At 73.1% G+C, this 57,098-nt stretch carries 55 protein-coding genes and 1 tRNA gene (2 of these 56 cut by a window edge); 20 read left to right on the forward strand and 36 right to left on the reverse strand.

The features are described from left to right. From FB454_RS27870 to mca, 5 genes are all read right to left on the reverse strand, one after another. Positions 1–1,439: the 5' portion of a thioredoxin domain-containing protein gene (locus FB454_RS27870; protein ID WP_145755113.1), read on the reverse strand. Its footprint begins 598 nt before the window's first position; 1,439 of the gene's 2,037 nt are visible here — the first part of the coding sequence; it begins with the start codon at positions 1,437–1,439; the stop codon falls past the left edge of the window. 85 nt (positions 1,440–1,524) lie between these two features. Further along, a complete protein-coding gene (locus tag FB454_RS27875) occupies positions 1,525–2,418 on the reverse strand; it encodes a hypothetical protein (protein ID WP_114919476.1) in 894 nt (297 codons plus the stop codon). Positions 2,419–2,529: 111 nt separating this feature from the next. Next, a complete protein-coding gene (locus FB454_RS27880) occupies positions 2,530–5,061 on the reverse strand; it encodes a putative bifunctional diguanylate cyclase/phosphodiesterase (protein ID WP_030271218.1) in 2,532 nt (843 codons plus the stop codon). A 180-nt stretch (positions 5,062–5,241) separates the two neighbouring features. After that, positions 5,242–5,526, reverse strand: a complete 285-nt coding sequence (locus tag FB454_RS27885; RefSeq protein ID WP_013284136.1) for a hypothetical protein — start codon at positions 5,524–5,526, stop codon at positions 5,242–5,244. Between the two features lie 48 nt (positions 5,527–5,574). Further along, positions 5,575–6,456 (reverse strand): mycothiol conjugate amidase Mca, encoded by an 882-nt coding sequence (gene mca / locus FB454_RS27890; RefSeq protein ID WP_013284135.1) that lies wholly within the window; start codon positions 6,454–6,456, stop codon positions 5,575–5,577. A 243-nt stretch (positions 6,457–6,699) separates the two neighbouring features. On the opposite strand from mca, the gene FB454_RS27895 reads away from it, so the two are divergent. Together FB454_RS27895 and greA are read left to right on the forward strand one after the other, a co-directional pair. Next, positions 6,700–7,134, forward strand: a complete 435-nt coding sequence (locus tag FB454_RS27895) for a DUF4307 domain-containing protein (protein WP_145755114.1) — start codon at positions 6,700–6,702, stop codon at positions 7,132–7,134. A gap of 145 nt (positions 7,135–7,279) precedes the next feature. Further along, positions 7,280–7,780 carry a transcription elongation factor GreA gene (greA, locus tag FB454_RS27900; RefSeq protein ID WP_013284133.1) on the forward strand — a complete coding sequence of 167 codons (501 nt, stop codon included), beginning with the start codon at positions 7,280–7,282 and terminating at the stop codon, positions 7,778–7,780. 134 nt (positions 7,781–7,914) lie between these two features. Here the strand turns inward: greA and ilvA are convergent, their stop codons facing one another. The 4 genes from ilvA to FB454_RS27920 are packed head-to-tail and all read right to left on the reverse strand — an operon-like array spanning position 7,915 to position 12,640. Beyond that, positions 7,915–9,135 (reverse strand): threonine ammonia-lyase, encoded by a 1,221-nt coding sequence (gene ilvA / locus FB454_RS27905; protein ID WP_013284132.1) that lies wholly within the window; start codon positions 9,133–9,135, stop codon positions 7,915–7,917. Beyond that, a complete protein-coding gene (locus FB454_RS27910; protein WP_030271223.1) occupies positions 9,132–10,016 on the reverse strand; it encodes a DUF4328 domain-containing protein in 885 nt (294 codons plus the stop codon). Before FB454_RS27910 ends, ilvA begins: the two co-directional genes overlap by 4 nt. A gap of 52 nt (positions 10,017–10,068) precedes the next feature. After that, positions 10,069–11,481, reverse strand: coding sequence for an amidase (locus tag FB454_RS27915; RefSeq protein WP_145823805.1), 1,413 nt, complete (start codon positions 11,479–11,481; stop codon positions 10,069–10,071). 16 nt (positions 11,482–11,497) lie between these two features. Continuing rightward, on the reverse strand, positions 11,498–12,640 hold the full coding sequence (locus FB454_RS27920) for a cystathionine gamma-synthase (RefSeq protein ID WP_013284129.1): 1,143 nt from the start codon (positions 12,638–12,640) through the stop codon (positions 11,498–11,500). 321 nt (positions 12,641–12,961) lie between these two features. Between FB454_RS27920 and FB454_RS27925 the strand changes: the two genes are divergently transcribed. The 7 genes from FB454_RS27925 to FB454_RS27955 all read left to right on the forward strand — a co-directional run bounded on the left by FB454_RS27925 (position 12,962) and on the right by FB454_RS27955 (position 20,980). Next, a complete protein-coding gene (locus FB454_RS27925; RefSeq protein WP_013284128.1) occupies positions 12,962–13,375 on the forward strand; it encodes an HIT family protein in 414 nt (137 codons plus the stop codon). Positions 13,376–13,451: 76 nt separating this feature from the next. Then, the gene (msrA, locus tag FB454_RS27930; RefSeq protein ID WP_145755115.1) at positions 13,452–14,114 is read left to right on the forward strand and encodes a peptide-methionine (S)-S-oxide reductase MsrA; all 663 of its coding nucleotides are present in this window, start codon (positions 13,452–13,454) and stop codon (positions 14,112–14,114) included. Between the two features lie 313 nt (positions 14,115–14,427). Then, positions 14,428–16,218 carry an N-acetylglutaminylglutamine amidotransferase gene (locus FB454_RS27935; RefSeq protein WP_145823806.1) on the forward strand — a complete coding sequence of 597 codons (1,791 nt, stop codon included), beginning with the start codon at positions 14,428–14,430 and terminating at the stop codon, positions 16,216–16,218. A gap of 2 nt (positions 16,219–16,220) precedes the next feature. Further along, positions 16,221–18,059 (forward strand): N-acetylglutaminylglutamine synthetase, encoded by a 1,839-nt coding sequence (ngg, locus tag FB454_RS27940; protein ID WP_145823807.1) that lies wholly within the window; start codon positions 16,221–16,223, stop codon positions 18,057–18,059. Then, positions 18,056–19,240, forward strand: a complete 1,185-nt coding sequence (locus FB454_RS27945) for an osmoprotectant NAGGN system M42 family peptidase (RefSeq protein WP_013474062.1) — start codon at positions 18,056–18,058, stop codon at positions 19,238–19,240. Before ngg ends, FB454_RS27945 begins: the two co-directional genes overlap by 4 nt. 304 nt (positions 19,241–19,544) lie before the next feature. After that, positions 19,545–20,474 (forward strand): ribonuclease Z, encoded by a 930-nt coding sequence (locus FB454_RS27950; protein ID WP_013284123.1) that lies wholly within the window; start codon positions 19,545–19,547, stop codon positions 20,472–20,474. Then, a complete protein-coding gene (locus FB454_RS27955; RefSeq protein WP_145823808.1) occupies positions 20,471–20,980 on the forward strand; it encodes a GNAT family N-acetyltransferase in 510 nt (169 codons plus the stop codon). Before FB454_RS27950 ends, FB454_RS27955 begins: the two co-directional genes overlap by 4 nt. A gap of 89 nt (positions 20,981–21,069) precedes the next feature. Here FB454_RS27955 and FB454_RS27960 read toward each other — a convergent pair whose 3' ends face one another. Continuing rightward, positions 21,070–22,440 (reverse strand): cystathionine beta-synthase, encoded by a 1,371-nt coding sequence (locus FB454_RS27960; protein WP_013474059.1) that lies wholly within the window; start codon positions 22,438–22,440, stop codon positions 21,070–21,072. 76 nt (positions 22,441–22,516) lie between these two features. Further along, positions 22,517–22,873: a YkvA family protein gene (locus FB454_RS27965; protein ID WP_013474058.1), complete on the reverse strand. Its 357-nt coding sequence runs from the start codon at positions 22,871–22,873 to the stop codon at positions 22,517–22,519. A gap of 141 nt (positions 22,874–23,014) precedes the next feature. Between FB454_RS27965 and FB454_RS27970 the strand changes: the two genes are divergently transcribed. From FB454_RS27970 to FB454_RS27985, 4 genes are all read left to right on the forward strand, one after another. Next, entirely contained in the window at positions 23,015–24,061 is a 1,047-nt protein-coding gene (locus tag FB454_RS27970) for an SGNH/GDSL hydrolase family protein (protein ID WP_030271236.1), read from the forward strand. Positions 24,062–24,217: 156 nt separating this feature from the next. Further along, positions 24,218–25,030: an SGNH/GDSL hydrolase family protein gene (locus tag FB454_RS27975; RefSeq protein ID WP_013284118.1), complete on the forward strand. Its 813-nt coding sequence runs from the start codon at positions 24,218–24,220 to the stop codon at positions 25,028–25,030. Positions 25,031–25,088: 58 nt separating this feature from the next. Further along, positions 25,089–26,351, forward strand: coding sequence for an acetyl-CoA C-acetyltransferase (locus FB454_RS27980; RefSeq protein WP_013284117.1), 1,263 nt, complete (start codon positions 25,089–25,091; stop codon positions 26,349–26,351). A gap of 40 nt (positions 26,352–26,391) precedes the next feature. Then, entirely contained in the window at positions 26,392–27,876 is a 1,485-nt protein-coding gene (locus tag FB454_RS27985; protein WP_145823809.1) for a CYTH and CHAD domain-containing protein, read from the forward strand. Between the two features lie 92 nt (positions 27,877–27,968). Here the strand turns inward: FB454_RS27985 and FB454_RS27990 are convergent, their stop codons facing one another. From FB454_RS27990 to FB454_RS28005, 4 genes are all read right to left on the reverse strand, one after another. Beyond that, on the reverse strand, positions 27,969–28,289 hold the full coding sequence (locus FB454_RS27990; RefSeq protein WP_047891393.1) for a hypothetical protein: 321 nt from the start codon (positions 28,287–28,289) through the stop codon (positions 27,969–27,971). 48 nt (positions 28,290–28,337) lie between these two features. Next, on the reverse strand, positions 28,338–29,096 hold the full coding sequence (locus tag FB454_RS27995; protein ID WP_145823810.1) for a Bax inhibitor-1/YccA family protein: 759 nt from the start codon (positions 29,094–29,096) through the stop codon (positions 28,338–28,340). 125 nt (positions 29,097–29,221) lie between these two features. Further along, a complete protein-coding gene (locus FB454_RS28000; protein ID WP_013284113.1) occupies positions 29,222–30,079 on the reverse strand; it encodes a Bax inhibitor-1/YccA family protein in 858 nt (285 codons plus the stop codon). Positions 30,080–30,189: 110 nt separating this feature from the next. Then, a tRNA-Leu gene (locus tag FB454_RS28005) sits at positions 30,190–30,270 on the reverse strand. A gap of 90 nt (positions 30,271–30,360) precedes the next feature. Between FB454_RS28005 and FB454_RS28010 the strand changes: the two genes are divergently transcribed. Next, positions 30,361–32,190 (forward strand): DUF6311 domain-containing protein, encoded by a 1,830-nt coding sequence (locus FB454_RS28010; protein ID WP_145823811.1) that lies wholly within the window; start codon positions 30,361–30,363, stop codon positions 32,188–32,190. A gap of 78 nt (positions 32,191–32,268) precedes the next feature. Here FB454_RS28010 and FB454_RS28015 read toward each other — a convergent pair whose 3' ends face one another. The 8 genes from FB454_RS28015 to FB454_RS28050 form a co-directional block, all read right to left on the reverse strand. Beyond that, entirely contained in the window at positions 32,269–33,600 is a 1,332-nt protein-coding gene (locus FB454_RS28015; protein WP_145823812.1) for an NAD(P)/FAD-dependent oxidoreductase, read from the reverse strand. A gap of 103 nt (positions 33,601–33,703) precedes the next feature. After that, a complete protein-coding gene (locus FB454_RS28020) occupies positions 33,704–34,264 on the reverse strand; it encodes a hypothetical protein (protein WP_071096746.1) in 561 nt (186 codons plus the stop codon). A gap of 37 nt (positions 34,265–34,301) precedes the next feature. After that, a complete protein-coding gene (locus tag FB454_RS28025; protein ID WP_030271249.1) occupies positions 34,302–35,663 on the reverse strand; it encodes a DUF58 domain-containing protein in 1,362 nt (453 codons plus the stop codon). Then, positions 35,663–36,661 carry an AAA family ATPase gene (locus tag FB454_RS28030; RefSeq protein ID WP_013284108.1) on the reverse strand — a complete coding sequence of 333 codons (999 nt, stop codon included), beginning with the start codon at positions 36,659–36,661 and terminating at the stop codon, positions 35,663–35,665. The genes FB454_RS28025 and FB454_RS28030 overlap by 1 nt, the downstream gene beginning before the upstream one ends. Then, the gene (locus FB454_RS28035) at positions 36,661–37,245 is read right to left on the reverse strand and encodes a hypothetical protein (protein WP_030271251.1); all 585 of its coding nucleotides are present in this window, start codon (positions 37,243–37,245) and stop codon (positions 36,661–36,663) included. Before FB454_RS28035 ends, FB454_RS28030 begins: the two co-directional genes overlap by 1 nt. After that, positions 37,242–37,973, reverse strand: a complete 732-nt coding sequence (locus tag FB454_RS28040) for a DUF4129 domain-containing protein (protein ID WP_145823813.1) — start codon at positions 37,971–37,973, stop codon at positions 37,242–37,244. The genes FB454_RS28035 and FB454_RS28040 overlap by 4 nt, the downstream gene beginning before the upstream one ends. Positions 37,974–37,993: 20 nt before the next feature. Continuing rightward, entirely contained in the window at positions 37,994–38,707 is a 714-nt protein-coding gene (locus tag FB454_RS28045) for a uracil-DNA glycosylase (RefSeq protein WP_013284105.1), read from the reverse strand. A 19-nt stretch (positions 38,708–38,726) separates the two neighbouring features. Beyond that, positions 38,727–39,467, reverse strand: a complete 741-nt coding sequence (locus FB454_RS28050; RefSeq protein ID WP_013474047.1) for a dienelactone hydrolase family protein — start codon at positions 39,465–39,467, stop codon at positions 38,727–38,729. A 177-nt stretch (positions 39,468–39,644) separates the two neighbouring features. Here FB454_RS28050 and FB454_RS28055 point away from each other — a divergent pair, with 177 nt between their 5' ends. Further along, the gene (locus FB454_RS28055) at positions 39,645–40,007 is read left to right on the forward strand and encodes a type II toxin-antitoxin system RelE/ParE family toxin (RefSeq protein ID WP_013474046.1); all 363 of its coding nucleotides are present in this window, start codon (positions 39,645–39,647) and stop codon (positions 40,005–40,007) included. Next, a complete protein-coding gene (locus FB454_RS28060) occupies positions 40,004–40,321 on the forward strand; it encodes a helix-turn-helix domain-containing protein (RefSeq protein WP_145823814.1) in 318 nt (105 codons plus the stop codon). Before FB454_RS28055 ends, FB454_RS28060 begins: the two co-directional genes overlap by 4 nt. Before the next feature lie 82 nt (positions 40,322–40,403). Here FB454_RS28060 and FB454_RS28065 read toward each other — a convergent pair whose 3' ends face one another. The 3 genes from FB454_RS28065 to FB454_RS28075 all read right to left on the reverse strand — a co-directional run bounded on the left by FB454_RS28065 (position 40,404) and on the right by FB454_RS28075 (position 41,944). Further along, positions 40,404–41,354: an HAAS signaling domain-containing protein gene (locus FB454_RS28065; RefSeq protein WP_145823815.1), complete on the reverse strand. Its 951-nt coding sequence runs from the start codon at positions 41,352–41,354 to the stop codon at positions 40,404–40,406. After that, positions 41,351–41,683 (reverse strand): PadR family transcriptional regulator, encoded by a 333-nt coding sequence (locus FB454_RS28070; protein ID WP_041798804.1) that lies wholly within the window; start codon positions 41,681–41,683, stop codon positions 41,351–41,353. The genes FB454_RS28065 and FB454_RS28070 overlap by 4 nt, the downstream gene beginning before the upstream one ends. 63 nt (positions 41,684–41,746) lie before the next feature. Then, complete coding sequence (locus tag FB454_RS28075; protein ID WP_230651275.1) at positions 41,747–41,944, reverse strand: hypothetical protein; 198 nt, start codon at positions 41,942–41,944, stop codon at positions 41,747–41,749. A gap of 178 nt (positions 41,945–42,122) precedes the next feature. On the opposite strand from FB454_RS28075, the gene FB454_RS28080 reads away from it, so the two are divergent. After that, positions 42,123–42,311, forward strand: a complete 189-nt coding sequence (locus tag FB454_RS28080; protein ID WP_176921700.1) for a hypothetical protein — start codon at positions 42,123–42,125, stop codon at positions 42,309–42,311. A gap of 110 nt (positions 42,312–42,421) precedes the next feature. On the opposite strand, the gene FB454_RS28085 is transcribed toward FB454_RS28080, so the two are convergent. From FB454_RS28085 to eno, 5 genes are read right to left on the reverse strand one after another with little or no spacing between them, the layout of a single operon-like run. Continuing rightward, complete coding sequence (locus FB454_RS28085) at positions 42,422–43,351, reverse strand: Ppx/GppA phosphatase family protein (RefSeq protein WP_145823821.1); 930 nt, start codon at positions 43,349–43,351, stop codon at positions 42,422–42,424. Positions 43,352–43,393: 42 nt separating this feature from the next. Further along, a complete protein-coding gene (locus FB454_RS28090) occupies positions 43,394–43,903 on the reverse strand; it encodes an amino-acid N-acetyltransferase (protein ID WP_013284096.1) in 510 nt (169 codons plus the stop codon). A 1-nt stretch (position 43,904) separates the two neighbouring features. After that, positions 43,905–44,462, reverse strand: coding sequence for a DUF501 domain-containing protein (locus tag FB454_RS28095; protein WP_013284095.1), 558 nt, complete (start codon positions 44,460–44,462; stop codon positions 43,905–43,907). Positions 44,463–44,485: 23 nt separating this feature from the next. Next, entirely contained in the window at positions 44,486–45,121 is a 636-nt protein-coding gene (locus FB454_RS28100; protein WP_030271266.1) for an FtsB family cell division protein, read from the reverse strand. A 28-nt stretch (positions 45,122–45,149) separates the two neighbouring features. Next, positions 45,150–46,433 (reverse strand): phosphopyruvate hydratase, encoded by a 1,284-nt coding sequence (eno, locus tag FB454_RS28105; protein ID WP_013284093.1) that lies wholly within the window; start codon positions 46,431–46,433, stop codon positions 45,150–45,152. Positions 46,434–46,645: 212 nt separating this feature from the next. Here eno and FB454_RS28110 point away from each other — a divergent pair, with 212 nt between their 5' ends. Both FB454_RS28110 and FB454_RS28115 read left to right on the forward strand, forming a co-directional pair. Then, positions 46,646–47,338: a hypothetical protein gene (locus FB454_RS28110; protein ID WP_013284092.1), complete on the forward strand. Its 693-nt coding sequence runs from the start codon at positions 46,646–46,648 to the stop codon at positions 47,336–47,338. Next, positions 47,335–48,162, forward strand: a complete 828-nt coding sequence (locus FB454_RS28115; RefSeq protein ID WP_145823816.1) for an NUDIX domain-containing protein — start codon at positions 47,335–47,337, stop codon at positions 48,160–48,162. The genes FB454_RS28110 and FB454_RS28115 overlap by 4 nt, the downstream gene beginning before the upstream one ends. A 49-nt stretch (positions 48,163–48,211) precedes the next feature. Here the strand turns inward: FB454_RS28115 and FB454_RS28120 are convergent, their stop codons facing one another. The 4 genes from FB454_RS28120 to mfd all read right to left on the reverse strand — a co-directional run bounded on the left by FB454_RS28120 (position 48,212) and on the right by mfd (position 55,786). Beyond that, entirely contained in the window at positions 48,212–49,831 is a 1,620-nt protein-coding gene (locus FB454_RS28120; protein ID WP_145823817.1) for a DUF885 domain-containing protein, read from the reverse strand. A 437-nt stretch (positions 49,832–50,268) separates the two neighbouring features. Further along, a complete protein-coding gene (locus FB454_RS28125; RefSeq protein ID WP_145823818.1) occupies positions 50,269–51,258 on the reverse strand; it encodes a nucleoside triphosphate pyrophosphohydrolase in 990 nt (329 codons plus the stop codon). Next, the gene (locus tag FB454_RS28130) at positions 51,255–52,025 is read right to left on the reverse strand and encodes a hypothetical protein (protein WP_013284088.1); all 771 of its coding nucleotides are present in this window, start codon (positions 52,023–52,025) and stop codon (positions 51,255–51,257) included. Before FB454_RS28130 ends, FB454_RS28125 begins: the two co-directional genes overlap by 4 nt. A 104-nt stretch (positions 52,026–52,129) precedes the next feature. Then, positions 52,130–55,786: a transcription-repair coupling factor gene (gene mfd, locus FB454_RS28135; protein WP_145823819.1), complete on the reverse strand. Its 3,657-nt coding sequence runs from the start codon at positions 55,784–55,786 to the stop codon at positions 52,130–52,132. Between the two features lie 155 nt (positions 55,787–55,941). On the opposite strand from mfd, the gene FB454_RS28140 reads away from it, so the two are divergent. Beyond that, positions 55,942–56,850, forward strand: a complete 909-nt coding sequence (locus tag FB454_RS28140; protein ID WP_114919464.1) for a cyclase family protein — start codon at positions 55,942–55,944, stop codon at positions 56,848–56,850. 27 nt (positions 56,851–56,877) lie between these two features. On the opposite strand, the gene FB454_RS28145 is transcribed toward FB454_RS28140, so the two are convergent. Next, positions 56,878–57,098 carry the final stretch of a S66 family peptidase gene (locus tag FB454_RS28145; RefSeq protein WP_013284085.1) on the reverse strand. It continues 820 nt past the right edge of the window, so the window shows 221 of its 1,041 coding nt (coding positions 821–1,041); its start codon lies beyond the right edge, outside the window; its stop codon occupies positions 56,878–56,880.

The following is a 57,098-nucleotide window of genomic DNA, read 5'->3' on the forward strand; positions in this document are numbered from 1 at the left end:
CCGTAGTCCTCCAGCACCCCGGCCGGCTGACCCACGACCTTGTCCCGGGAGACGCGGCGCAGCCGGCCGTCCACGAGATGCACGGTGGCCAGGTGCTCGGCGGCGTCCCGCATCGCACCGTCGGAGACGATGAGCACGCCGTCCATCAGGTTCGCGTCTTCGTCGTCGGGCGACACGAGCAGCGAGGCGACCTGCTGGAACTCCGCGATGGCGGTGATCGCGAGCCCGTTCCAGGCGGCCACCACCTTGTCGTCGCGGGCGGGCTGGGGCCGGGTGTCGCGGGCGGCCAGCAGCCGGCCCACCACGTCCTGCCAGCGGGCCCGCACCTCCGGGTCGGCGTCGTCGACGTCCCGGGCCAGCCGCAGCACGCTGGTGCCGTGCTCGAACGTGCCGTCGGCGGTGACCTCGAAGAGGTCCGCGGCGAAGCGGCCGTCGTCCTCCCCCAGCACCTCGACGAGCTGGTCGGGTGTCCAGACGTAGGTGAGCCCCTCGACGCCCTCGGTGTCCGCGTCGAGCGCGGAGGCGAAGCCCTCACCGGCGCGGTGCAGCTCGTCGGCGAGGAAGCGGGCGGTGTCGCGGGCCACCCGGCGGGCCAGCCGGTCGCCGGTGAGCCGCCAGAGCTGGGTGTAGACCCGCAGCAGCAGCGCGTTGTCGTAGAGCATCTTCTCGAAGTGCGGCACGGTCCAGTGGCCGTCCACCGAGTAGCGGGCGAAGCCACCGGCGAGCTGGTCGTTGAGGCCGCCGCGGGCCATCGCCTCGCAGGTGTGCCGGACGATCTCCAGGCTGCGCGCCGAGCCGGTGCGCTGGTGGTGCCGGAGCAGGAAGAGCAGGTTCATGTGCGGCGGGAACTTCGGTGCGCCGCCGAAACCGCCGTTCGTCTCGTCGTACTCCCCGGCGAGCCGGCTCGCGGCGGCGTCGAGCAGTTCGGCGGTGAGCGGGGCGGTGACGCCGCCGACGGCCTGCGCGCCGCCGATCGCCTCGACCACTGCGGTGCCCTGCCGCAGCACCGCCTCGCGCTGGTCGCGCCAGGCGGTGGCGACCGAGCCGAGCAGCCGGATGAAGTTGGCGCGGGGGAAGTACGTGCCGCAGAAGAACGGGGTGCCGTCCGGCGTGGCGAAGACGGTCATCGGCCAGCCGCCCTGCCCGGTCATCGCCTGGGTGGCGGTCATGTAGACCGCGTCGACGTCGGGGCGCTCCTCGCGGTCGACCTTGACGCAGACGAAGTCGTCGTTCATCAGCCGGGCGACTGCCTCGTTCTCGAACGACTCGTGGGCCATGACGTGGCACCAGTGGCAGGCCGCGTAGCCGACCGAGATCAGCACCGGCACGTCGCGCCGTTTCGCCTCGGCGAACGCCTCGTCGCACCAGGGCCACCAGTCGACCGGGTTGTCGGCGTGCTGGAGCAGGTAGGGCGACGTGGCCTCGGCGAGTCGGTTCACCACCCGACCTTAGCGAGCGCGCGGAGCCGGTGCGGCGCGAGTGCGGCGGCCGGGCCGGGGTCGTGGTCCCGGCCCGGCCGCCGTCTCACCGGGTCAGGGTGAGCGTCGAGGTGTCCCGCACGGTGAACTCGTTCCAGTACTCGAAGTCGCGGACCAGGATCTCGCTGACCGCCTGGGCGGTGCCGCGCTGAAACTTGACGTCGGCCGGGTAGGTGGTGGCCGACCACGGCACCACCTGGCCCGGAACGCACGGGATGTGGGGTGAGAAGTAGCCGCGCACCGTGCCCGCCTTCTTCTGCTCCTGGACGAGTTCGCCCGCGATGGAGAAGGAGTCCGCCCGGGTGCAGGTGATCGAGCCGCGGACGGTGGCGATGCCCTTGTTGTCCACCGTCGCGACCGGATCGACGGTCAGTGTGACGTCGAGCGCCGGCAGCGGCGGCGGGTTGCCGATGTGGACCTGGCCGCGCAGACCGCCGGTCGCGCCCTCGCACCGGATCTCGAAGGTGGCGTCGAAGCGCTCGACGTAGTCGAAGGGCCCCCACGCGGCGTCGAGGACCGTGAACGAACCGGTGCTCTGCGCGCAGGAGCGCCCCCAACCGCCGTTGTAGAGGCGGATGCCGGCCGTGCCGCTCCCGTCCGGCTGGCCGACGTTCTGGTAGGTGTCGCCCGCCTTCAGCGGCTGGCCGGCCGGGGCGCTGATCTCCAGACGCCAGGTGTTGTCGGCGTCGCTCCAGAACTCCATCCCGAAGTGCTGCTGGTCGTGGCCCCACGCGTTCATCTCGTCGCCCGGTGTCGGTGCGGCGGAGCTGTAGGAGTAGGAGTTGCCGGCGGTGATCGGATCACCCGGCTCGCCGGTGACGGCGAACGACCAGGACTCCGCCGGCCGGGCCTGCGCCGGCGCGGGCATGACCAGGCCGGCGGCGCCGGTGGTCAACGCCATGGTCGAAGCGAGCAGGATCCGTCGCCAGGAACGTCTCATCGTCGTCCTCCCCGTGTGGACGTCAGCGGGGACGCCTGTCGTGCCCGCCGTGCCAGCAGCGTAGGACCGGCCGGGCGTCCTCCGCTGCCCCGTCCACGGCGGACGGACCGGTCAGGAGGCGCCGTCGGCGCGCAGCGGGAAGACGTTGCCCCGGGCGGCGTCGCGCAGCGACGCGAGCACTGCGGCGATCTTGTCGGCCGGCATCGGCTTGAAGAAGTGATAGCCCTGGGCGGCGGTGCAGCCCAGCTCGGCCAGCGCGGTGCGCTGCTCGGCGGTCTCGACACCCTCGGCCACCACCCGCAGGCCCAGTTCGTGGGCCAACCCGACGGTGGTCCGGACGATCGCCGCCGCCTCCGGCGAGTCGGCCATCCGGAGCACGAACGAGCGGTCCACCTTCAACTCGTCGACGGCGATGCGGGTGAGGAACGTCAGCGACGAGAACCCGGTGCCGAAGTCGTCCACGGCGAGCTGCACGCCCATACCACGCAGCGTGGCCAGCACCTCGTCGATGACCTCCAGCTCGCTCATCACCACCGTCTCGGTGATCTCCAGGACCAGCCGGTGCGGCGGCACCTGGTGGCGGCGCAGCGCCTCCTCGATCTCGGCGGGCAGCCGCGGGTCGAGCAGGCTGCGCGCGGAGAGGTTCACCGAGATCGGGACGTCCAGCCCGTCCCGCGCCCATCCGGAGGCGACCTCCAGCGCCTTGTCCAGCACGTACCGGGTGAAGCTGCCGAGCTGCTCGCTGTTCTCCACCGGGCGGATGAAGTCGGCCGGGCCGAGCCAGCCCCGGCGCGGATGCCGCCACCGGATCAGCGCCTCCACCCCGGTCGGCGCGCCGGTCGCCAGGTCCACCGCCGGCTGCAACGCCAGCACCAGCTGGTCGTCGGCGGCGAGAGCCTCCCGCATCTCCGCGAGCAGCGCCAGGTGGTCGGTGCTCGCCGCGTCGCGGGAGCTGTCGTACGCGGCGACGCTGCCGCCGCCCTCCTTCGCCTGGTACATGGCGATGTCGGCGCGCCGCAGCAGCTCCGTCAGGTCGGCCGCGCCCGCGTCGGCGACCACGACGCCCACCGCGACCTCCACGGACATCCGCACCCCGGCCACCTCGGTCGGTGCGGCGAGGCGCTCGGCGACCTCCCGGGCCTGGCGCAGCGCGTACGCCAGCGGGGCCGTCCGGTCCTCGACCAGCGGCACCGAGGTCAGCAGCAGCGCGAACTCGTCGCCGCCGAGGCGCCCGAGCAGGTCACCCGGCCGGGTCAGCGCGGCGAGCCGGTTGGAGGTGAGCCGCAGCAACTGGTCGCCCGCCGAGTGCCCGAGCGTGTCGTTGACCTCCTTGAACTGGTTCACGTCGAGCAGCAGCAGGGCCACCGGGTGGTCGTGCGCGCGCTGCCGCAGCGCCTGGTCCCCCTTGGCCAGCAGCGCCGCCCGGTTGAGCAGTCCGGTGAGCTGGTCGTGCACCGCGTCGTACGACGAGCGGGCGGTGACCAGCCGCAGCTCCCGGTGCGTGGCGGCGTCGTGCAGGGCGGCGGCCAGCGCGTCGCCGAAGGCCGCCACGCCGTCGCGTTCCCGGGCGCTCGGCGGGGCGGACCGGGCGAACCGCACCCGCAGGCGGCCGACGTCGGCGGATCCCACGGCGAGGCGGCGCACCAGTTCGTGCTCCCCCGCGTCGGCGCCGGCGGACGGCTCCACCTCCCGGTCGCGTACCTGCCCGCCGCGGTCGGCCCGGTAGCGGCGCCAGCGTCCCTCGCCCCGGGCCACGTCGACCTCGACCAGTTCCGCGCCGAACAGGGTGAGCGCCCCGGTCACCGCGGCGGTCGCCACGCCGCGCTCGTCGAGCTGGTTGAGTGCGGCGGTGGCCTCGGCGAACGCCCGCCAGGTACGCCGCTCCTGGTCGGCCCGGAGCCGGTGGCGGTAGGTCTGCTGGAGCAGCCAGAGCGGCGGCGGCAGGAGCAGCAGCCAGCGCGCGTCGAGTTCGAGCAGCGCGACGACCACCAGGCCGACCGCCACGTTGCCGACGAACATGAGCAGCTTGCCGCGCAGCGCGGCGAGCAGCGGCGGACCGATCGCGATGCCGTGCCGCAGGGCGAGCGTGACGGCGCCCAGGAAGGCGGTGGTGAGCAGGTACGTGACCGCGGCGGCGGTGAGCGTGAGCGCCAGCTCCGGGGTGGGCGCGGCGAGCAGCGGCGGGCCGAGCGCGGTGGCCACCGCGGCGGCGAGCGCGGTGGCGGCGGTGAGCGAACCGGCGATCGCCACCAGTTCCAGCGCCGGACGGCGGTCGGAGACCATCGACATCACGGTCCAGGCGGCGCCCACGCCCAGCAGGGCCGCGGCCGGGAGCCAGCCCGCCGGCACCAGCCAGAGGCAGACCACGAGCGCGGCCTCGCCCCAGGTGATGCTCACCATGCCCGACGCGGTACGGAAGCGCAGCCGGGCGAGCTGGGCCACCGCGAACGCGACGATGGCGATGCCGAAGCGTGCCGGACCGGGCAGCGGGTGGTCGGCCGGCAGGTGGGACGGGACGGTGAGGCCGAGCGCGGCGGCGAGCAGACCGGTCAGCGCGACCGCGACGGTGAGCAGGACGACGCCCACCGGTGTCCCGCGCAGGCCGATCCGGTCGGGGGAACGGTCGGCCGGCTCGGTGGTCACGGGGCCGCCCCGTCGACGGGTCGGGCCGGGGCATGGTCGGGGGCCGGTGCTGTCTTCGACATCGGCGTCCCCCTTCCGCGCAGGGTCCGGGGCCTGACGGTCCCCCCGGCGGAAGGCTAAGCCAAAGCCGGTGGTCGCAACAGGGGGCGACAACCGGCTTCGACGTGATTCACGCGGTGTTCAGCTGTTCCGGTGCTGCTGGGAGCCGTTGGGCGCATTCGTCGGTGAATCCTGCTCGACGAGCCCGTCTGTCGGATCGGCGACTGCGGAATCGGCCCGGCCGGGGGTGCCCTGCTGCGGGAAGCGGTCGGGCAGCCGGCGCAGCCGGGCGTTCATGTTGCGGATCAGCAGGACGGTGACGGTGGCCAGCGCGACGATGAGGAAGAGGCCCATCGGACCGGCCAGACCACCCGTACGGGTGTCACCGAAGTTGTTCTGCGCGAGCACCTCGACGGTGGTCAGCATGGTGTTCCTCCGATGTGCGACTGAGCACCAGGGTAGACCCCGGCCGGGTCAGTGGGCACGGCACGCCTCTCGTACGCCGGCGAACAGGTCGGACTCGGGCAGCGGGCTGTCGACCAGCGAGCGGGCGAGCTGGAAGTCCTCCGTCGGCCAGGCGCGCTTCTGCAACTCCATCGGCACCTGGAACCAGAAGCCGTCCGGGTCGATCTGGGTGGCGTGCGCGCGCAGCGCGTCGTCGCGGACCGGGAAGTAGTCGGCGCACTCGACCCGGGTGGTGATCCGGGCGCCCTTGTCGGGGCGCTCGTCCCAGCGCTTCATCCACTCGCCGTACGGCGACTCGAGCCCGGCGGCGAGCACCGCCTCGTGCAGGCTCATGATCTTGGCGCGGGAGAAACCCACGTCGTAGTACAGCTTCAGCGGCTGCCACGGCTCGCCCAGCTCGGGGTGGCGGTCCGGGTCACCGGCCGCGTCGAACGCCGCCACAGTGATCTTGTGGGTCATGATGTGGTCGGGGTGCGGGTAGCCGCCCTCCTCGTCGTACGTGGTGACGACGTGCGGGCGGAACTGCCGCATCAGGCGCACCAGCGGCGCGGCTGCGACGTCCACGTCCTGGAGGGCGAAGCAGCCCTCCGGCAGCGGCGGCAGCGGGTCGCCCTCGGGCAGCCCGGAGTCGACGAAACCGAGCCACGCCTGCTCGACGCCGAGGATGGCCCGGGCGGCGTCCATCTCGGCCCGCCGGATGTCACCGATGTTCGCCCAGACGTCGGGGCGGTCCATCTTGGGGTTGAGCACACTGCCCCGCTCGCCACCGGTGGCGGTGACGACCAGGACGTCCACCCCCTCGGCGACGTATTTCGCCATGGTGGCGGCGCCCTTGCTCGACTCGTCGTCGGGATGGGCGTGCACCGCCATGAGACGCAGCTGTTCTGCCACCTTCGGCGCTCCTCGTCTGTGCCCGCCGACCGACCCCCGGGCCGGCCGGCTGACCTGCCGGAATCTCCCCCCGCGCCCGCGAAAGCCCCCGTGACGGCCGGTCGGGGGCCGCCACCGGAGTGGCCAGGGCCACGCCCGCCGGTCCAGGCCGACCTGCCATCCTTGACTCAGCGCCGGGCTGGGAAGATGGACCTAGCCATTCTTGCCGATGCCGCCGACAACAACGCCAGGAGATACCCGCCGGTGAGCGAGACGCACGCCACAGTCGCCGCGAAGGCAACGGTCTTCCCGCCGGGCCGCTACGGCCGCCGCCGGGAGCCGGGGCGCCGCCGGCCGGTCCTGCTCGCCCTGACGGTGACGGTCATGCTCGCCGTCCTCGGCCTGGGCGCGGCGAAGCTCTACTACCAGTACGGCGACCCGGAGTACCAGGGCGAGATGATCAGCTACACCGACATCACCGACTCCCGGGTGGTGGTCGACTTCCGGGTCACCGTGCCACCGGGCGGCTCCGCCACCTGTCTGCTGCGGGCCCGCTCCCACGACGGGGCCCAGGTGGGCAGCGCCGAGGCCACCGTGACCGCGGAGCCCGGCCAGCGCCACATCCGGACCCGGCAGGAGGTCCCCACGAGCGCCCGGCCGTTCATCGGCGAGGTCCTGCGCTGCCGGCCCGCCGGCTGAGCCGGACCGCCGGCGAGTCGCCGGCCACCGCACCCCGGTCCCGCCGCCGGCACCCGGGGTGATTGATCACACCTCGACGCGACCCGCACTGGTAGCCTTGCAAGTTCACCTGTCAGCCAGTCCGCACCAATCGAGGAGACCGCCTGTGTCCACAAATGGAAACGAGGCGCCCGCCACCTGGCTGTCCCAGGACGCCTACGACCGTCTGCAGGCCGAGCTCGACGAGCTGATCGCCAACCGACCGGTCATCGCCGCCGAGATCAACGCCCGGCGCGAGGAGGGCGACCTGCGGGAGAACGGCGGCTACCACGCCGCCCGCGAGGAGCAGGGCAAGGCCGAGGGCCGCATTCTCTACCTCAAGGAGCTGCTGCGCACCGCCAAGGTCGGCGAGGCGCCGGACACCGACGCGGTGTCGCCGGGCATGGTCGTGAAGATCTACTTCGACGACGACGCCGACGACAGCGAGACCTTCCTGCTCGGCTCCCGGGAGATCGCCTCCACCACCGACCTCACGGTCTACAGCCCCGAGTCCGCGCTCGGCAAGGCCATCCTCGGCGGCAAGGCAGGGCAGACCTGCACCTACACGGCGCCCAGCGGCGCCGATATCAAGGTGACCATCGTCTCCTTCGAGCCGTACAGCGGCTGACCCCTCCGGACCCGCGCCGGACGGCTCGGGTCCCGAACCCGACCGAGGCTGACAGGCCCTCCTCGGACCCGAGCCGCACACCCGAACGCCCCGACCGGATCATCCGGCCGGGGCGTTCGCGTTCCGCCGAGCGCTCAGCCCTCGCCGGTGAAGACCACCTGGTAGCCGCTGGCCCGCAGCGCGCTGATCAGCGTGTCCGAGTGCTCCACCCCGCGGGTCTCCACGGACAGGGCCACCTCCACCTCGCCGAGGCGCAGATGCGGGTTGGCGCGCTGGTGCACCACGTCCACCACGTTGGCCCGGTGCTCGGCGATCTCGCTCAGCAGGGAGGCGAGCTGGCCGGGCCGGTCCGTGCAGCGCACGGTGATCCGCAGGAACCGGCCCGCCGCCGCCAGGCCGTGCTCGATCACCCGGAGCATGAGCAGCGGATCGATGTTGCCGCCGGAGAGCACCGCGACGACCGGCGCGGTCACCTCCACCGCGCCGGCCAGCAGCGCCGCCACGCCGACCGCGCCGGCCGGCTCGACCACCTGCTTGCCGCGTTCCAGCAGCATCAGCAACGCCCGGGAGATGTCCTCCTCGGAGACCGTGACGACGTCGTCGACGAGCTTGCGGACATGGGTGAAGGTCAGCTCGCCCGGACGGCCGACCGCGATCCCGTCGGCGATCGTCGCGAACGAGGGCAGCCGCAGCGGCTCGCCGGCCCGCAGCGAGGGCGGGAAGGCGGCGGCGCTCGCCGCCTGGACCCCGATCACGCGTACGTCGGGACGCAGCGCCTTGGCCGCCACCGCCATGCCCGAGACCAGGCCGCCGCCGCCCACCCCGGTCACGATGGTGCGCACGTCCGGGCACTGTTCGAGGATCTCCAGCGCCACGGTGCCCTGCCCGGCGATCACGTCCGGGTGGTCGAACGGGTGGATGAACACCGCTCCGGTCCGCTCGGCGAAGGTCTGCGCCGCGACGAGCGACTCGTCCACCGTGTTTCCGACCAGCTCGATCTGCGCGCCGTACCCCTTGGTCGCGGCGACCTTCGGCAGCGGCGCGTTCACCGGCATGAAGACGGTGGCGTGTGCGCCGACCAGCCCGGCGGCGAGCGCCACCCCCTGGGCGTGGTTGCCGGCGCTCGCCGCGACCACGCCGCGGGCCCGCTCCTCGGCCGAGAGCCGGGAGATCCGCACGTACGCACCGCGCACCTTGTACGACCCGGCGCGCTGGAGGTTCTCGCACTTGAGCCAGACCGGCCCGCCGAGCGCGGCGCTGAGCGGCCGCGACGGCTCCAGCGGGGTGGTACGGGTGACACCGGCGAGCAGTTCCCGCGCGGCCTGTACGTCGGCGAGACCGACCAGTTCCGTCATGCCCCGATCGTGCCACCCGGGGTGGGCGGAACCTGCGGCGACGTCGGCGCAACCGGCATCGGCGCGGCGGGCGCGGGCCAGCCCGGTCGGCCGGGCCAGACCGGCTGCCCGGGCCACACGGGCACGGCCCGGGAGAGCCGGTCCTGCTGGGCGGCGGAGATCCGGCGGACCAGCACGACGAACGCGATCCCGGCGACCAGACAGGCCACCGCCGGCACCAGCCGCGGCGCGAGCGCGTCCTCGTAGAAGCGCACGTACGTGGCGAACTCCGCGTCGTTGCGGGGCAGCTCGGTCAGCCGGTCGTAGCGCTGCTGCTCGGCCCGCGCGACGAACCGGTCGCCGATCAGGAACACCAGCCAGCTCGCCCACCACACCCCGACCAGCCACGACTGGCGGCGCTGCCACACGCTGTTGCGGAGCAGGTCGGCGAGCACCCGGGCCGGTACGACGAGGTTGGCCAGCGGCACCAGCCACCCCGCGATCGCCCACGCCGGGCTCAGGTTCGGCACCGCGCCCGGGAACGCGTCCAGGTTCTTGCGCGCCCGCCAGGTCCAGATCACCACGAGCGTCCCGGCGGTCAGGAGCGCGAGCAGGTAGGGCACCGAGAACAGCACCTCGGCCAGCACCGCGCCGAGCAGCACGTCCCGGTCGAGCTGCTCGGCGGCCGAGCGGGCCATCCGCACACCCACCAGCGGGAACAGGGCGGTGAGCAGGTAGCACAGGGTGGCGGCACCGACCGCGGACGCGCCGGCCACGGCCAGTCCGCGCACCCCGTACGTGGGCACGCCGGGGCTCACCGCGGGCTGACCGACTCGGGTGCCGCAGCGCCGGCACTCCTCATAGGCCGGGGACGTGGCGTCGCCGCAGGTCTGGCAGTGCATCGGGGACCGTCCGAGGTGGTGAGCGCGACAGGGGTGCGCACACGCTAGACGATCACCCGGCGGCCGGCGACCCCGTTCCGACGCGGGGATAGCCGGGGGCGTGCCGGGCCCACGGCGCCTGCAACTCGAACTGGCCGGCCACTCCGAGCAGCAGCAGTTCGGAGCCGGGCGGGCCGACGAACTGCACACCGACCGGCAGGCCGTCCGGGCGGCGGCCGACCGGCACCACGATCGACGGCAGCCCGGCGATGTTCCACGGCGCCGCGTACGGGGCGTACCTGATGTTGGTCGACATGTTCGCCAGCCAGGAGCGGCCGGACCACCCGGCGGCCTCCGGCGGCGGCCCGGCCAGCGCCGGGGTGAGCAGCAGGTCGATCGAGTTGTCCGCGAAGAAGTGCACCGACCGTTCGCGCCAGGCGGCCCGGTCGGCCTCCCGCACGTACCCCCGGCGCTGCGCCCACTCGCCGAGCCTGACGTGCCGGCGGCTGCGCCGCTGGAGTTGACGCGGCGCCACCCCGGCGGCGCGCACGTCGGCGGCGGCCGCCGCGAACCAGGTGGCGATGCCCTGGAGGCCGAGCCGGGTCGGGTAGACCGGGTCGGCGGGCACGGTGTCGTGACCGGCGGCGGCCAGCAGCCGGCCGGCGGCGGCGACCGCGTCCCGGTTCGGCGCGTCCGGCGAGACGCCGCGTACCGGCGAGCGCAGCGAGACGCCCACCCGCAGCCGCTCCGGCGGGACCAGCTTGTCCGGCCGGCGGCCGGCCAGCACCGAGAAGCCGACCACCGCGTCGGCGACGGTGCTGGTCAGCATGCCGTGCTCGGTGAGGCCGAACCAGTCGTCCGCGCCGAGCTGGCAGGGCACCACGCCCCGGCCGGGCTTGAGCCCGACCAGGCCGCAGCAGGCCGCCGGGATGCGGATCGACCCGAGACCGTCGTTGCCGTGGGCCATCGGCACCAGCCCGGCGGCCACCGCGGCGGCCGCGCCGCCGGACGAGCCGCCGGGGGTACGCGCCGGATCCCACGGGTTGCGGGTCACAGCGGTGTCGTCGTCGGTGAGGGCCCACAGGCCCAGCTCCGGCATCCGGGTGACGCCGAGGATGACAGCGCCCGCGCCGCGCAACCGCCGGACCACCTCGTGGTCGGCCTCCGCCACCTCGGTACGCATCGCGGCCGACCCGTTCCAGGTGGGCAGGCCGGCCACCGGCGTGTTCTCCTTGACCGCCACCGGCACCCCGGCGAGCGGCAGGTTCGCCAGTTCCTCCTGCTCGTCGACCTTCTCCGCCTCGGTGATCGCCTCGCCGCCGCGTACCGTGCGGAACGCGCCCAGCTCGGGATCCACCCGGGCGACGTGGTCCAGGTGGTCGGCGACGACCTGGGTGGCGGAGACGTCGCCACGGCGTACCGCCCGGGCGATCTGTTTCGCGGTCGTCCCGACCCAGGTCGTCGGCAAGATGTCCGGCACTGCCACCCTCCCCAACCAGCGGTCAGCCCAGGGCCTGCTCCAGATCGGCGAGCAGGTCGTCGACCGTCTCGATGCCGACAGACAGTCGCACGAGATCGCCGGGAACTTCAAGCGGCGAGCCCGCAGCGCTTGCGTGTGTCATCCGGCCCGGGTGCTCGATCAGGGACTCGACGCCGCCGAGCGACTCGGCGAGCACGAACAACCGGGCCCGGTTGCAGATCTGGACGGCGTGCTCCTCGCCGCCCGCCGCGCGGAACGAGATCATGCCGCCGAACCGGCGCATCTGCTTGGCGGCCACCTCGTGGCCGGGGTGCGAGGGCAGGCCCGGGTAGACGACCTGGGCGACCTTGGCGTGTCCGTCCAGGTAGGCCGCGATCCGCTCGGCGTTGTCGCAGTGCCGGTCCATCCGTACCCCGAGGGTCTTGATGCCGCGCAGCGTGAGCCAGGCGTCGAACGGCCCGTTGACCGCGCCCATCGCGTTCTGGTGGTAGCGCAGTTCCTCGCCGAGCGTGCGGTCCGCCGCGACGAGCGCGCCGCCGACCACGTCGGAGTGCCCGCCGACGTACTTGGTGGTGGAGTGCACCACCACGTCCGCGCCGAACGCGATCGGCTGCTGGAGGTACGGCGAGGCGAACGTGTTGTCGACCACCAGCAGCGCGCCGGCGTCGTGCGCCACCGCGGCGAGCGCGGCGATGTCGGCGATGCCGAGCAGCGGGTTGGTCGGCGTCTCCACCCAGACGATCCTGGTGGTGCCCGGGCGGATCGCGGCACGCACGGCGTCCGGGTCGGAGACCTTCGCCGGGGTGTACGACAGGCCCCAGCGCTCGGCCACCTTGGCGAACAGCCGGTACGTGCCGCCGTACGCGTCGTCCGGGATCACCACGTGGTCGCCCGGCTTGCAGACGGTCCGCAGCAGCGTGTCCTCGGCGGCCAGGCCGCTGGCGAAGGCGAGCGCCACCGGGCCGCCCTCCAGCGCGGCCAGGCACTCCTGGAGCGCGTCGCGGGTGGGGTTGCCGGAGCGGCTGTACTCGTAGCCCTCGCGGGGCGCGCCGACGGCGTCCTGGGCGTACGTGCTGGTCTGGTAGATCGGCGGGATCACCGCACCGGTGCGGGCCTCCGGGTCCTGACCGGCGTGGATGGCGAGTGTCTCGAAGCCGTGGCTCATGCCGCAGACGTTAGCCCCCCGCCCGCTCCCGCTCTCGTCAACCCGGCGCGAGTCACAACCGCGAAGGTGTCGGGGTGGTCGGCCATACTGGTCCGGTGAGTACGACCGAGGCGCTGCTCCGCCAGGACTGGCCTCGTATTCGACAGTTGACCGCGCGCCGGGTGATCCAGCTGTGGGAGCGGCGACCGCCCGACCTCGCCCCACTGCCGGCTTCTCGTCGATCATGAGGTTGACGGCGGTCACGGTCCGATTTGTCGCCGCCAACCTCATGATCACACTCGCCCGGAGGTGGGTCGACCGGGTGGGGCCTAGGGTGAGCTCGTGAGCGGGTGTGTGTTCTGCGGGATCGTGGCGGGCGCGGTACCGGCGTTCCGGGTGACCGACGAGCCGGACGGGGTCGCGTTCCTCGACACCCGGCCGGTGTTCAAGGGCCACGTGCTCGTGGTGCCCCGCACCCACCTGGTCACCCTGTCCGACCTGCCGGCCGACGCGCTGCCCGGCTACTTCCGGCTGGTGCAGCGGATCGCCGTGGCGGTGGAGACCGGTCTGGGCTCCGGTGGGACGTTCGTGGCGATGAACAACCGGGTGTCCCAGTCCGTACCGCACCTGCACACCCACGTGGTGCCCCGGACCAAGGGCGACGGGCTGCGCGGCTTCTTCTGGCCGCGCACCCGGTACGCCGACGACGCCGAGGCGACGGAGTTCGCCGGGCGGATCTCGGCGGCGCTGGCCTGACGCCGACGTGGGCGGGTAAGGAACCCGGGGCCGACGATGTTGCACACGCTGGGAAAGCCAAGAGAGGAGTCCCACCGTGTTCCTCCGCCGCATGAAGGCCGAAATGATCTCTCCTGACCAGGCCCTGCCGGGCCGCCCGATCGCGATGCCGATCGCCGACCGGCACGAGGTGCTGCCGTCCTCGCTGAAGGGCCCGTTCCCCGAGGGCGCGCAGGTCGCCGTCTTCGGCATGGGCTGCTTCTGGGGCGCCGAGCGGCTGCTCTGGACCCTCCCCGGCGTGATCACCACGTCGGCCGGTTACGCGGGCGGGTACACCACCAACCCGACGTACGAGGAGGTCTGCTCGGGCATGACCGGGCACGCCGAGGTGGTCCAGGTGGTCTACGACCCGTCGAAGATCGCCTACGAGGACCTGCTCAAGGTCTTCTGGGAGAACCACGACCCGACCCAGGGCATGCGCCAGGGCAACGACGTGGGCACCCAGTACCGCTCGGCCGTCTACGCCACCACCGACGAGCAGCTGGCCGCGGCCAAGGCGTCGCGGGACGCGTTCGCGCCGATCGTGGCCCGGGCCGGCAAGGGTGAGATCACCACCGAGATCGCCCCGCTCGGCGACTACTACTTCGCCGAGGACTACCACCAGCAGTACCTGGCGCCGACGAAGAATCCGAACGGCTACTGCAACCACGGACCGAACGGGCTGAGCTGCCCGGTCGGAGTGGCCCGCACCTCGGGCTAGCCCCACCGCGCGCCGGCGGCACCCACGCTCGCGCGATCTTGCAGTTCGGTGCCCCCCGAGGCCCGCAGAAGGGGCAACCCAGGGGCCCGAACTGCAAGATCGGCGACGAACCGTGGGCCAGCCGCCGGCGCCCGTCTCTGCGGCGTTCCTCACAGCCTCGCCGGAGCCGATTTCCGACATCGGGGGGCGCGAGGCAGGAACCGAAGGCGTGACAGGCAACCACCCTGCGTGACGGCGCATCGTAGCAAGCTGTCACACGTTCGTCATCGTCTCAGCAGGCGAACTGCAACAAGCTCTGGCAGCATTGGCTCGTATGTGCGGACTTGCGGGAGAGTTCCGCCGTGACGGTTCACGCGCCGACGTATCGGCCGTGGAGCGGATGGCGGCCACGATGAGTGACCGAGGGCCCGACGACAGCGGCGTCTGGTCGCAGGGCCCGACCGCGCTGGGACACCGGCGCCTGAAGATCATCGACCTGTCCGCGGCGAGCGGCCAACCCATCGTGGACGCCGCCGCCGGGCTCACCGGTGTCTTCAACGGCTGCATCTACAACTATCGAGAGCTGCGCGCCGAGCTGCAGGCCAAGGGCCACCGGTTCTTCTCGTCCGGCGACAGCGAGGTCGTGGTCAAGGCGTACGCCGAGTGGGGTCTCGACTTCGTCGACCACCTGATCGGCATGTTCGCGGTGGCGATCAGCGAGCGCGACACCGGCCGCCTGGTGCTGGCCCGGGACCGCCTCGGCATCAAGCCGCTCTACCTGGCCGAGAGCCCCGGCGTGGTGCGGTTCGCCTCGACCCTGCCGGCGCTGCTCGCCGGTGGCGGCATCGACACCACCATCGACCGGGTGGCGCTCGCCCACTACCTGAGCTTCCACAGCATCGTGCCGCCGCCGCGCACGATCCTGGCCGGCGTCACCAAGCTGCCGCCTGCCACGGTCCGGGTGTACGAGGCGGACGGCTCCACCCACGAGCGGGTGTACTGGGATCCGGCGTTCAGCCGCGTCGCCGAGCGGGCCGGCTGGTCCGAGCGGGACTGGCAGGACGCGCTGCTCGACTCGCTGACCACAGCCGTACGCCGCCGCATGGTGGCCGACGTGCCGGTGGGCGTGCTGCTCTCCGGCGGCCTCGACTCCAGCCTGGTGGTCGCGCTGCTCGCCGGCGAGGGGCAGGCCCGGTCCGGACTGGCCACGTTCTCCATCGGCTTCGACGCGGTCGGCGGCCGGGAGGGCGACGAGTTCGTCTACTCCGACCTGGTCGCGAAGACGTTCGGCACCGACCACCACCAGATCCGGGTGCCCACCGGTGACCTGCTGCCGCCGCTGGAATCCGCCGTCGCGGCCATGAGCGAACCCATGGTCAGCCACGACTGCGTGGCGTTCTGGCTGCTCAGCCAGGAGGTCGCGCGGCACGTCAAGGTGGTGCAGTCGGGCCAGGGCGCGGACGAGATCCTCGGTGGCTACCACTGGTACCCGCCGCTCGCCGGGGTGGACCGGGAGCAGGCGCTCGAGACGTACGCGAAGGCGTTCTTCGACCGCGACGCGGCCGGACTGGCCCGGGTGCTCAACCCGGCGTGGCTGGCCGACGGCGACCCGGCGCGGGAGTTCGTGGCCGCGCACCTGGGCCGCGCGGGGGCGCAGACCGCCGTCGACGCGGGCCTGCGGATCGACACCCAGGTCATGCTGACCGACGACCCGGTGAAGCGGGTCGACAACATGACCATGGCGCACGGGCTGGAGGCCCGGGTGCCGTTCCTCGACCACGAGTTCGTCGAGCTGGCCGCGAGCTGCCCGCCGGAGCTGAAGCTGGCCCAGGGCGGCAAGGGCGTACTCAAGGAGATCGGGCGCCGGGTCCTGCCGCACGAGGTCATCGACCGGCCCAAGGGCTACTTCCCGGTGCCCGGACTCACCCACCTGGAGGGCAAGCTCCTCGACCGGGTACGCGACGCGCTGACCGCGCCCGAGGCGCGCCGTCGCGACCTGTTCCGCGCCGACTACGTCGACGCGCTGCTCGCCGACCCGAATGCCGAACTGACCCCGTTGAACGGAAACAAGCTGTGGCAACTGGGACTCCTGGAAATGTGGCTCCAGAGCCACGGAATCGACTGACCGTGACGGACACCCTCGCCACCGGAACGGCGCGTATCGACCGGGAACGGGTGCTGGGCCGGCGCCGGGAACTCACCGGCCCCGGCGGTGACCCGGTCGCACCGGGTACGCCGGAGCCGCGGCAGCCGGAGACCGCGTCCGCCGACGCCTCGGGCGTGGTGCTGGACTGCGGCTGGGGCCGGCTGGTGTTCGGGCAGACGTTCGACGACCAGGTGCACGTGGCCGACGTGCTGCGCTCCGAGGCGGTCGGCGCCCGTGACATCTGCATCTACCTGCGCGACCCGCACGTGCTGGTGTCCCGGTTGCCGGACGAGCTGTTCATCGACCCGTCGCTGACGTACCGGCTGCCGCTGGGCGAGAAGCGACCCGCCGCCACCGAGGGTGGCGAGGTCCCCGGGCTGACCGTCCGGCCGCTGCGCGACGCCGCCGACGCCGAGGCGGTGAACCGGATCTACGCGCGCAACGGCATGGTCACCGCACCGGTCGAGGTGCTGGTGGACAACGCCGGCACGGACCGGTTCCTGCACCTGGTGGCCGAGGACACCACGGGTGAGGTGGTCGGCACCATCACCGGCGTGGACCACGTCGCGGTCTTCGGCGACCCGGAGAAGGGCGCCAGCCTGTGGTGCCTCACAGTCGACTTCAACACCGCCCCGCCCGGCACCGGGCAGGCACTGCTCACCGCGCTCGCCGACCGGCTCGACGAGCGCGGCCGGGCGTTCGTGGACCTGTCCGTGCTCGCCGAGAACTCGGGCGCGATCCGGCTGTACGAGCGCCTCGGCTTCCACCGCACCGGCACGCTCTGCGTGAAGCGGAAGAACCCGATCAACGAGCGCCTGTTCCTGCCCGCCATGCCCGAGGGGTACGACGAGCTGAACCCGTACGCGAAGATCGTCGCGGACGAGGCGATGCGCCGCGGCATCCGGGTCGAGGTGACCGACCCGCACTGGGGTGAGCTGAAGCTGACCACCGGCGGCCGGACCATCCACACGCGCGAGTCGCTGTCGGAACTGACCTCGGCGGTGGCGATGAGCCGCTGCGACGACAAGCGGGTGACCCGGCGCATCCTCACCGAGGCGGGGCTGTCGGTGCCGCGCGGGCGTACCGCCACCGGCGAGCCCGACGACGTGGCGTTCCTGAACGACGTGGGTCCGGTGGTGGTCAAGCCGGCGCGCGGCGAGCAGGGCAACGGCATCACCGTCGGCGTGCGTACGCCGGAGGCCCTCACCGCGGCCGTCGAGCTGGCCCGCCGGTTCTGCCCGGACGTGCTGATCGAGGAGCTGCGCGCGGGCGAGGACCTGCGGGTCGTGGTGATCGACCACGAGGTGGTCGCCGCCGCGGTGCGTCGGCCCGCGCAGATCACGGGCGACGGCGTGCACGACATCACCGAGCTGATCGAGCGGCAGAGCCGGCGCCGGGCGGCGGCCACCGGCGGTGAGTCCCGCATCCCGGTCGACGACATGACCCGTGAGGTGGTGGCGGAGGCCGGATACCGGATGCACGACGTGCTCCCGGAGGGCGAGGTGCTGGCGGTCCGGCGGACGGCCAACCTGCACACCGGCGGCACGATCCACGACGTGACAGCCGAGCTGCACCCGGCGATCGCCGAGGCATGCGTCACTGCGAGCCGGGCGCTGGACATCCCGGTCACCGGGCTGGACCTGCTGGTTCCCGCCCCCGACCGGCCGGAACACGTGTTCATCGAGGCGAACGAGCGGCCCGGACTGGCCAACCACGAGCCGCAGCCGACCGCCGAGCGCTTCGTCGACCTGCTCTTCCCGGGTACCCGGGCACCGCAGCGACTCTGGTCGCCGGCCGGTGCGGCAGGCTCTGGGGCATGACCGCACGCAAACCCCAACCGCTCAAGCTCGACCTCGACTACCTCCGCCAGGTGCTGGTGGAGCTGCTGGAGATCCCCAGCCCGTCGGGGCGCACCGACCACATCCAGCAGTACGTGGGCGAGCGGCTCTCCGCGATCGGGATCAGCTCCACGCTGACCCGTCGCGGGGCGCTGAGCGCCTGTCTGCCCGGCCCCCGGTCGACCGGCGCCGACCGGGCCGTGGTGGTGCACACCGACACCATCGGCGGCATGGTGAAGCGGCTCAAGGAGAACGGCCGGCTGGAGGTCAACCCGATCGGTACGCACAGCGCCCGCTTCGCCGAGGGCGCCCATGTGCGGATCTTCACCGACGACCTGGACCGGGTGGTCACCGGCCAGGTGCTGCCCCTGAAGGCGAGCGGCCACCGCTACAACGAGGCGGTCGACCTCCAGGGCGTCGGCTGGGAACTGGTCGAGGTGCGGGTGGACGAGCCCGTACACGACGAGGCCGGGCTGCGGGCGCTCGGCATCGACGCCGGGGACTTCGTCGCGTTCCTGCCCAACCCGACCATCACCCCGAACGGGTACGTCAAGTCCCGGCACCTGGACGACAAGGCGGGCGTGGCGGCGGTGCTGACCGCGTTCAAGGCGATGGTCGACGCCGGTGTCACCCCGGCGGTCACCGCGCACCTGCTGGTCACCGTCACCGAGGAGATCGGTCATGGCGCCAGCCACGGGCTGGACCCGGACGTCGCGGAGATCGTCTCGGTGGACGCGGCTGTGGTCGCGCCGGGCCAGCAGTCCCGGGAGACCGCCGCGACGCTGGCGATGGGCGACGGGGTCGGCCCGTTCGACTACCACCTGACCCGCAACCTCGCCTCGATCGCCAAGGAGCACGGCGTCGACCTGGTCCGCGACGTGTTCGACTACTACCGCTCGGACGTGGCCGCCGCGGTCGAGGCCGGGGCGCACGCCCGGGTGGCGCTGCTCGGGTTCGGCGTGGACGCCACCCACGGCCACGAACGCACCCACCTCGACGGTCTGCACCAGCTCACCCAGCTGCTCTGCCTCTACCTTCAGAGCCCGCTGGTCTTCCCCGAGTGGGACGCCGAGCCGGAGGGCGACCTGGCCGACTTCCCGTCGCTCGCAGTGCAGCCGGCGAATGAAGAGGGCCCGCGCGAGGGCCCGATCGGCCTGGACTGACGCCTGTGATCGAAATCCGTTGCCGCGGCCGCCGGGAAGTGGATAGCGTGGCGGTACACGGGAAAGGAGGTGGTCCAGACTTGTATAGCAATCGGACTCGTGAGGTGGCTGTCCGCTAGCCGCTGTCCTCGACAGTGAAAACTCGTCCGCCGCGAGGCGGGCATGCACGATCGTCGAGACCGTGTGGCAGCGGTGCGGCGAAACCACGACAGCCACCCGACCCCCGGGGTGCCGGCCCAGTCCAGCCGGCCCGCGCGTGAGCGCGGAAGCCCCGGGGGTCGCTTTTTGCCTTCCGGAGGATGCCGTGTCCATGCGTGAGCTGGTGGTGCTCGGTACGGCCAGCCAGGCCCCGACCCGGCAACGCAACCACAACGGCTACCTGCTGCGCTGGGACGACGAGGTGATCCTCTTCGACCCGGGCGAGGGCAGCCAGCGGCAGATGCTGCACACCGGGGTCACCGCCACCGACCTGACCCGGATCTGCGTCACCCACTTCCACGGCGATCACTGCCTCGGCCTGCCCGGCATGATCCAGCGGCTCTCGCTCGACCGCGTACCGCGCCCGGTGGCTGTGCACTTCCCGGCCGGCGGCGCCGAGTACTTCGCCCGGCTGCGGCACGCCTCCAGCTTCTACGAGACCGCCGAACTCGCCGTCGAGCCGATCGACGCCGACGGGCAGCGGATCACGCTGGGCATCGGCACGCTGGAGGCCCGCCGGCTGCGGCACCCGATCGAGACGTACGGGTACCGCCTGGTCGAGCCGGACGGCTGCCGGATGCTTCCGGAGCGGCTGGCCGCGTACGGCATCGCCGGTCCGGACGTGGGGCGGCTGCTGCGCGACGGGCACCTGGACCGCGACGGGCGCCGCGTCACCCGGGACGAGGTGAGCGTGACCCGGCCGGGGCAGCGGTTCGCGTTCGTGATGGACACCGGGCTCTGCGACGGCGTGTACGCGCTGGCCGAGCACGCCGACCTGCTGGTGATCGAGTCGACGTTCCTGGAGTCGGAGGCGGCGCTCGCCGCCGAGGTCGGGCACCTCACCGCCGGTCAGGCCGCGCGGGTGGCGGCCGAGTCGGGGGTACGCACGCTCGTGCTCACCCACTTCTCCCAGCGGTACGCCGACCCGCGCCGGTTCCACGACGAGGCCCGGGAGCACTTCTCCGGTGATCTGGTGATCGCCGAGGATCTCCAGACGGTGCAGGTGCCGCCCCGGCGGGTACCGTCGCCCGGGTGACGATCTCCCTACGTTCCGCGACCGGGGCCGACCTGATGGCGGTCGGCGCCCTGCACCAGCGTTCACGGACGGCGGCGTACTCGTCGTTCCTGCCGCCCGAGGCGCTCGCCGACCCGACGCCCGAGGCGATGGGCCGTTACTGGGTGGAGCGGCTGACCTGGGAGGGCGCCGACCACCGGATGACGGTGGCCGAGCGGGACGGGCGGCTGGTGGGCTTCAGCTACCTCGGGCCGGACGACGAGGGCGACCCGGCGACCGGGCTGCTCAACGCGATCCACCTGGAGCCGTCCGAGCGCGGCCGGGGCACCGGGCGGGCGCTGATGGTGGACGCGCTCGACGCGATGCGGGCCCGGGGATGGACGCGCGCGGTGCTGTGGGTGCTGCGGGACAACGCCGTCGCGCGGGGGTTCTACGAGCGCGGCGGCTGGGCCGCCACCGGTGAACAGCGGGACGAGCACATCGGCCGCGCGCTCGTCCCCCAGCTCCGCTACGCCCGCCGCTTGTAAGGAAGGGCCCCTTCTTAACGCCTCCGGTAGAGGAAGGGCCCCCTTTTAACACCGAGTGTTAAAAGGGGGCCCTTCCTTACACCGCAGGGTCAGCGGGCGCCGAGGTGGGCCAGCAGGTCCTGGCGCGTCAGCACGCCCTTGGGCTTGCCGTCGACGAGCACCAGCGCCGCGTCCGCCTTCTCCAGCAGTCCGACCGCCTCGCTCACCGGCTGGCCGCCGCCGATCATCGGCAGCGGCTCGCCCATGTGCCGCTCGATCGTGTCGTGCAGGTGGGCCTGGCCGGTGAACAGCGCGTCGAGCAGGTCCTTCTCGGCGATCGAGCCGGCCACCTCACCGGTCACCACCGGCGGCTCGGCCTTGAGCACCGGGAGCTGGGAGACCCCGTACTCGCGCATGTAGTCGATCGCGTCGCGGACCGTCTCGGTCGGGTGCACGTGCACCAGCTCGGGCAGGCCACCGGGCTTGCCGGTGAGCGCGTCGGCGACGGTCGGCTCGGTGCCCGAGTCATCAAGAAAGCCGTACCGGGCCATCCACTTGTCGTTGAAGATCTTCGACAGGTAGCCCCGGCCGCCGTCCGGCAGCAGCACCACGATCACGTCGTCCGGGCCGGCCTTGCGGGCCACCTCCAGCGCGCCCACCACGGCCATGCCGCAGGAGCCGCCGACCAGCAGACCCTCCTCGCGGGCCAGCCGGCGGGTCATCTCGAAGGACTCCTTGTCCGACACCTCGACGATCTCGTCGGCGATCCCCCGGTCGTACGTCTCCGGCCAGAAGTCCTCACCGACGCCCTCGACCAGGTACGGCCGGCCGGTGCCGCCCGAGTAGACCGAGCCCTCCGGGTCCGCGCCGATCACCTTGACCCGGCCCTCGGACGCCTCCTTGAGGTAGCGGCCGATGCCGGAGATGGTGCCGCCGGTGCCGACGCCCGCGACGAAGTGGGTGATCTTCCCCTCGGTCTGCCGCCACAGCTCCGGACCGGTGGTCTCGTAGTGCGAGCGCGGGTTGGCCGGGTTGCTGTACTGGTTGGGCTTCCACGCGCCGGGGATCTCCCGGGCCAGCCGGTCGGAGACGTTGTAGTAGGAGCGCGGGTCCTCCGGCGCGACGGCGGTCGGGCAGACCACCACCTCGGCGCCGTACGCGCGCAGCACGTCCTGCTTGTCCTGGCTGACCTTGTCCGGGCAGACGAAGACGCAGCGGTAGCCCTTGAGCTGGGCCACCAGGGCCAGCCCGACGCCCGTGTTGCCGCTGGTCGGCTCCACGATCGTGCCGCCCGGCCGCAGGATGCCCGCCTTCTCGGCGTCCTCCACCATGCGCATCGCGATCCGGTCCTTGACCGAGCCGCCCGGGTTCACGTACTCCACCTTCGCCAGCACGGTGGCCTGGATGCCCTCGGTGACGTTGCGCAGGCGTACCAGCGGGGTGTTGCCGATCAGCTCGACGACGTTGTCGTAGTACTGCACCTCGTTGTGCCCTTCGTCGCGCCGCCGTCGTGGGGCGGTCGGTCAGCCGTCAGTTCGCCGACCAGCGTACGTGCCGTCAGGGCACCACATGCCCGGGGATGACGGAGCTGCGACGTGCCTCCCACTCCAGGAACCGCTCGGTCTCGGCGAGCACGCTTCCCGCCAGCCAGGTGACCATGACCGCGTCGTCGGCCAGCCCGAAGATCGCCAGCGGGATCTCCGGGAGCAGGTCGATCGGGGAGACGATGTACGCCGTCGCCCCGGCCATCAGCGCCAGGCGCAGGCCACCATCGTACTCGCCCCTGGTGGTCGCGCGGATCATCCGCGGCAGCGCCGCCAGCCGTGCCCCGAGCGACGGCCCGCCCCGCGTGCCCGCCGCCAGCGCCCGGGCCAGCGCCGCGAACGCGGCACTGCGCTTCAACGTCTTCCCCATGATTTCGCCCCTCTCCGCCCGACCATGGTGCGGCCCGGTGGCAAGCCCGCGTCCGCTGCACCCATCGGTACCCGATCCGGGCACCGCCCAGCCATCCGATCAAGGACAGCAGTGGTCGTACCGGCGCGATACTGTCGGTTCATGGGGGACGCTGGTTCCGTCGCGCCGGTCCGCCGGCAGCGCGCCCGGCAGATCGCCCGCCTCGCGGCGATCGGCACGGGCGCCACGGTGGCGGCCACCGCCGCCACCGGCGGGGTGCTGCTCGGCCAGGCCCGGCAGGCCCGCCGCACCATCCCGATGGCGCAGGCCCCGCCGCCGCGCTGCGACGGTGTGTACGGCGCGAGACTGCCCGGCCCGCCGATCACCATGGTCATCCTGGGCGACTCCTCAGCGGCCGGGTACGGCGTGCACAGGCGCCGGGAGACACCGGGCTCGCTGCTGGCCACCGGGCTGTCCCGCCGCCTGCACCGGCCGGTCCGGCTGCACCGGTTCGCCGTGGTCGGTGCGCTGTCCTCAGGGCTGAAGCCGCAGGTCGAATCCGCCCTGGAGGTCGAGCCGGACGTGGCCGTGATCCTGGTCGGCGGCAACGACGTCACCAACCGCTCACCGTTCTCGGTAGCGGTGCGCTACCTGGTCGACGCGGTCCGTACGCTCCGGGCGGCCGGCTGCGAGGTGGTCGTCGGCACCTGCCCCGACCTGGGCACCATCCGGCCGATCCAGCCGCCGCTGCGCTGGCTGGCCCGGCGCTGGAGCCGCCAGCTCGCCGCCGCGCAGACGGTGGGCGTGGTCGAGGCCGGCGGCCGTGCCGTCTCGCTCGGCGACATGCTCGGGCCGCGGTTCGCCGCCGAGCCCGGGCGGATGTTCGCCTGGGACCGGTTCCACCCCTCCGCCGAGGGGTACGCGATAGCCGCGGCGGCGTTGCTGCCCACCGTGCTGTCCGCGTTGGGCGCGGTCCCGGAACGCAGGCCTGTCCTGCCCGGCGTGGAAGGCGTACGGTCGCTCCCGGAGGCCGCCCACCAGGCGGCCCGGCACGCCGGCACGGAGGTCAGCGGCGCCCAGCTCCGGGGTCGCGACCGCGGACCGGGCGGGCGGTGGGCGCAGCTTCGCCGGCGGGCCTTCTTCGGCGTCGGCGCGGTGCCACCGACCGGCAGCGCCGCCGACTCGGCAACGCTGGAGGGAACGGCATGAGCGAGCGCAGCGAGCGAATCGGCCGGCTCAGCGCGAAGGTGCCTCATGGCGGCACGGAGCGAAGCGGAGTGACGTCATGAGCGAGCGCAGCGAGCGAATCAGCCGGCTCAGCGCGAAGGTGCCTCATGGCGGCACGGAGCGAAGCGGAGTGACGTCATGAGCGAGCGGAACGAGGTGGCCCGGTGGGGCCGGGCGGCGGCCCTGTCGCTGCTGGCCGGGACGGTGGGCGGCGCGGCGGTCCTCGCCGGCCAGGCCATCGCCGCCCGCACCCGCGAGTACGCCCAGCCCGAGCTGGGTCTGGTGCTGCGCGCGACGGTCGGCCGTGCGGACGCCCCGCCGCTGCGGCTGGTGCTGCTGGGTGACTCGTCGGCGCTCGGCGTGGGCGTCGACCGGTTCGAGGACACCATCGGCGGTCAGCTCGCCAACCTGCTCGCCGAGGGGCCGACCGGCCGCCGGGTGCAGCTGTCCAGCGTGGGGGTCTCCGGCTCGCGCGCCACCGACCTGGCCACCCAGGTGGCCCGGGCGCTGCTCGGTGAGCGGCCGGACGTGGCTGTGGTGCTGATCGGGGCGAACGACGCCACCGCGATGTCCCGGCCGGGCGACGCGGCGGCCTATCTCGGCTCGGCGGTACGCCGTCTGCGGGAGGCGCACGTCGAGGTGGTGGTGGGCACGTGTCCCGATCTCGGCGCGGTACGCGCGGTCGCCGCACCGTTGCGTCAGGTGCTCGGCTGGTCCGGGCGGCGGATGGCGCGGGCCCAGACCGCGGCCGTGCTGAACGCCGGCGGAACCGTCGTCGACCTGGGCACCGAGACCGGTCCGGTGTTCCGCGCGGACGCGGGCACGCTCTGCCACGACGGCTTCCACCCGTCGGCCGACGGGTACCGGGTCTGGGCGCACGCCCTGCTCCCGGCGGTCGAGGCCGCGGCGGCCGTCGCGTTCCGGCACCACCGGCGACCGCCCACGGGGTGACATTTCCCGCCCGCCTCGCGGCTTCCCGGGCATGTTACTCGCGCGTTAACGTTGGTTCATGCCGATTGAGTCGCCCCGCGACGCCGTCATCGTCGCCACCGCCCGGTCCCCCATCGGCCGCGCGTTCAAGGGTTCCCTCCGCGAGGTCCGCCCGGACGACCTCGCCGCCACCATCGTCCAGGCCGCCCTCGACAAGGTCCCGGCGCTCGATCCCACCACCATCGACGACCTCTACCTCGGGTGCGGTCTGCCCGGCGGCGAGCAGGGCTTCAACATGGCCCGGGTGGTCGCCACCCTGATGGGCCTGGACGGCCTGCCCGGCGCCACGCTGACCCGCTACTGCGCGTCCTCGCTCCAGACCACCCGGATGGCGATGCACGCGATCCGGGCCGGTGAGGGTGACGTGTTCATCTCCGCCGGTGTGGAGATGGTCTCCCGGTACGCGCGGGGCAACTCGGACACGCTGCCGCCGGAGGCGCAGGCCCTCGTCGGCGGCGGCTGGGAGAACCCGCGCTTCGCCGAGGCCCGGGAGCGTTCCGCGGCCCGCGCCCAGGGCGGCTCCGAGGTGTGGACCGACCCGCGCGAGGCCGGGCAGCTCCCCGACATCTACCTCGCCATGGGGCAGACCGCGGAGAACCTGGCCCAGGCGTACGACGTGACCCGCGAGGACATGGACGCGTTCGGCGTCCGCAGCCAGAACCTCGCCGAGAAGGCGATCGCTGACGGCTTCTGGGCCCGTGAGATCACCCCGGTCACCACGCCGGACGGCACGGTGGTCAGCACCGACGACGGCCCGCGTGCCGGTGTGACACTGGAGGCGGTGGCCGGTCTGAAGCCGGTGTTCCGCCCGGACGGCCGGATCACCGCTGGCAACTGCTGCCCGCTCAACGACGGCGCCGCCGCCGTGGTGATCATGAGCGCGCAGCGCGCGTCCGAGCTGGGGCTCACCCCGCTGGCCCGGATCGTCTCCACCGGTGTCACCGCGCTCTCCCCCGAGATCATGGGTCTGGGCCCGGTCGAGGCGTCGAAGCAGGCGCTCAAGCGGGCCGGCATGACCATCGACGACGTCGACCTGGTCGAGATCAACGAGGCGTTCGCCGCCCAGGTGATCCCCTCGTACCGGCAGCTCGGCATCCCGGAGGAGAAGCTGAACGTCGCCGGTGGCGCGATCGCCGTCGGTCACCCGTTCGGCATGACCGGTGCCCGGATCACCGGCACGCTGCTCAACGCGCTGGAGTGGCACGACAAGACCATCGGCCTGGAGACCATGTGCGTCGGCGGTGGCCAGGGCATGGCGATGGTGCTCGAACGACTGAGCTGAGACCGGTTCGCCGGTGCGCGGGCCGGGTACGGGAGGCCGCATGGCGACCGTCGTGGAACGTGAGCGCAAGTACTCCGGCGACGAGGGTTTCCGGCTGCCCGATCTGACCGGGTGCGGTGGCGTCGTGACCATGTCCGACGCCACCGTCTCGGATCTGGACGCCGTCTACTGGGACACCGACGACCTGCTCCTGCTGCGCAGCGGGCACGCTTTGCGCCGGCGTACCGGTGGGCACGACGCGGGCTGGCACCTCAAGGTGGGCGCGGTCGGTGGCGCCCGGGTCGAGCACCAGTTCCCCGCCGGGGCGTCCGACGACGGCCCGCCGCCCGAGCTGGTCGCGCTGATCCGGGGCGCGTCGCGCGGCCGGCCTGTAGCACCGGCGGCCCGGGTCGTCAACCGCCGCCGGGAACATCGGCTGCTCGACGCGGACGGCCGGGTGCTTGCCGAGGTGGCCGAGGACGACGTCCGATCCGAGGACCTGGTGGACGGCGCCGCGCGGACCTGGCACGAGATCGAGATCGAGCTGGTCGAGGGCGACGAGGCGCTGCTCGACGCACTCGGCGAGCAGCTGCGCGCGGCAGGCGCCCGCGAGGTAACGGTCAGCAAGTCGCACCGGGCCGTCGCCGGCCGGATCGAGCGCTTCGACGACCGGGAACCGGACGGCACGGCGGCGCCGGTCCTCGCGTACGTCCGGGTGCAGCGGGACGCGATCGTCGGCAACCACGCGGCCGCGTACCAGGGGAACGAGGACGCGGTCCACGACATGCACGTCGCGACCCGCCGGTTGCGGGCGACGCTGCGTACCTTCCGGGGGTTGTGGGACCGCCGCGAGAGCGAGGCGGTCCGGGCCGAGCTGCGCCGCCTCGGCGGCGAGCTGGGCCGGGTCCGCGACACCCAGGTGATGGCCGCCCGGCTCACCGAGGCGGTGCACGAGCTGCCAAACGAGCTGGTGCTCGGCCCGGTGGCGGCGCGGATCGGCGAACGGTTCGCCGCCGACCTGGCCGAGGCGACCACCGCGCTGCGGTCCGCGCTGGACTCCGACCGCTACCCCGCCCTGCTGACCCGCCTCGACCGGCTGGCCGACGCCCCGCCCGCCGACGTCGGCCGGCGCTGGACGGACCGCCGGATCCGCAAGGCGGTGCGCCGCGCCGACACCCGGCTGGACCGGGCGCTCGCCACCACCGGGCCGGACGGGGACGCCGCGCTGCACGAGGCACGCAAGAAGCTCAAGGCCGCCCGCTACGCGGTGGAGGTGCGCGAGCCGGCCGCCGGCAAGCGGGCCGCCCGCCTGGTGAAGCGGTTCAAGGCGCTCCAGGATCTGCTCGGCACCCACCAGGACTCGGTGGTCACGCGGGAGGTGCTGCGACGGCAGGCGCTCCAGGCGTACGCCGACGGCGAGAACACGTTCACCTACGGCCTGCTGCACGCGAGGCAGGCCGAGACCGCCGGCCACGACCGCCCCGCGGTCCTGCGGGCCCGCGACCGGTCAAGACACCGCAAGGTACGCCGCTGGCTCAAGCCCTGACCGTCCCCCACTCCGTCGATCATGAAGTTGACGGGGATCCGCGTCCGTTTTGTCGCCGCCAACTTCATGATCAACGCGACTAAGGGCGGGGGTCAGAGGGCGGTGCGGGTTCGGGTTACCTGGGCGGTGGCCTCGGTGAGCACCGGCTCGGGCGGGTCGGCGAGCGTCAGGTCGGCGGCTACCACGCGGAGCTGGTCGGGCAGCGCCAGGTCGCTGGGGAGGCGGGGCACCTCGCGGCGCGGCTCACCGGCCGCGTCGGCGGCCAGGTTGGCGATCTCCTGGACCAGCTTGTGCACCAGGTCGGCGCGGGACACGTTGCCGCCGTCCGCCTTGGCCGACCAGCGCGGCTGCTGCCAGTGCCCGACCTGTCGGACCAGCAGGGTCACCGCCCGGTCCAGTTCCGCTGCGCTCATCGCCGCCGAGTCTACGGCGACACCAGGCCGGAGCGTGCTCAGCCGGCGTCAGCGGCGTACGTAGCTGAGCAGGCGGAGGATCTGCCAGTACAGGAAGATCAGCCCGACCAGCAGACCGAAGGCGCAGTACCAGGCGTAGCGGCGGGGCAGCCGGTTCGCGGCCGACCGCTCGACCAGGTCGAAGTCGAGGATGAAACTGAGCGCGCCCGCGATGATCGCCACCACCGAGAACAGGTACGGCAACCAGCCCACCCGGTCGCTGAGGCTGTAGACGACCACCCCCTGCCGCCCGGTGAACAGGTACGCGACCAGGTTGACCAGGCCGATCACCACGATCCCGACGAGCGTGCCGATGACCAGCCGGGCCAGGCGCGGGGTGGCGCGTACCAGCCGGGCCCGGTAGAGCACGGCCATGCCGAGGAAGACGCCGAACGTGCCGATCACCGCCTGCGCCACGATGCCCGGATAGACCATCTCGAAGGCGCGGCTGGCCACCCCGAGCAGCAGGCCCTGGAGCACCGCGTACCCGACGACGACCGGCGGGCTGGTGATCTGCTTCAGCGAGATGACGAGCACCAGGGCGAGGCTGGCCAGCGCGCTCCCGGCGAGCGCGGCGGAGATCCACGCGGCCTGCGGCACCACCACCCACGACACCGCCGCCGTGACGCCGGTGACCAGCAGCAGTCCCAAGGTCCGGCTGATCACGTCGGCCACCGTCATCGTGTCGGCGGTACCGACGCCGAGCACCTGCCGCTCGGCGCGGCCGACGTCGTCCAGCCGGTCCAGCACCGGGTTGGCACTGCGCACCGTGACCACCTCCCGCCCACGTACCCGGATCCCACTCTGCCCCGGGCGGTCCGGCGGGGACGGGGAAACGGCGACGCCCGCCGCCGCGGATGCGGCAGGCGGGCGTCGTCGGGGAGGGCGTGATGTCAGTCGTCGCCCTGGAAGTAGCTGAGCAGCCGCAGGATCTCGATGTAGAGCCAGACCAGGCCGACCACGATGCCGAAGGCGGCGGTCCAGGAGTAGCGCTGCGGGAGGCCCATCCGGACCCCCTCCTCGATGTCGGCGAAGTTGAGCACGAAGCTCAGCGACGCCACCACGATGCAGACCAGGCTGAAGCCGATCGCGAGCGGGCTGCCGTCACGCAGGTGCGTGTTCACGCCGAACAGCGCCAGCACCAGGTTGACCAGCATCACGCCGAACAGGCCGGCCATGATCGCCACCATGATCCGGGCGAACTTCGGCGTGGCCCGGATGATCCGCGCCTTGTAGATCATCGCCATCAGGAAGAACACGCCGAACGTGGCCACGACCGCCTGGAGCACGATGCCGTCGTAGAGCGACTCGAACGCCTTGCTGACCATGCCGACGAAGACGCCCTCGATGACCGAGTACGCCACGACGAGCGCCGGGTTGGCCATCCGCGAGAACGAGATGATCAGGCCGAGCACCAGGCCGACGACCGCGGCGCCAATCCACGCGACGCCGACGAGCGAGTCCGGCACGAGCACCCAGGCCGCCGCGGCCGAGGCGCCGAGGATGGCGAGCATGAGGACCGTCTTGACGACCACGTCGTCGAGGGTCATCGGGGTCACGGTGGGCGGGGCCACCGGCTGGCCGTAGCCGCCCGGGTAGGGCTGGGCGTAGGGCTGCTGGGGGTACTGCTGCTGCGGGTACTGCTGGGGGTATCCGGGCTGACCGTACGGCCCGGGCTGGGCGTACCCGGCCGCCCGCTCACGCTCTGCCGCCTGGCCGAGCCGGGCGAGCACCGGGTTCGAGGTCTTCACTTCTCAGGCCTCCCTCAGGGGGTCGATCGCACGTAGACGTGCTACTCCAGGGTAGACGTGGCCGCAATCGCGCGTGCTACGGCTAGCTGTGGGAAAGCTGAGAGTTCACGTGCCCGGGGCGGGGGTCGAACCCGCACGCCTTGCGGCAGCCGCTTTTAAGGCGGCCGTGTCTGCCGTTCCACCACCCGGGCGGGTGACACCGGCGCGTCGACACGCGGCGGTGCAGATCTCACCGTAGCGGCTCGGCCGCGACGCGGCGTACCCCGACGGGTGCGGCCGTTATGGTCGAGGCCGTGACCAGCGCCGCCCGCACGGCACCCGGGCCCGATCACGCCCGGGCGGCCCGCCCGGCCGCGGTCACGCGGCGGGTGACGGCCGCCGTCCGGCGGCACCGCGCGGACCTGCTCGCCGGGTTGGCGTTCGTCGCGCTCGCCGGATGGCTCACCCACGGTCTCTGGCCGGCGCCGGGCACGCGCGCACTCGCCCTCAACCCGGCCGACCAGACGCTGTACGAGTGGTTCCTGGCGCTGGACGCGCGTGCCCTGCGGGGCGAGCTGAGCCTGGTCACCGGCCGGCTGAACGCGCCGGACGGGGTCAACCTGATGGCCAACACGTCGATCGTGGCGCTCGGTGTGCTGCTCGCCCCGGTCACGCTGGCGTTCGGGGCGCCCGTGACGTTCGCCCTGCTCGTCGCCGCGAACATGGCCGGTACGGCGCTCGCCTGGTACCTGCTGTTCACCCGCGTCCTGCGGGCCTGCCGGCTCGCTGCCGTACTCGGCGCGGCGCTCTGCGGCTTCGGGCCGGGCATGGTCTCGCAGAGCAACGGCCACCTGCACATGACCGCGCAGTGGCTGGTCCCGGTGCTGGTCTGGCTCGTGCTCCGGCTGCTGCGCGCCGCCGACCCGGCGGGTCGGCCGGACGGCCCGGACCGCCGCCGGACGGCCTCTTCCGCGGCCGGGCTCGCCGCGGTCGTCACCGTGCAGGTATTCGTCGGCGAGGAGGTGCTGTTCCTCGCCGCGCTCACCCTGGCGGTGACCGCCGTCGCGTACGGGCTGGCCGACCGGGGCCTGCTGCGCCGGGCCGGTTCCGGGTTCGCCGGTGGTCTGCTCGTCGCCGCCGGGCTGGCGCTGCCGGTGCTGGCGTACCCGCTGTGGGTGCAGTTCGCCGGCCCGCAGGGCGTCGCGGACGGCATCTTCCCACCCGCCTACTTCTCCGCCGACCTGATCGGCTGGACCCGCCTGTCCGCGCTGACGGTGTTCGGCAGCCCGGAGGCGGTACGGCTCACCACCGGTCCGTCCGAGTTCACCACGTTCCTGGGCTGGCCGCTGCTGCTGGTAGCCGCCGCCTGCGCGGTCCGGCTGGGCCGGCGCGCCCCGGTGGTGGCGGTCGTGGCCGCCGCGCTGACGATGGCCGCACTCGCGCTCGGCCCGGAGGTGGTGGCCGGCGGTGAGCGGACCGGGATCCCCGGTCCGTACGCGCTGCTGGCCGGGTTCCCGGTGGTGGACGGCGCGCTGCCGACGCGTTTCGCGCTGGCGGTGCTGCCGCTCGTCGGCACAGTGCTCACGCTCGCCGTGCACCGGGCGCTCGCCGAACCCGGCCGGGCCCGCCGGGTCGTCCCGTTCGCGGTCGGCGCGGCGCTGCTCAGCGTCTTCCCCACACCGCTGCCCACGATGGACCGGCCGCCGCTGCCCGAGTTCGTCACCGGCGGCCACTGGCAGCGGTGCGTACGCCCCGGCGGGGTGCTGGTACCGGTGCCCACCGCCACGCCGCAGGATCCCTGGCCGATGCGCTGGGCCACCGCCACCGGCGTCGCGTTCGCCATGCCGGAGGGCTTCTTCATCGGCCCGTACGGCCCGCATGGCTCGGCCACCATGGGCACCTGGCAGCGTCCCACCTCGGCGCTGCTCGCCGACGTGGCCCGCCGCGGCGTGGCACCCGCGATCGGTGACCGGCAACGCCGCCAGGCCGCCCGGGACGTCGAGTTCTGGCACGCCTCGTGCATGGCGGTGACCGACGACACGCCGCACGCGGAGATGCTGCGGCGCACCCTGGAGCAGCTCTACGGGCGGCCGGGGGTGCGGCTCGCCGACGCCTGGACCTGGCGATTCTGAGGCACCGGACACCGGTTCCGCCGCCGGACACGGCGAAAAGGCCCCTCCCGTACGGGAAGGGCCCTTACGCGAAACGCGTCAGACGCGCGCGGCGACCGGCGGGGCCGACGCCTCGGCGAACTCCTCACGCGGGTCGTGCAGCTGGCCCAGCGCGACCACCTCACGCTTGAGGAAGAACGCCAGCGTCCAGTCGACCACCACGCGCACCTTGCGGTTGAACGAGGGGATCCGCGACATGTGGTACGTCCGGTGCATGAACCACGCCGGCCAGCCGGTCATCTTGATGCCGTAGACCTGCGCCACGCCCTTGTGCAGGCCGAGGCTCGCCACGCTGCCGGCGTGCTTGTGCTTGTAGTCGACCGGCTCGCGCCCGCGGATCACGTTGGCGATGTTGTCGGCCATCCGCGCCGCCTGCCGCACCGCGTGCTGGGCGCTCGGCGAGCAGAAGTTACCCGGCTCCTTGGTCAGGTCCGGTACGGCGGCGCAGTCACCGGCGCTCCACGCGCCCTCGACCACCCGGTCGCCGTCCACGATCTGCAGCGTCGGCCGGCAGGTGACCCGGCGGCGCTCGTCACGCGGGAAGTCCGTCGCGTCCAGCATCGGCGACGGCTTCACGCCGGCGGTCCAGACGATGGTGTCGGACGGGAAGCTGTCGCCGTCGGAGAGCTTCACCACACCGTCGACGCAGGAGTCCAGCCGGGTGTCCAGGCGGATGTCCATGTCCCGCTTCATCAGCTGCTGCACCGTGTAGGCGCCCATGTCCCGGTCGACCTCGGGCAGCACCCGCTGGGTCGCCTCGACGAGCACCCAGCGCATGTCCTCCGGCTTCAGCTCCGGGTAGTAGCGCAGCGCGTCCCGGGCCATGTCCTCCATCTCGGCGAGCGCCTCGATGCCGGCGTAGCCGCCGCCCACGAAGACGAACGTCAGCGCGCGGCTGCGGACCGCCGGGTCGGTGGTGGAGGCCGCCACGTCGAGCCGGTCCAGCACGTGGTTGCGCAGGAAGATGGCCTCGCCGATGGTCTTGAACCCGATGCCGTTCTCGTGCAGGCCGGGGATCGGCAGGGTGCGGGAGACCGAGCCGGGGGCGACGACCACGTGGTCGTACTGGATCTCCCGGGCCGGGCCGCTGATCGGCTGCACCACGGCGGTCATGCGGTCGTGGTCGATCCGGGTGACGGTGCCCGCCACCACGGTGCACTTGCGCAACTCCCGCCGCAGCGGCACCACGGCGTGCCGAGGGGAGATGTTGCCCGCCGATGCCTCCGGGAGGAACGGCTGGTACGTCATGTGCGGCTGCGGGTCGACGACGATGACCTCGGCCTCACGCCTGCTCAGCTTCTTGGACAGGCGCAGAGCGGCGTACAGGCCCACGTGACCGGCACCCACGACAAGGATCCGCTTCGGGTTCACGTCATCTATCTTTCCCCGGGTGCTTCGGGTAATCCCGCGCGAGACCCCCTTCTGTGACGGAGCACAACCCGTGTGACCTGCGCAACGTCCCCGGAACGGTGCGTCACCTGCGCCGGAGCAGCCAGCCCAGCAGGGCGCTCAGACCCACCGCCACCAGCAGTCCCACCACAGTCGCGGCCTGTGAGCCGTCGGTGCCGCCCACTCCCCCGAGCCACGCCAGCACCACGCCGAGCACGGCACTGGCGAGCACCACGCCACCCACCCGGCCCAGCCACCGCAGCACCACGTCCGGGTCGATCAGCCCGTCGTAGGGCAGCAGCGCGGCGAGCGCGCACAGCGAGTGCGCCAGGTAGAGCAGCGTCGCCACGGCGAGCAGCCGCCACAGCGCCGGTGGCCGGTCGAAGCCGAGCGTGGCCAGCAGCCAGCCGCCGACTGTCACCAGCGCGGTGAACGTCGGCCAGATCCGGCGCGGCCCGGCCGCCGGGAGCACCGCGGCCACCGTCATGGCCAGCAGCGAGCGCGCGGTGAGGGCCTGCACCGGGTACGCGAGCAGGAAGCCGGCCAGCACGGTGAGGAAGATGCCGCCGCGTACGAGCAGCGGCAGCGGGCTGACCCGGGCGGCGGCGAACCGCAGCGCCCGCACCCGCTCCACAACCGCGTTCACCGGGCCGCCCTTCCGTTCGCGACTGCGCTCCCCGTGCTCATCGCAGCCCCGCCTTCGGGGCGGTCGCCAGCCGGGCCACGTCGCGCAGCACCTCGTCCAGGCTGCCCGCGCCCGCCCAGCGCACCACCGGCACCCCGTGCTCGCGGAGCTGGCCGATCATCGTGTCCCGGTCCAGCCGCCACAGCCGGTACGCGACCTCGGCCCAGCCCCGCTCCTTCGGCACCGGCAGCTCGGCCGGCAACGTGTCCACCGCCACCACGAACCGCCCGCCCCTGGCCAGCCGGGCCAGCATCTGCGCGGACCGCTCGTCGAGCAGCGGGGTGAGCACCACCACGAGCGCGTCCGAGGAGAGCACCTGCGGGCCGAAGACCTGGTCGTACGGCTCGTGCGGGGACGACTCGGCCTGCACGTCGAGCAGCCACTCCAGCACTGTCAGGTACTGCCGCCGCCCGGTGGCCGGACGCAGCCGGCGAGCGGCAGGCCCGTACTCCAGCATCGACACCCGGTCACCGCGGTGCAGGTAGTGCTCGGCGATCGCGGCGGCGGCCCGCACGGTGGTGTCCAGCACCGACGCGGTCCCGTTCACGCCACCGGAGCGGCCCGCCTCGGCCAGCACGTCCAGCAGCACCACCACCTCGGCGTCCCGGTCCGAGAGCGTCGACGCGACGTGCAGCTGGCGGGCCCGCAGCGACACCCGCCAGTCGATCCGGCGCAACCGGTCGCCGGGCGCGAAGACGCGTACCCCGGCCAGTTCGCCGCCCTCGCCCGGCCGCCGCGAGCGGTGCGCGCCGACCAGCCCGGCGGCCCGCGGCATCGCCTCGACCGCGTCGAACGGCTCGGTACGCGGATAGACCCGGGCCCGGATCGGGTCGGTGATCACCGCGCGGGAGACCAGCAGCCCGTCGGCGGCGGCGACCCGCACCCCGGCCGGGCCGATCGGGTGCCGCCCCCACCGCAGGGCGGTGCCGGTCAGCTCCAGGTCGACGGCGCTGCCCCGGGGTACGGAGGTGACGAACGGGCGGTCCGCCCCGCCGGAGCGGCTCACGTCCAGCCCGGTGCCGCCGAAGCCGACCTGCTCCACCCGCAGCCAGCGCGACATCCGGGTCCGGACCACCGCCAGGTCGTACCCGACCAGGTCGGGGTTGGCCACCGCGACGGTGGCGGCCAGCGGCGCGCCCTCGACCAGGTGGGTGTCCCCGACGCCGAGTTCCAGCTCGGGCAGCGCGGCGGGGCGGCGGCGCAGCGCGTACGCGGTCCCGAGCGCGAACGGCGTGGCGAGCACCACCAGGTCGATGCGGCCGAGCAGGACGGCGGCGACGAGCAGCACACCGGTGAGCAGCACGGCCCGGCCGAGCGCCCACGTGGGCGCCCAGCCGCCTGCCGCGTCGGCCCGGTCCATCAGCGTCCGGCGGCGTAGCTGGGCAGCGCGCCGCTCGCCGGGGCGGGCGTGGACTCCAGCACCTCGCCGACCACGAACGACGGGTCGACGCGGCGCAGCCACATCTCCGGCCGCAGCGTGATCCGGTGCGCCAGCGCGGGCGCCGCCACCGCCTTGACGTCCTCCGGCACCACGTAGTCCCGGTTGGCGAGCACCGCCCGCACCCGGGACAGCAGCAGCAGCGCCAGCGAGCCGCGCGGGGACGCGCCGACCAGCACCGACGGGTGCTCCCGGGTGGCAGCGGTGAGCGCCACGATGTACCGGCCGATCGAGTCCTCGACCACCACGTCCTCCAGCGCGGCCTGCATGGCGCGCAGCGTGGCGGCGTCCACCACCGGCTTGATCTCCGCCTCCTCGCGGCGGCGGGCGATCCGGCGCCGCAGCACGTCCCACTCCTCGTCGTGGGTGGGGTAGCCGAACGACACCCGCAGCAGGAACCGGTCGAGCTGCGCCTCCGGCAGCGGGTACGTGCCCTCGTACTCGATGGGGTTGGCGGTGGCGAGCACGTGGAACGGCTCGTCCAGGCGGTAGGTCACGCCCTCGACCGAGACCTGCTTCTCCTGCATGGCCTCCAGCAGCGCCGACTGCGTCTTCGGCGGCGTCCGGTTGATCTCGTCGGCGAGCAGCAGGTTGGTGAACACCGGGCCGGCCCGGAAGGCGAAGTCACCGCTGCTCTGGTCGTAGAGGAACGAGCCGGTCACATCGGCGGGCAGCAGGTCCGGGGTGAACTGGAGCCGCCGGAAGTCCAGTCCGAGCGCCTGCGCGAAACAGCGCGCGGTGAGCGTCTTGCCCAGGCCGGGCAGATCCTCCAGCAGCACGTGACCACCGGCGAGGATGCCGGCCAGCACCAGCTCCAGCGCGTCCCGCTTGCCGACCACGACGGTGCCGACCGCCTCCAGGACGGCCCGGGCGAGCCGGCCCACCTCGGCGGGGGCCATGCTCCGGTCCACGTCGTTCATCAGATCTTCTCCAGTTCGGCGACGATCGCCGCGAGGTCGCGCGGCGACGGAGGGCGGCGGGCGGGGGTGGCGAGGAACGTCCACAGTGGCTCGCCGAGCACCGCCCGGGCGCGGGCCGGGTCGGACTCACGGGTGACGCCGTGGCGCTGGCGCAGCCGTTCGTCAGCCAGCTCGCCGAGGCGGGGCAGGATGCGCTCGGTGAACCGCTCCTGGTTGCCGGCGCACCAGTCCAGCGGGCGCTCCCAGCCGTTGATCGCGGTGCGCAGCGCGTCCCGCGCGGACCAGTTCCAGGTGCCGGGCTCCTCACCGGCGGGCGTCCGGGCACCCGCGCGGGGCGGCGGCGGGGGTGACAGCGCGGTGGTGACCCGGCGTACGGCGAGTACGGCGAGCACCCCCGCCACGATGATCCAGATCGGCACCTTCAGGCCGACCGCGCGCAGCCCGACCACGACCACCACGACGACGGCGGCGGTGACCGCGGCGGTCCGCAGCAGCAGGCGCGCCCGGCCGCCGCCCGTGGGCCGGACGTCCTCCCCGGCGGGCTCCTCGCCGAACGACAGCAGGTCGTCGATGCTGGTGCTCACGACGCCTCCCCCGCCAGGCTGGTCAGCTCGCCGCGCAACCGGCGCAACGCGGCGCGGGCCTGGTCCCGGGTGTGCTCGTCGACCGGGTGCGTGGCGTACCGGGCCTCCCGGTAGACGTGCGCGAAACCGTCGAGCACGTCGGCGCTGGCGATCGCCGGGATGCCGGCCGCCGGGTCGCCGCGCAGCAGCCGGCCCACCAGGTCGGTCGGGGTGTCCCCGGTGTGCCGGGGCACACCCGCGTCCTCGGCGGCCTCCTCCAGGCGTACCCAGCAGGCGATCACAGCGGTCCGCGGGTCGGTGGAGCGGTCGTCCAGTTCGACGAGTCCGGCGTCGAGCGCGGCCACCACCTCGCGGGCGGTCCCCTCGGCGGTACGCCTGGTGCGCCGCACCGGCACCGCGCGAGTGGTGCGCCGCAGCGCGCCCCGAAGCACGTTCCACAGGACGTACCCGACGGCGGCCAGCACCGCCGCGGACAGCAACACCACGGCGGCGGTGGCCAGCCAGCCGGGCACACCGCCCGAGGTGGACTCGCCCACGTCCCGGGGCTCGACGGGGATCGACGGCACCGCCTCGGGCGACGGGTAGTCCGGCACGTACGGGATGGTGTCGGCGGCGGGCGGGATCCGGCTGGCCCCGATGGCGGAGTGACCGGCGGCGAACGCGGCGAGCCCGAGCAGCACCGTCACCGCGGCGACCGGCCACCACCTGCGCAGTACGCCGAAATCCATCCCACCGCCTCAGGTGTTCCTCAGTCCACCCCGGCCAGGTCCTTCGCCCGGGTGAACACGTCGTCCAGCATCGCCGGTGTGAGCCGGCCGGTGAACGTGTTCTGCTGGCTGACGTGATAGCAGCCCAGCAACGCCGGCACCGACTCGCCGGACCAGTGTGCCCCATGACCGAACACCGGTCGCGGTGTGGGCGGTCGCTGCCCGTACACCTGGCGTAGCACCGGCCACCACGCGGCCCACGCGAACGCGCCCAGCGCGACCACGACGCGCAGCGTGGGCCGGATCAACTCGACCTCGCGGTGCAGCCACGGCGCGCAGGTGTCCCGCTCGTCGGGAGTGGGTTTGTTGTCCGGCGGCGCGCACCGCACAGCCGCGAAGATGCGGGTGTCGCGCAGCGTCAGGCCGTCGTCCGCGGACACGCTCGTCGGCTGGTTGGCCAGCCCGGCGCGGTGCAGCGCGGCGAACAGCACGTCACCGGACCGGTCCCCGGTGAAGATCCGGCCCGTGCGGTTGCCGCCGTGCGCGGCCGGCGCCAGGCCGAGGATCGCGATGCGGGCGTCCGCCGGCCCGAGGCCGGGCACCGGCCGTCCCCAGTAGTCCTGGTCGCGGAACGCGGCCCGCTTGACCCGGGCGACCTCCTCCCGCCAGGCCACCAGGCGCGGGCAGGCGAAGCAGTCGCTGACCGCGCCGTCGAGGTCGGCCAGGTCGGCCGCCCGCGCGGCGCGGGCGACCACGTCCTGCGGGGTACGCGACTCAGCCAAGCTTCGCCCGGAACAGTTCCAGCGTGCGGGCCCAGGCGGTGGCGGCCGCCCGCTGGTCGAAGTGCTCGGGCCGGTCCTCGTTGAAGAACGCGTGCGCGGTGCCCGGGTAGTCGAAGGTCTGGCAGGTGCCACCGGCGGACTCGATGGACCGGCGTACGCTCTGCACCCCGTCGGCGGCGGACAGGCCGTCCGCCTCGGAGCAGTGGATGAGCGCGGCCTTCCCGGCGTAGCCGGCCCAGTCGGTGCGGCCGGCGTTGTCCGCCGCGCCCGTGCGGCCGGCGTTGTCCGCCGCGCCAGTGGCCATGCCCTCCCAGGGCAGACGCGGGTAGAACCCGGCGGTGGCCACGATGCGCTCGGAGAACGTGCCGGACCACAGCGCCAGGCTGGCGCCCGCGCAGAACCCGGCGCAGCCCACCTTGCCGGCGACCTCGGACCGGCTCGCCAGGTATTCGGCGGCGGCGGCGATGTCGCTGGCCGCCTCGTCCATCTGGGAGCTGTTCAGCATCAGCCGCGGCTCGGTCGGCTTCACGGCCGGCCCGCCGTGCCGGAAGTCGGGCGCGAGGGCGACGAAGCCGGCCTCGGCGAAGCGGTCCACCACGGCCCGGACGTGGGGCACCAGTCCCCACCAGTCCTGGATGACGATGACCGCCGGGCTGGCCGCACCGCCGGAGGGTATCGCGAGATACCCCTCGCTCGTCCCCCCGTTGCCGGTGAAGCTCACCATCTCGCCCATGGGCCCGTCCTCCTAGCGGTCAGTCATCATTGGCTGGTCGCCCAGTTGGCTGATACGTGCCGGTAGCGTGCCACGCGGTCACCGGCGCGGGGAAGACGGAACAACAGTGGCATTCACCTCCTGTTGAACCGCCGGACAGGCACACACGCTGGGTATAGCGATTGCTAAACTAGCCCCGTGGTGGCTGGAGACTGGGACGTCTACCTGGTCGACGAGGTGCGGCAGTGGCTCGACACTCTCGACGCGTCCACCCATGCGCGAGTGGTGCAGGCGATCGACCTCCTGGCCGAGCACGGACCAGGACTCGGACGACCCCTTGTCGACACCATCCACGGTTCGTCGATGGCGAACTTGAAGGAGCTCCGGCCGGGCACCGTGCGTATCCTTTTCGCGTTCGACCCGTGGCGCTCGAGCATCCTCCTGGTCGCCGGCGACAAGTCCGGCCGGTGGAAGACGTGGTATCAGGAGGCCATTCCCGTCGCCGAGCACCGCTACGAGCTCTACCTCAAGGACCGGGCACGAGAGGAGGGGAAGGCATGAGCGACTACTCCCGGTGGCAGGACATCCGCGCCGACCACGTCGCCCGGGTCGGCGGGGAAGATGCGCTCGACGCGGGTAAGCAGGAACTCCTCGCCGAGGTCATCGGTCACCGCCTCGCGGAGGTACGGCGAGCGCGCGGCCTGACCCAGCAGCAGGTCGCCGACCGGATGGGCGTCACCAAGGGACGGGTCTCCCAGATCGAGCAGGGAAAGATCTCCGGACAGGAAGTGGTGGCCCGGTTCGCCGCGGCGCTGGGTGGCCGGCTCCACCAGGCGATCTACTTCGACGACGGTGACATCGCCGCCATCGCCTGACAGCGGATCCCGCGAGATCTTGGAGGATTCCGGCCCCCAGGAGGGCCGTTTCCTACCAAGATCTCGCGGGATCGAGCGTGTTCTAGCGCGTTGACGTGGGTTCCGGGGAAGCGCTGGTGCTGGGCGCGGTCGGGGTGGCGCTGTCCGTGGGCGCGGGTGCGGGCGGGGCGATCGACGGCGAGGCCGGTGCGCCGAACGGTGCCAGCTCCGGGCAGTACGGGTAGGCGTTGCGGGGCGCGGGCACGGCGCCGGACGCGTCGAGGCAGTTCGGCCAGCCGAGCCGGATCGGCACGCCGTTCTGGTCGAAGAGCTGCGCGTCGCGGATCAGCCGCCCCTGCTGGTCGTAGACGAAGACGTCCTCGATCCGGTCGTACCGCCGGTCCACCGACGTCTGCTCGTAGCCGCTGTAGACGTCGGAGCTGGCGTTCCGGTCCACATCAACGAGCACCGCGAAGCCGAAGAGCAGCAGCGCGGCCGTACCCAGCCGGTGCAGGCGGCGCGGCCAGCCGGTGAAGCCCGCGGAACGGCGGCCGAGCCACAGTGACGCGACCACCGCGCCGATGAGCAGCAGCAGGCCGGCCGACGCGTTGTCGTTGGGCCGGGGCAGCAGACCGGGCCGGCCACCGTCCACCATGACGCTGATCAGCAGCGCGGCCAGCCAGCCACGCACCAGCCACCAGGCCGGGCGCAGCGGGCGCAGGAAGTCGCTCACCGTCTCGTGCCCGAGCACCGGGCCGAGCTGACGATCCAGCAGACGTATCTGAGTGGCCGCCTGATCCCGCGCCTCGGCCAGGCGGTGGAAGCGCGCCGGTCGCCGCCCCTCCCCGGCGCCGGCGGCGGCGCGAAGTTCGGCCGCGTACGCCTCGGGGGTGCCCAGCCGGTCCACGAGCGCGCCCTCGCCCTCGGCGGCCACCTCGGCGAGGTGTTCCGGCAGGTCCTCGGTCAGCTCGTCGCGGACTGCCGGCGGCAGGTCGGCGAGCGCCGCGCGTACCCGGTCGACGTAGTCCGTGATCTCCTGCCCAGTGACGGTCATGCCGCCATCCCCCGATCGTCGAGCAGTGCGTCCATGGTGGTGGCGAACGAGCGCCAGGTCTTGCCGGAGCGGGTGAGCTGGTCACGCCCGGCCGTGTTCAGCGAGTAGTACTTGCGGTGCGGCCCGGACTCGCTCGGCACCACGTACGTGGTGAGCAGGCCTGCGGCGAACAGCCGGCGCAGCGTGCCGTAGACCGAGGCGTCGCCGACCTCGGTGAGGCCGGCCTCGCGCAGCCGCCGCAGGATGTCGTAGCCGTATCCGTCCTCGTCCTTGAGCACGGCGAGCACCGCCAGGTCGAGCACGCCCTTGAGGAGCTGCGTGGTATCCACGCTCCGCACACTAGTGCGCAATCCACACTACCGTCAATCACACAGCACTTTGCCCGGCCTTGTTCACCGGGAGGAAGGACGGGCGGTCCACCCGATGAAACGGTCGAACAGGTCGGCCGGGTTCGGGTTGGCGGCCATCAGGTCGGCGGTGGCGTCGAACAGGCAGCCCGCCATGTGGATGGACAGGGCGACGCGGTCGCGCCGGTAGTCCAGCAGCAGCAACAGGCGGGCCGGCTGGCACGGCCAGGGTGCCGCGCACACCCGGCACAACCAGAGGGGCCGCATCGGCACGTGCGGCCGCACGACACGGCGACTGCGATCGGGTACGGGAGAACAGTTCCTCACGGTCATCCCCCGATCGTGTCGCCTCCTATTGTCAACGTCAATAGCCTCCGTAGTTGTCGCTGTTCGGCGACGCCGACACTGCCATCGTCAACGTGTGGAGCTGGTGGGCGTGTCGGAGATCCGGGCGATGCTCGGCAACGTGTCGCGTCAGCGCGCATCCGTGATCGCCAACCAACGCAACTTCCCGGAGCCCATCGCCGTGCTGGCGATGGGCAAGGTCTGGCGGAAGTCCGACGTCGAGAAGTGGATCAGGGAACACCGCCCCGACCTGGCGACTGACTGACGCCCGGCCCTCCTTGTTGACCAAGGAGTTGGCGTCCTCTGAGGCGCCCCGATCGGACACGAACTCCTTGATCACCGCCTGGAAGGTGCGGCGGCGAAAGAGCGAGCGGGCTAGGCGAGGCTCCAGGCGATGCCGTCGAGGATGTCGTGCTCGGAGGCGACCACCGACGGCATCCCGGCCCGCTCCATGATCACTCGCAGCACCAGCGCGCCCGCGCCGATCACGTCGGCCCGCCCCGGGTGCATCACCGGGTACGCCAGCCGCTGCTCACTGCTCTTACCGAGCAGGTCGGCTGTCACCTCGGCCACCTGCTCGTACGAGACGCGGGCGTGGTGGATGCGGCTGGGGTCGTACTCCCGGAGCCCTTGCGCCAGGGCGACCACAGTGGTGACCGAACCGGCCAGCCCGACCAGCGTGGCGGCCTCCCGGCCGGGCACGGCGGCGAGCGCGCGGTCGACGGCGGCGGCGATGTCGTCCTCGGCGGCGGCGACCTGCGCCGCAGTCGGCGGGTCGCCGTGCAGGTGCCGTTCGGTCATCCGGACGCAGCCGATGTCCACCGAGATAGCGCCGCGCACCCCGTCGGCGCGGGTGCCGACGACGAACTCGGTCGAACCGCCGCCGATGTCGACCACCAGGTACGGCGGTTCGGCGTCGGCGGGCAGGCCGCGCACCGCGCCGGTGAACGACAGGCGTGCCTCCTCGTCGCCTGTCACCACCTCGGGCGGTACGCCGAGCGTGCGCTCGACCATGGTGCGGAAGTCGGCGGCGTTGGAGGCGTCGCGGGAGGCCGAGGTGGCGCACATGCGTACCCGCTCGGCGCCGGACTTCTCGATCTCCGCCGCGTAGTCGGCGAGCGCCACGCGGGTCCGCTCGATGGCCTCCGGCGCGAGCATGCCGGTCTGGTCGACGCCCTGCCCCAGTCGGACGATCTCCATCCGCCGGCTGACGTCGCGCAGCGGCGACGAGTCCCCGGCCGACGCCTCGGGCAGGTCGGCGATCAGCAGTCGGATCGAGTTGGTCCCGCAGTCGATGGCGGCCACACGCGCACTCACGGCGCCCACCCTACGGCAGCCCGCGCAGGGTCAGAGGCGCAGCAGCATGCGGGTGTTGCCCAAGGTGTTGGGCTTGACCCGTTCCAGGTCCAGGAACTCGGCCACGCCCTCGTCGTACGAGCGCAGGAGCTGCTCGTACACCGGCTGCGGGACGGGCGCGCCGTCGATCTCGCGGAAGCCGAACGAGCCGAAGAAGCCGGTCTCGAACGTGAGCACGAAGATCCGGGCGATGCCCAGCTCCCGCGCCGCGTCGATCAGCCCGCCGACGATCCGGTGCCCGATCTTGTGGCCCCGGCAGGACGGGTCGACCGCCACCGTCCGGATCTCGGCCAGGTCCTCCCACATGACGTGCAGCGCGCCGCAGCCGACCACCGTGCCGTCAGACGTCACCGCGACCCGGAACTCCTGCACGTCCTCGTACAGCGTCACAGTCGCCTTGCTGAGCAGCCGCCGGTCGTCGGTGTAGGTGTCCACCAGCCGCCGGATGCCGCGTACGTCGGTGGTGCGGGCCCGGCGCACAGTGATCTCGTCGGCGCTCATCTCACTGGACCGCGGGCACGTCCACGCAGGGGCCGGCCGCCCACCACTTCTCCACGAGCGCCAGCGTCTCGTCGCCGAACGGGTTGACCCCCGGCCCGGCGGCGAGCGCGTGCCCGAGGTGCACGTGCAGGCACTTCACCCGCCCCGGCATGCCGCCGGCCGAGATGCCGGCGATCTCCGGCACCTCCCCGATCGCCTCCCGGCGGGTCAGGTAGTCCTCGTGCGCCGCCCGGTACCGCGCCGCCAGCTCCGGATCCTCGGCGAGCCGCTCGGCCATCTCCTTCATCAGCCCGGCCGACTCCAGCCGGCTGCACGCCGCCGTGGCACGCGGGCAGGTCAGGTAGAACAGCGTCGGGAACGGCGTGCCGTCCGCCAGCCGGGGCGTCGTCTCCACCACGTCGGGCAGGCCGCAGGGACACCTGTGGGCCACCGCGCGGGTGCCGCGAGGCGGGCGTCCGAGCTGCGCGGCCACCGCGGCCAGGTCGGCCTCGGTGGCCGGCTGGCGTTCCGGCGGGGGTACGGAGTCCGCCGCCGGCTCCTGCGGTGGTACGACGCTCAAGGAAGTGCCTCTCGGATCAAAGCTCACTTGTCGGGGCGCTCGGCGTTGGCCGCCCGCACGCTCCCCCACAGGGTGTCGTACCAGGGCTCGGGCGGCTTCGGCGCCCCCGGCTTCGCGCCCTTGCCGGCGTCCTTCGCGGCGCCCTCCGGGTCGGAGAGCACCACGAGCAGCGTCTCGCCCGGCTTGCCCATGAAGAACCGCTCCCGGGCCTGCGTCTTGACGTACTCCGGGTCCTTCCACTTGGCCGCCTCGGCGGTGAGCCGGTCGATCTCGGCCCGCTGGGCGGCCTGCGCCGCCTCCATCCGCTCGATGTCGGCCTGCTGGTCCAGGTAGACCCGGACCGGATAGGTGTACGCCAGGGCGAGCGCGATCAGCACCGCGAACAGCACTGTGGCCCGCCCGGTGAAGCGCCGGGGTTGGGGTGCGGTGAGCCGCTTGACCGGGCCACCGGCGGCGGTACGCCGGGCCGCGGCGGGGCGGCTCGCGGAGCGTACGCCGTCGGTGGCACGGGACGCGCCGGGTGACCGGCCGGCGGCGCGCGCCTCCGCGCGGACGCCGTTGTCGCGTGCCGTGGACCGGACCCGGGCACCGCCCGTCCGGCCGGGCTGACCCGGCCGGCGGGCGGGCCGCTGGCCACCCGGTGTGCGGCGCTGCTGCATCGTCACACCCCTCCCCCGGAGCGCTCGCTCAGGCCGAACGGTAGCGCGGGAACGCGCCGGCACCGGCGTACCGCGCCGCGTCGGCCAGCTCCTCCTCGATCCGCAGGAGCTGGTTGTACTTGGCCACCCGGTCCGAGCGGGCCGGCGCGCCGGTCTTGATCTGCCCGCAGCCGGTGGCGACGGCCAGGTCGGCGATGGTGGTGTCCTCGGTCTCGCCGGAACGGTGGCTCATCATGCACTTGAAGCCGGCCCGGTGGGCCAGGTCGACGGCGTCGAGCGTCTCGGTGAGCGAGCCGATCTGGTTGACCTTCACCAGCACCGCGTTGGCAGCCTGCTCGGCGATGCCCCGGGCGATGCGCTGCGGGTTGGTCACGAACAGGTCGTCGCCGACGATCTGGATGCGGTCGCCGAGCGCGGCGGTGAGGGTGGCCCAGCCGCTCCAGTCGTCCTCGGCCAGCGGGTCCTCGATCGACACGATCGGGTAGTCGCCGGCGAGCTTGGTGTAGTAGTTGCTCATCTCCTCGGCGCTCTTGGCGCTGCCCTCGAACGTGTAGGTGCCGTTGTCGAAGAACTCGGTCGCGGCCACGTCGAGCGCGAAGACGATGTCGGTGCCGAGCCGGTAGCCGGCCTTCTCCACGGCCTCGGCGATCAGGTCCAGCGCGGCGGCGTTGGTGGGCAGGTTCGGGGCGAAGCCGCCCTCGTCGCCCAGGCCGGTCGACAGGTCCTTCTTCTTCAGCACCGACTTCAGCGCGTGGTAGACCTCGGCGCCCGAGCGCAGCGCGTCCCGGAACGTCGGCGCGCCGATCGGCGCGATCATGAACTCCTGGATGTCGACGTTCGAGTCGGCGTGCGCGCCACCGTTGAGGATGTTCATCATCGGCACCGGGAGCAGGTGCGCGTTCGGGCCGCCCAGGTAGCGGAACAGGCTCAGCTCGGCGCTGCCGGCGGCGGCCTTGGCCACGGCCAGGGAGACGCCGAGGATGGCGTTCGCGCCCAGCTCGCCCTTGTTGTCCGAGCCGTCGATGTCGATCATCTTCTGGTCGATCAGCCGCTGCTCGCTGGCCTCGTAGCCGATGAGCTGGTCGACGATGCGGTCCTCGATGTTGGCGACCGCCTTCTCGACGCCCTTGCCCAGGTAGCGATCCTTGTCACCGTCGCGCAGCTCGACCGCCTCGAACGCGCCGGTGGAGGCGCCGGACGGCACCGCGGCGCGGGCGATCGTGCCGTCGTCGAGCCCGACCTCGACCTCGACCGTCGGGTTGCCCCGCGAGTCCAGGATCTCCCGGGCGACGATTCCCTCGATGGTTGCCACTGAGTCGCTCCTCGTTTGTGTGGTTCCGGTCCGTATGGGCCGCGACGGTGCGGCTGAGGCAGGTGTTGAACGCAGCGTATCGGTCCCCGCCCTGCCGCACCCCGCTCGGGGCGGCCCCCGAGGCGCTTGCTGAGACGGACATTCCCGGATTACCGGTCGTCAACCGGCAACCGGTTTGCGAGACGTTGCGTCGATCGACAAGGCTGGGCATCATGCCTGCCGCCTCGACGACTCTCCGCGTGCTCGCCGCCTCGGTCATCGCGTCGCTCTCGGTCACCGGCTGTCAGGCCCTGGACGACGCGAACGTCGCGCTCGGTCGCGCCGACCTGGTCAACGACCTCGCCGCGCGGATGGACCGGGCGCTGGAGCAGACCTGGGCCGCCGACTACCAGATCGACGGCGGCCGGACCGCCTCGATCGCGCAGACCAAGAAGCCGCTGCGGTCCACGTACACCTGGCCCGGCGGCAAGATCACGGTGACGCAGGAGTCGGTGACCCGGTGCGCGAGCACGGCCGCCCGTACCTCCTGCACCGTCTCGCCGCCCGTGCTCACCGCGGGGAAGCCGTCGGTGATCGTCTACGACGAGGCACGCAAGCAGGGCCTGGTCACGCCGCCCGCGGTGATCCGGCTGCTCACCGAGGCGGCGCTGGCGCCGGAGGCGGTCATCGAGCAGAGCGACACCACTCTCGCCGGACACCACGCCACCTGCGTCGACGTCACCCACGACGGGGAGCGCTTCAACGCCTGCGTGACGAACGAGGGTGTGCTGGGAAGCTTCTCCGGCACGCTCGACGGCAAGCCCACCGAGGTGACGCTGAGCCGCTACACCGAGAGCGTCGAGGCGGCCGCGTTCGCGGTCCCGGACGGCGCCGGCGTGGTGGACCGCCGCCCGTCCACGTCGTGACCCCGCCCGGGTTCCTGCCTGCTGCCGATCACGGGCGGCCGCCGGAGCCGGACGACCTGGCGCTGCCGGTGGCCGGACGGAAGCTGCTGACCGGCCCGGACGAGCAGCCGCTGCGGATCGGCGCGCTGCCCGGCGACCTCGCCTGGATCCCGGTCGGCACGCTCGACGGCGTCCCGGCGTGGGCGGCCGAGGTGGCCGATCCGGAGTCGCTTCCCGGCCCGTGGCGCGGCTGGCGCGGCCTCGCCGCCGAACTGCCCGCACCCCGCGCCGACCTGGCCGGACGGGCGCTCGCCGTGGTCACCTGGCGGCGTACCCACAGGTGGTGCGGCGCGTGCCGGGCCGAGCTGGCCGACGTGCCGGGCGAGACCGCGCGGCGCTGCCCGGACTGCGGGCTGACGGTGTTCGTGCCGCTGTCCGTCGCGGTGCTGACCGCGATCACCCGCCCCGGCCCGGCCGGCGGCGTCGACGAACTGCTGCTGGTCCGGCACGCGCAGGGGCCGACGCAGCTGTGGGCACTCGTCGCCGGGTTCGTCGAGGCGGGCGAGTCGCTGGAGGCGGCGGTGCACCGCGAGGTCGCCGAGGAGGTCGGCCTGACGCTGCGGCGACCGGTCTACGTGGACAGCCAGCCGTGGGCGCTGTCCGGGCCGGGCACGCTGCTCGCCGGGTTCACCGCCGAGGTGACCGACCCGGCCGCCGAACCCGTCGTCGACGGCATCGAGCTGACGGAGGCGCGTTGGTTCCCGGTGAATGCGCTGCCCGCCGAGCTGCCGCCCGCGTACTCCCTGTCGCGCTGGCTGATCGACGCGGTCGCCGCCGGGCGGTGACCGCAGGCCGGGTTGCCGTCCGGCGATGGGGACCGCCCGGCGGCGACCCTCACACCCCCAGCAGCGTGCGCAGGTGACGCGGCGGCGGGCAGTCGTGCGCCAGCATGGCGTCGTGCCAGTCGCGCAGCGGCATACCGTCCGGCCGGGCGGCGGCGATGCCGGCCATCTCGCTGTAGCCGACGAAGTACGTGGACAGCTGCGTCGAGGTGAGCAGCGCCCGCCGCCACTTGCCGGCCGCCTCGCCCTCCTCCTGGAAGCCGCGCCCGGTCATCAGCGCCATCGCCTCGGACTCGGGCATGTCGTCGCAGTGCACGAGCTGGTCCAGCAGCGCGTTGATGGTCATCCGGAGCTGCATCTTGAGCTGCTGCAACCGCACCGGCAGCCCGCCGAAGCCGAGCCCCGCCATCAGCTCCTCGGCGTAGACCGCCCAGCCCTCGACGAACACGCCCGACTCGGTGAGCGCGCGTACCCGGGTCGGGCCGTCGTACCGGCGGGCGTGGGCGAGCTGGAGGAAGTGACCCGGCATCGCCTCGTGCACGGTCAGGTTGCGGATCATGTGGTCGTTGTACTCGCGGTAGAACGACTCGACCCGCTGCGCCGGCCAGTCCGCCGGGGTGGGCGAGATGCAGTAGAACGTCGGCACGTCGGCCGTCTCCAGCGGGCCCGGCGAGTCGCAGTAGGCCACCGCCACGCCGCGCGCGAACTCCGGCATCTCCTGGATCACGCACGGGTCGCCGACCATGCTGACCAGGTCGTGGTGGCGGACGAAGTCACTCGCCTCGTCGAGCGTGACCGAGGCGAGGTCGACGATCGTGGCGTCGTCCGGGTGTTCGGCGGCCAGCAGGTCCAGCGCCCGGCGTACCGTCTCGTCGTCGGCCGGACCACCGACCAGCTCGACCGACGCCGCGCGGATCTCCTCGGTGACCCGTTCGAGGTTGGCCCAGGCGCGGCGCTGCACCTCGGCGGCGCTCAGCTCGGTGTCGAGCGTGTGCCACAGCCGCGCCTCCCACCGCCGCCGGCCCAGCCGCGGGTCACGCCCCGGACCGGCGTCCGCGGCCAGGACCTGCCGCAGCCAGGCCACGAACTCCTCCAGCGCGGCGATCGCATCGCTGGCCGCCGGGCCGACCCGGTCACGCATCGCCGGCGCCTCGGCGAGCAACCCGGGCACCTCGTCGCGGATCAGCGCCGCCGTACCGGCGAACTGCCCGACCGCCGTCTCCGCGTGGACCCGCGGCATGTCCCGCAGCGTCGCGCGCGCCGTCGACAGCGCATCGGGTACGGCCGACAGACGCCCGACGAGACTGGTCAGGCGCTCCTCGGCCGGGGCGAAGGGACGGGCCAGCAGGGCGTGCAGCAGCGGCCCCGGATTGTGGCGCAGCGGATCCCACTCGTGGCCGCGGATCTCGGTGGCCTCGAACAGTCCCCTGTCGACGAGGCTGGTGAGCAGCGCGTGGTCGACGCTCTCCGCCACGTCGAGCGCGTCCGGGTCGATTTCCGCGAGCGCGTCGGCGGCGTCCTTCAGCATCGCCTGGTCGGCGGCGAGGGCGTCGGCGGAGAGATCGGGCAGCCGGTCGTCGTAGCGGTGATCCCCGGCGGAGGTGGCCAGCCCGGGCCGGCTCTCCAGCAACGCCTCCACGATCCGCTCCGCAAGCGGCCCGAACGACTCCATCCCCCGACCCTACCGATCACCCCGCCCACTCTCCCGCCTCCCCGCCCCCGTTGATCAAGGAGTTCGTGTCCCCGCCCGAGCCCGCCCCCGGCCCAAACCCCTTGATCACCGCCGCGAGTCCCCTGACAGGCCATCGCCTGGGTGCCGGTTGGTCGGCCGCGAGCGCGCCTCCGCCCGAGGCCGGCGTAGATCTTGGACGGAAACGGCCCCTATAGGGGCACTTTCGTACCAAGATCTACGGCGATCCCGGGATGCGGGCGACGAGTCTCGCCTGCCGGGAGGGGCGCGGCTGGGCATGGCTGGCGAGGTCCGGCCCGGCAGCCGACTCGGCGATCTTGCACTTTGTGCCCGGGCAGAGGGGGCATTTGCGGCACCGCTCGGGCCGAAAGTGCAAGATCGCGGGGAGAGGGCGGGGCGGGGTGAGGCGCCGGGGGGGGTTAGGCGGGGTTGGTGGGGGTGGGGCGTTCGGCGGCTCGGATCGCTTCGGCGTACGCCAAGGTGGCCCGCCGCAGCGCGGCCTCCGGGTCGATGCCGGCCTGCCGGGCGGCGGCGACAGTGGCCAGCAGGCTCGCGCCGAGCCGGGCCTCCGGATCCGCCTGCGACTCGGCCAGTGGCGGCGGTACGGCGAGGCCCACCCGGCCGGCCCGGTCCAGGATCTTCGCGGCCAGAGAGAGCGCGGGCTGGCTCAGCGCGATGCCGTCCAGCACCGAGTCGCGGGTCTTCTCGGCCCGCTTGATCCGTTCCCAGTTCGCCTCGATCTCCTCGATCGAACCGGCCGGCTCACCGGAGAACACGTGCGGGTTGCGCCGCACCATCTTGTCGACCAGGGTGCCCGCGACGTCGTCGACGGTCCAGCTCTTGCCCTCCGGCAGGTTCTCCGCCAGCCGGGCGTGCAGCAGCACCTGGAGCAGCACGTCGCCCAGTTCCTCGCGGAGCGCGTCGGTGTCGTCGGCGCTGATCGCGTCGTACGCCTCGTAGCACTCCTCCAGCAGGAAACCGGCCAGGCTGCGGTGGGTCTGCGCCCGCTTCCACGGATCGCCGCCCGGGGAGGCCAGCCGGTCCATCACCTCGACCGCGTCGAGCAGCCGGGCGCCGGGCGGATCCCACGAGCCGTACATCAGCTCCAGTTCGGCCAGGCCGGGCTCGCGCGCCAGCCGCAGCCCCAGCTCACGGGCCAGCGTCTCGTCGCCGGCCGGACCGGCCAGCCACACCGCCCCGCCGTGCGCGGCGGCGGCGTCGAGCAGCGACTGGGTCGCACCCTCGGTCACCACGCTCACGTCGGCGCCGGCCATTCGGACCGCACGGGTCAGCTCGCTCTCCGCACCGGCGAGGACCGGGGCGGAGCGTACGGCGTCCCACCCGGCCGAGGTCAGCAGGCCGGCGGGCAGCCGGGGTGAGGTGACGAGCAGGACGATCCGCGCGGTCATGCGGCTCCGGGAGCCGGGGAGCCGGAGGCCGGCGCCTCGGGCGTGGAGATGTCGGTGACCGGGCCGTCCTGGTCGACGTACGGCAGGGAGTAGAAGACGAACGACTGGCCGGTGTTGACCAGCGACGGCACGCCCGTCACGCCGAACCGGGGGTTGACGCGGACGTCCGACTTCTCGGCCTGCTCCTGCAGCGCGCTGCTGAGCGCGGTGGCGGTGCGGACGAACCCGGCCTCGCCGAACGCCTGCCGCACCTGGTCGATGCTCAGGCCCGGCTGGATCGCCCCGGTCTTCTCGAGGGCGTGGTAGACGGCCATCAGGGACTCGTCGCTGAGGTCGGCCGGGGGCAGGCTCTGCTGGAGCGTGCCGGAGAGGTCGACCCACTCGCCCCACAGCTTCGTGTACTCGGTGGTCGCCGGCATCCGGAGCGCCTGCTGGATCTGCTCCGGGGAGATCTGGTCGGTGACCTGGAGACCCTTGTCGGCCGCCACGCGCTTGCCCAGGTCGATCGCCACCAGCAGGTTCAGCACGTCCTGCCGGGTCACCGAGGACCGCAGCTCCGCCGGCGACGGCGTCTGCGGGGACTGGCTACGGACGGCCTCCGCGTACTGCCGCTGCGCGTCCTCGTAGATCGCGTCGACCCGGTCGACGGAGTACCGGCTGTCGCCGACGTAGGCGGCGACGTCCGGGGCGGAGCGGCCACAGGCGGCGAGAGAGAGCGCGGCAAGGGCCGCGACGCTGACGGCGACGAGGGAACGGCGAGCACGCATGAGGGTCACTCTCTCACGCCGAGTACCGGCCTGTGACTCCGCCCACCTCATCGCGCACCCGCCCCGGACCGGGCGGCACCGGCGAACTCCTCGGGCTTGCTGTGTCATCGTCCGCTCGCCACTGCGGGGCTGGCAACACCGGCCAGCTCCTCGGGCTTGCCGAGGACGTCGGCCAGGAGCTGCCCGCACCACTCCAGCAGCGCCTGGTCGCGCAGCGGCTCGCCGCCGATCCGCCGGGTGCTCGGCCGGGGCACGCTGACCTGGTCGAGCGCCTGCTTGTAGACCGAGTCCGGGTGGTAGCGCTTGAGCCGCATCTGCTTCGAGTCGGGCAGCGGCAGCGGGCCGAACCGGATGTGCTTGCCCTGCATCGACACGTCGGTCAGCCCGTAGCGGCGGGCGAGCAGCCGGAACCGCGCCACCGCGACCAGGTTCTGCACCGGCGCGGGCGGCTCGCCGTACCGGTCGGTCATCTCGGCGACCACCTCGCGCAGACGCTCGGAGTCGCGGGCCTCGGCGAGCTTGCGGTACATCTCCAGGCGCAGCCGCTCCACCGCCACGTAGTCGTGCGGCAGGTGCGCGTCGATCGGCAGGTCGACCTTGACCTCCGCCTCCTCCTCCTGCTGCTCGCCCTTGAAGGCGGACACCGCCTCGCCGACCATCCGGACGTACAGGTCGAAGCCGACGCCCTCGATGTGGCCGGACTGCTCGCCGCCGAGCAGGTTGCCGGCGCCGCGGATCTCCAGGTCCTTCATCGCCACGTACATGCCGGCGCCGAGTTCGGTGTGCTGGGCGATGGTCGCCAGCCGCTCGTGCGCGTTCTCGGTGAGCGGCTTCTCCGGCGGGTAGAGGAAGTACGCGTACGCCCGTTCCCGGCCACGGCCGACCCGGCCGCGGATCTGGTGCAGCTGGGCCAGGCCGAGCAGGTCGGCGCGCTCGACGATGAGGGTGTTGGCGTTCGGGATGTCGATGCCTGATTCGACGATCGTGGTGCAGACGAGGACGTCGAACTCCTTCTCCCAGAAGCCGACCATCACCTTCTCCAGCGCCTCCTCGCCCATCTGGCCGTGCGCCACCGCCACCCGGGCCTCGGGGACCAGTTCCCGCAGCCTGCGGGCCGTCTTCTCGATCGACTCGACCCGGTTGTGCAGGTAGAAGACCTGACCGTCGCGCAGCAGCTCACGGTGGATGGAGGCGGCCACCTGACGGTCGTCGTACGCCCCGACGAACGTGAGCACCGGGTGCCGCTCCTCCGGCGGGGTGGCGATTGTGGACATCTCCCGGATGCCGGTGATCGCCATCTCCAGCGTCCGCGGGATCGGGGTGGCCGACATGGCGAGCACGTCGACCGAGGCGCGCAGCGTCTTCAGGTGCTCCTTGTGCTCGACGCCGAACCGCTGCTCCTCGTCGATGATGACCAGCCCCAGAGACTTGAACCGGGTGGACGCCTGGAGCAGCCGGTGGGTGCCGATGACGATGTCGACGGTGCCGGCGGCGACCATCTCCAGCGTCTGCTCGGACTCCTTCGGCGTCTGGAACCGGGACAGCTGCCGGATCGACACCGGGAACTGGCTCATCCGCTCGGCGAACGTGTTGTAGTGCTGCTGCACCAGCAGCGTGGTCGGCACCAGCACGGCCACCTGCTTGCCGTCCTGCACCGCCTTGAACGCCGCCCGTACCGCGATCTCGGTCTTGCCGTAGCCGACGTCGCCGCAGATCAGCCGGTCCATCGGGACGGTCTGCTCCATGTCCCGCTTGACCTCCTCGATGGCGGCCAGCTGGTCGGGCGTCTCCTGCCAGGGGAACGCGTCCTCCAGCTCACGCTGCCACGGGGTGTCGGGACCGAAGTTGTGCCCCTTCGACGCCTTGCGCGCGGCGTAGAGCTGGATGAGCTGCGCGGCGATCTCGCGGACCGCCTTGCGGGCCCGGGCCTTGGACTTCTGCCAGTCCGAGCCGCCCATCTTGTGCAGCGTGGGCTGCTCGCCGCCGACGTAGCGGGAGAGCTGGTCGAGCTGGTCGGTGGGGACGAAGAGGCGGTCGCCGGGCTGGCCGCGCTTGCTCGGCGCGTACTCGATGACCAGGTATTCGCGGCTGGCGCCGTTCACCGTGCGCTGCACCAGCTCCACGTACCGGCCGATGCCGTGCTGCTCGTGCACCACGAAGTCGCCGGCCTTCAGCTCCAGCGGATCGATGGTGTTGCGCCGCCGGCTGGGCATCTTGCGCATGTCGCGGGTGGAGGTGCCCCGGCCACCGGTGACGTCGTTGCCGGTGAGCAGCACGAACTTCGACGCCTCGTCGACGAAGCCGGCGGTCAGGCAGCCGCAGGACACGAGCAGTTCGCCCGGTGCCGGTGCGGCGGGCACCTCCTCGGTGAGCCGGGCGCCGAGACCGGCGTCGCGGAGCACCTCGACGGCCCGCTGGGCGGGGCCGTGCCCCTCGAACACGAGCGCGATCGACCAGCCCTCACCGGCCCAGCGCTTCAGGTCGTCGACCACCCGGGCGGTCTCGCCGTGGTAGAGCGGGGCCGGCTGGGCGGCCAGGCTCACCGCGATGGCGTCGTCGGGGGTGACGTCGACAGCGGCCGGCTCGTCCTCCCAGGGCTGCCGGGCCGGCGCCGCGTCCGCCTCGACCAGGCCGAACGGCGCGAGCGTCCACCAGGGCTGGCGCAGGGCGCGGGCTGCCGTGCGTACCTCGGCCAGGGTCTTGAAGGCGGCGGCGCCGAGGTCGACAGGGGCCTGGCCGCCGACGGCGGCCGCGGCCCAGCTGGCCTGGAGGAACTCCTCCGAGGTACGGACCAGGTCGTGCGCGCGGGTGCGGATGCGCTCGGGGTCGCAGAGGAGTACGTGGGTGCCGGCCGGCATGCAGTCGACGAGCAGTTCCAGCGCGTCGGCGCCGATCAGGGCCGGAGCGAGCGACTCCATGCCCTCGACCGGGATGCCCTCGGCCAGCTTGTCCAGGATCTCGGCCAGCTCGGGGTGCTCGGCGGCGAGCGCGGCGGCCCGCTCCCGCACCGCCGGGGTCAGCAGCAGCTCCCGGCACGGTGGCGCCCACATCTGCGCCACGCCCTCGATGGTGCGCTGGTCGGCCACCGCGAAGGTGCGGATCTCCTCCACCTCGTCGCCCCAGAACTCGACCCGGGACGGGTGCTCGTCGGTGGGCGGGAAGACGTCCAGGATGCCGCCGCGTACGGCGAACTCGCCGCGCTTGGTGACCAGGTCGACCCGGGCGTACGCCATGTCGGTGAGCCGGCGGGCGACCTCCTCCAGGTCGGCCTCGTCCCCGGCGGCGAGCTGCACCGGCTCCAGGTCGCCGAGGCCCTTGAGCTGCGGCTGGAGCAGCGAGCGCACCGGCGCGACGACGACCCGCAGCGGCCCGGTGCGGCCGTGCGCGTCGGCGGCGTCCGGGTGGGCCAGCCGGCGCAGCACGGCGAGGCGCCGCCCGACCGTGTCGGATCGGGGCGACAGGCGCTCGTGCGGCAGCGTCTCCCAGGACGGGAAGACCGCCACCTGCTCCGGCGGCAGCAGGCTGCCCAGCGCGGAGGCCAGGTCGTCGGCCTCGCGGGTGGTGGCGGTGACCGCGAGCACCGGGCGGCCCGCGCCTCCGGCCGGCTCGTCGGCGGCGACCGCTGCCACCGCGAACGGGCGCAGCGCGGCCGGGGCGGTGAGGTCGAGCCCGTCGACCTGCGCGGCACCGGAGCGCGCCAGGTCACGCGCCCGGGCCAGCCCCGGGTCGGCCAGGGCGGCGGAGAAGAGTCCGGTGAGCATCAGTGATCACTTCCAGCGGATCGACACACGACGACGACCCCGCGTCCAGCCGGACGGGGGGTGCACCGTTCGAGCCTATCCCCCTCCACCGACGAACCGGGCCCGCCCGACGTTGGATCTTGACCGGCTGCGACCGGGCGTGGTGCGGTGGGCGGATGGTCGAGTATCGGACGGTCTTCGACGCCGAGGTGGTTTTCTCCAACGGTGGCGGTCTGCGCACCGACGGGTTCCGGCTGGACGTGCCGCACCCCGACGTCACCGACGACGAGGTGGCCGCGCTGCTGGTCCGGCACCTGGGGCTGCTCATGGTCGGCGAGGTACGGATCACGAACCGGACCGTCGTCGAGGAGCCGCACAAGGGCGGGCGCGGGGTGGCCGCCCCGGCCGGCGGCGGTCGGCGTGTCGTCGAGCTGAGTCACGTGATCACCGACGGCCTGGTCACGCTGCCCGGCTGGCCCGCACCGGCGATCAGCGAGTGGCTGACCCGGGAGGCGTCCCGGAGCCGGTACGCGCCCGGTGTCGAGTTCCAGGTCGGGCGGATCGACATGATCGCCAACACCGGCACGTACGTGGACACGCCGTCGCACCGCTTCGCCGACGGCCCGGACCTGACCGGGGTGCCGCTGGACCGCCTCGCCGACCTGCCCGGCCTGGTGGTACGCGTGCCGGCCGGTACGCGGGCGGTGGACCGGCTGATGCTCGCCCCGTACGACGTGGCCGGGTGCGCGGTGCTGCTGCACACCGGGTGGGACGTGCACTTCGGCACCGACGCGTACGCCGCACCGGACGCGCCCTACCTGACCGGTGACGGCGCCCAGTGGCTGGCCGAGTCGGGCGCGGCGCTCGTCGGCATCGACTCGATCAACATCGACGACATGACGGCGGCGGCAGCAGGTCAGCGCCCGGCGCACACCGGTCTGCTGGCCGCCGGGGTGCCGATCGTGGAACACCTGACCGGCCTGGACGCGCTGCCGCCGACCGGCTTCCGGTTCACCGCCGCTCCGCCGCGGGTCGCCGGCATGGGCACGTTCCCGGTGCGCGCCTTCGCCGTCGTCGACGCCTGACCCCGCGCCGTCGGCCCGACGCCGCCGTCAGTAGCGCACGGCGATGCGGCGCTCGGCCGCGTCCACGCGGATCTCGCCGCCGTACGGGATGATCACCTGCGGGTCGGTGTGGCCCAGGTCGACGTCGAAGACCACCACCGGGTCGCCGGCGTAGGGGGCGAGCGCCGACAGGATCGCCGCCCGCTGGTCGGCGGCCCAGGCCAGCCGCTCCGCGACCGAGTGCGGCCGGTCGAAGTCCCACGCCTTGG

The organism is Micromonospora sp. CNZ297 (assembly GCF_007827625.1).

What these genes read in the sequence shown, in the direction of transcription:
- FB454_RS28120 (WP_145823817.1), bottom strand. Translation starts at nt 49,831, where the DNA reads ATGGAGTCGTTCGGGCCGCTTGCGGAGCGGATCGTGGAGGCGTTGCTG.
- FB454_RS27970 (WP_030271236.1), top strand. Translation starts at nt 23,015, where the DNA reads ATGGGGGACGCTGGTTCCGTCGCGCCGGTCCGCCGGCAGCGCGCCCGG.
- mfd (WP_145823819.1), bottom strand. Translation starts at nt 55,786, where the DNA reads ATGCTCACCGGACTCTTCTCCGCCGCCCTGGCCGACCCGGGGCTGGCC.
- FB454_RS27885 (WP_013284136.1), bottom strand. Translation starts at nt 5,526, where the DNA reads ATGCTGACCACCGTCGAGGTGCTCGCGCAGAACAACTTCGGTGACACC.
- ilvA (WP_013284132.1), bottom strand. Translation starts at nt 9,135, where the DNA reads ATGACGGAACTGGTCGGTCTCGCCGACGTACAGGCCGCGCGGGAACTG.
- FB454_RS28030 (WP_013284108.1), bottom strand. Translation starts at nt 36,661, where the DNA reads ATGAACGACGTGGACCGGAGCATGGCCCCCGCCGAGGTGGGCCGGCTC.
- FB454_RS28050 (WP_013474047.1), bottom strand. Translation starts at nt 39,467, where the DNA reads ATGGGCGAGATGGTGAGCTTCACCGGCAACGGGGGGACGAGCGAGGGG.
- FB454_RS27875 (WP_114919476.1), bottom strand. Translation starts at nt 2,418, where the DNA reads ATGAGACGTTCCTGGCGACGGATCCTGCTCGCTTCGACCATGGCGTTG.
- FB454_RS28125 (WP_145823818.1), bottom strand. Translation starts at nt 51,258, where the DNA reads ATGACCGCGCGGATCGTCCTGCTCGTCACCTCACCCCGGCTGCCCGCC.
- FB454_RS28010 (WP_145823811.1), top strand. Translation starts at nt 30,361, where the DNA reads ATGGTCGAGGCCGTGACCAGCGCCGCCCGCACGGCACCCGGGCCCGAT.
- FB454_RS27935 (WP_145823806.1), top strand. Translation starts at nt 14,428, where the DNA reads ATGTGCGGACTTGCGGGAGAGTTCCGCCGTGACGGTTCACGCGCCGAC.
- FB454_RS27965 (WP_013474058.1), bottom strand. Translation starts at nt 22,873, where the DNA reads ATGGGGAAGACGTTGAAGCGCAGTGCCGCGTTCGCGGCGCTGGCCCGG.
- FB454_RS28060 (WP_145823814.1), top strand. Translation starts at nt 40,004, where the DNA reads ATGAGCGACTACTCCCGGTGGCAGGACATCCGCGCCGACCACGTCGCC.
- FB454_RS27920 (WP_013284129.1), bottom strand. Translation starts at nt 12,640, where the DNA reads ATGAGCCACGGCTTCGAGACACTCGCCATCCACGCCGGTCAGGACCCG.
- FB454_RS28130 (WP_013284088.1), bottom strand. Translation starts at nt 52,025, where the DNA reads ATGCGTGCTCGCCGTTCCCTCGTCGCCGTCAGCGTCGCGGCCCTTGCC.
- FB454_RS27980 (WP_013284117.1), top strand. Translation starts at nt 25,089, where the DNA reads ATGCCGATTGAGTCGCCCCGCGACGCCGTCATCGTCGCCACCGCCCGG.
- FB454_RS27985 (WP_145823809.1), top strand. Translation starts at nt 26,392, where the DNA reads ATGGCGACCGTCGTGGAACGTGAGCGCAAGTACTCCGGCGACGAGGGT.
- FB454_RS28140 (WP_114919464.1), top strand. Translation starts at nt 55,942, where the DNA reads ATGGTCGAGTATCGGACGGTCTTCGACGCCGAGGTGGTTTTCTCCAAC.
- FB454_RS27945 (WP_013474062.1), top strand. Translation starts at nt 18,056, where the DNA reads ATGACCGCACGCAAACCCCAACCGCTCAAGCTCGACCTCGACTACCTC.
- FB454_RS27990 (WP_047891393.1), bottom strand. Translation starts at nt 28,289, where the DNA reads ATGAGCGCAGCGGAACTGGACCGGGCGGTGACCCTGCTGGTCCGACAG.
- FB454_RS28065 (WP_145823815.1), bottom strand. Translation starts at nt 41,354, where the DNA reads ATGACCGTCACTGGGCAGGAGATCACGGACTACGTCGACCGGGTACGC.
- FB454_RS28110 (WP_013284092.1), top strand. Translation starts at nt 46,646, where the DNA reads ATGCCTGCCGCCTCGACGACTCTCCGCGTGCTCGCCGCCTCGGTCATC.
- FB454_RS28025 (WP_030271249.1), bottom strand. Translation starts at nt 35,663, where the DNA reads ATGGACCGGGCCGACGCGGCAGGCGGCTGGGCGCCCACGTGGGCGCTC.
- FB454_RS28090 (WP_013284096.1), bottom strand. Translation starts at nt 43,903, where the DNA reads ATGAGCGCCGACGAGATCACTGTGCGCCGGGCCCGCACCACCGACGTA.
- FB454_RS28100 (WP_030271266.1), bottom strand. Translation starts at nt 45,121, where the DNA reads ATGCAGCAGCGCCGCACACCGGGTGGCCAGCGGCCCGCCCGCCGGCCG.
- FB454_RS27975 (WP_013284118.1), top strand. Translation starts at nt 24,218, where the DNA reads ATGAGCGAGCGGAACGAGGTGGCCCGGTGGGGCCGGGCGGCGGCCCTG.
- FB454_RS27910 (WP_030271223.1), bottom strand. Translation starts at nt 10,016, where the DNA reads ATGCACTGCCAGACCTGCGGCGACGCCACGTCCCCGGCCTATGAGGAG.
- FB454_RS28040 (WP_145823813.1), bottom strand. Translation starts at nt 37,973, where the DNA reads ATGGATTTCGGCGTACTGCGCAGGTGGTGGCCGGTCGCCGCGGTGACG.